This window comes from Acinetobacter sp. YH12058 (genome assembly GCF_013419805.1).
In the GTDB taxonomy this organism is placed as follows: Bacteria; Pseudomonadota; Gammaproteobacteria; order Pseudomonadales; family Moraxellaceae; genus Acinetobacter; species Acinetobacter towneri.
Map to the genome: position 1 here is coordinate 1 of NZ_VOZL01000016.1, position 57,671 is coordinate 57,671.

A 57,671-nucleotide genomic window follows, 5' to 3' on the forward strand; every position below is an offset into this window, starting at 1 on the left:
TGCACGGCACCATCATGATGGCTGAAGATCCTGATCCAACGACTGACAAGGTTGGCATTAATACTATGTTGCAGTGCGACCGAAGCGATCGAGGTATTAGGATTTTTGCAGGCATTGACAATACTGAGTTTGAATTCTTTGCTGTATTTTCGGCGTTTTTTAGCAATAGGAGGTGTTGCTGAATATATATCCATGTTCATGGATTAAGTCCCCACTTGTTTTTAGGTGGGAACTAAATTAAGGCTTATAGGATCGCTTGGTAAGGCTGTGTTAGCCGGATGCTTACTGACGTTCAACTTTATTTTTAATTTTTCATCAATTTTGCATCAATCCAACCTGCTTCACAGTTTGAGTTAAAAAATGGCGAAACGATCCACGAGTTGCGTTATCTGCTACACATTTTTTAAGGGACTTTTCAACTTTTCTGCATTTATAGGGCAAGTTGTGTGCTTGTGCAAAATCTAACAAAGCTCTGTGTGTTGTATAAGAAATAATTTTTAGAGTGTGAGTTTAGTCTATTGTTTAGTTATTGATTTTTAACAAAATTATTTTAAATATTTTTTAATATATGGAAAAATTAGCCTATAATGCGATCAGTTTATTGAGTTCGATTGCAGAACATTTGGGGATAAAATTAAGCAGATTTGGGGTTTTGCTTGGTTTGAATGTTATATGGCAGTGTTTATGTTTTATAAGGCTGAAAAAGCTGATTAAGCTGTCGCATTAAAGTAGTCAAGTTAAGAAAAATAATTTTGGGGGGCTTAACTGATTGTCTTTATCTTAAAAAAATATGCCATTTAGACTGAGCAAAATCTGCTTAATTTTTTACGTGATCAATCATCAATAAATCTTGCGTTATCATCATTTTGATTGAGTACGGTATGATTTTAGATAAAAAGCAAAACTTTTCTTTAAAGCCACTGAGTGTGGCGTGTTTATTGACCATGAGTATCTCAGGCTGTTCATCGGGTTCAGGCTCTCAGTCAAGCACGGTTCAAGTCACTGATGTGTTGGGGGCAGAAAATGTCAGCCAAGAAGATCAACCGACTACAAATGAAGGCATTGGCAGCGGAGTAGAGCAACCTGTCGCACCATCTGCACCCATTACCGATCAACCTCCTGTGAATTTAGAGCTAGATCATGGCGATGTATCATCCAATGGTGGTGGTTTGAGTGGTGGCAGTACAGATCATGGCAATACATCACCAACTGAAGATTCACTTTTAGACAGCAATGATGCTGTACCTAGCGATGATGCTACCGTTTTAGAAAATAATGATGTCAATCAGCCTGATACGATACCTACACTTGAATCACCTCCGTCAGAAGTAGAGCAACCAGTCGATGTGGTAGCTCCACCAGTAGCCGAGCCTGTTTTAACCGACACCGTCTTGGTCGATAGTGCGATTCAAGATATTGAAGTACCACAAGATACATCTGAAGTTGAGATGGGTAGTACGATTCAAGAACTTGAACCCTCACAAAACACTTTAGAAGTCGAAACAGGCAGTGCATTTCTTGAAACGAAGGCAATTTAACCATCACAGGCAACTATTCGATGCAGATTGCTGCAGATCAGCAGCAACATGCGGGTTTTAAAGCACGTTTTGGCAATTTGCTGACGGTAACGGGAACCGCCAATTTGGCAGGGACTTTGAACCTGTTTGATGAAGTGCCACTTGATCAGCCACTTATTACTGCACAAGGTTCACAAACTACCGTATTACGTGCGCAACAAGGCGTACAGCGTGAGTTCGATGCTTATCGCTCAAGCAATCCATTATTTGAGTTGACACAAGTTAGTTATCGTCCTGAACTGAATGCAACGGGCGAGCCTGTACGTGCGGCAGATACAATCAATACCGATGTGGTGATTACGGCAAAGCGTAAATCGACTGAAACGGTGGCGGCTCTTGCTGCTGAACTTGAAGGACGTACTCAGGTTGCCCGTAATTTAGATGTAGTTTTAGCAAGTCTTGATCAGAAACAACAGTTAGAAACGCTGGAAGATGCTGAAAAAGTTTTTGCCAATCGCTTATTTAACAATTTTGCTCAAACTATACGTTATAGCAATGCTGCTGAAAGTACAGTTTCTACGCAGGCATTGAATCAACTGTTTCATCAACTTGATCCAAGTTTTTATGCCAATACCGTTTTAAATGTCGCAGAAGAAAGCAGCAAGCAAGAACGTCAGTTTGCACAGCGTTTGGCAACCGCACAACCCAAACAGCTTTGGTTTTCGGGTGATTACCAAAGTTATGATATGGATTATGTCGGCTTAAATAGTGAGCGCCGTAGTCATCATCAAGGTGTTGGTGTGGCAACAAAACTGGCAGGGATGACCTTGGCAGCGCAGGCCGATTTCAGTCAACTGAACTTAGATGATGCCGTACAAACAGGCTCAAAAAATAGCAGTCAGAGCAAAGCCTATGCACTAACTATGGGGACAGCACAGCAGCTTAATCGTGATTTAAGTGTCGCGGCATGGTTAAAAGGCATGCAGGTGGATGTTGACGCGCAGCGTGGTCATGCTCAAGCACAAAAAATACAGTTTGATGGACAAATGTATGCCGCAGGTTTGCGTCTAGATTATAGCTATCCACTCAGTCAAAAAATGCAGATTCAACCGTATTTAGACGCTTCGTTCCAACATTATGTTCATGCCGAACAAACTCAGCAGGATGGTGTCAACAGCTTAGATGATTTGGTGATGCAGCGCTGGAATTTTGGTGCAGGTTTGCAAGCCAATTACCAGTTGAATCCAGCATGGCAATTGCAAGGCAGCTTGTATTACAGCCAACCGATTCAGGAAAAAGCATATTTAGATACCCATTATGTAGGCACAGCGGAGAAACTGAAGTTTGATGCATGGCATGCCGATCAAGGTCAATATCATGCTGCCTTAGGTTCACAACTTCACTTTGGACAACATAGTTTTATCAATTTGAATTATGAATATAGCGGGCGATCACATAGCGACAGTCATCGGGTACAGTTGGCGGTAACGACTCGATTCTAATTGATCGTTTTATTCATGAGAAAGTCATGAAAAAGCGTAGATTTGCGTATGAATGAGAAGTTTGAATCTTGATTGAAACAGCCATGTAGATAAATCTGCATGGCTGTTTTTTAGATCACAGTCAAATGGACTGAGTTTTAGACCGCATAGCGACTCATTAAAGTCAGTGGTGCTTTGGACTGTAAATAATCGGCAGGAATAAATACGATATTGGCAGCGTGTTGCTGTGCTGCATCAATAATATGGTTGATCACATCGTCTGTGGCTTGTGCGCTGTCAGGTGCGTGCGCTTGATCTAGATAAATTCGTTGCTGGTCGGTATCGACCCAACCCGCCTGCATGTAGCCTTGTTGAACATATAAAGTATCGACATTATTTTGCAACACTGCCTGATAAATTTGCTGCAGATCGGTCACAACACGGTCACTGGCATAGAGTTCATCCAGTTGCTGCGCATGTTGCTGATGCAATTGTTGTTGATGGCTTTTTAGCTCGGTCTGAATACTGTCAATAATGTGTTGTGCGCTGCCTTGTTCTAGCTGAGTGACGTTATCTACACTGAAAATAATGGCATTGGGTTGGTCGCAAATAGATTCATAAAAACTGATATTGCGTCGATCACCCACAATGACCAAGCCCAATGGCTCACTGGCACGTACAGTTTGCACATTTTTATCGACACGGTTTAAAAACTCTTTGAGTAAACGGTCTTCATTGGCGGCTGTGGCACGTTCTGCACCGCTGGTGCTATATAAGTTATCATTTTGAACAGGAAATGCACCATGTGGCAGTCGTTCATTCAAGTCGCTGTCATCTACAGAAAACTCATGGATTACACGATCATTGGAGGCCTTAATCAGACGTCCAACTTCACGACTGATCACTACCACATAGTATTGCACTGCATAAGATAGCTCACGAATAAAATCACGCACTGAAAATTGTTGATCAATCACAATACGTTCTTGGGTAGGGAATGGCAGACGCAGTACTTGTGCACTGTCGGCTGTGGCAAAAATAGCCAGACTGTCTAAATGGTAGTTGGGATTCAAATCTTTGGTTTGATGATGAATCTGTTCTAAAATTTGTGCCACCAGACGTTTGTCATAGTCTGCCAACAGGCGTTCTTCGAGTTGTTTAAGTTGGTTTTTAAGAGCAATCACATCTTGCTGATTGTCTGGAAAGGTACGATGTGTGGGTAGAAATAAGCTGACTGCAGGTTGTGCCTGCACATTTTTAAGTTGGTTGAGGGTGTCTGTTAAATTAAGCATGTTGGAATTCCTCTTCTAATGAAAATAAGAAGAACAACCAAATGCTTGAGCAAGATAAAACTCAAAGTACTGCTTTATACTCCACTCAAGTCAGTTTTAGTCAGCATCTACAACATTTTGCTACCGTGCTAAGTGCTGCATAAAATGCCGAATAGCATTGTATAAAAGCTGACAAAACAACATTTTCGGTTGTTCAAGTCTGAAAAAAACGAAATAAAAAACTAAAAATAGAAAAGATAAAAAATAAGCAAAAACAGCATAACAAGGAAAGTTATTCAATCGCCTGCTTTTGAATAGAGAAATACCTGAAAAATGTAAGGGATTATGAGACCTTGGTAATTTTGTAAACTGTGTATAAAAAAGCAGTGCCGAGGCACTGCTTTTGGGTTTCTCAATTGCGATTCGCAATTACATATTCGGGTAATTCGGACCACCGCCACCTTCAGGTGTTACCCAAGTGATGTTCTGTGATGGGTCTTTAATGTCACAAGTCTTACAGTGAACACAGTTGGCTGCGTTAATCTGGAAGCGTTTTGAACCATCATCATTTTCCATGATTTCATAAACACCCGCAGGGCAGTAGCGCTGTGCAGGCTCATCCCATTTAGGTAAGTTTACGTTCACTGGAATAGAGGTATCTGTCAACTTTAAGTGTGCTGGCTGATTTTCTTCATGTACGGTATTCGATACGAACACTGAAGATAAACGGTCAAAAGTCAGCTTGCCATCTGGTTTTGGATAGTTCGGTTTAAAGCTGGTTGCATCTACAGTTTTGAGTGCGCTGAAATCAGGCACTAAATCATGCAAAGTAAATGGTACTTTAAACACGTTCTGGTCGATAAAGTTAAACGCACCACCCATCCATTGACCAAACTTATGCATTGCAGGGCCAAAGTTACGTGCGCTATAAAGTTCTTCTTTCAGCCAGCTGTTGTTGAATTTTTCAGTGTAAGCCGTTAGCTCTTTCACAAAGAAATCTTCGCCTTCAGTTACGCGAGCAATCGCCAAGTCACCGCCTTTTGCGACACCTGCAGCAATCGCTTCAAATACTGCTTCACCGCAAAGCATGCCAGACTTCATGGCGGTATGAGAGCCTTTGATTTTGGCAAAGTTTAAGAAGCCTGCATCATCACCAATTAAAGAACCACCTGGGAAGGTGAATTTTGGCAATGAGTTAAAGCCACCTTTGGTCACAGCACGTGCACCATAAGAAATACGCTTGCCGCCTTCTAGATACTGTTTAATTAGAGGGTGAGTTTTCCAGCGCTGCATTTCCATAAATGGATACATGTGTGGGTTGGTATACGACAAGTCCACAATCATACCCAAAGTCACTTGGTTGTTTTCTGCGTGGTATAACCACCAACCGCCTGAAGAACCTGTTTCACTTAATGGCCAGCCTGCACCGTGCATGACTAAACCTGGTTTGTGTTTTGCAGGGTCAATTTCCCAAAGTTCTTTAATACCAATCCCGTAGTGTTGCGGATCGGCATCTTTATCCAAATTGAATTGCTGGATTAAACGCTTACCTAAATGACCACGACAGCCTTCTGCGAAAATGGTGTATTTGGCATGTAGTTCATAACCCGGTGTGAAGTTATGCGTTGGCTCGCCATCTTTACCAATGCCCATGTCACCAGTTTGGATGCCTTTAACCGTACCATCGGCATGGTAAAGAATTTCAGATGCCGCAAAGCCAGGGAAAATAGAAACTTCTAATTCTTCGGCTTTTTGACCTAACCAACGCACCACGTTGCCTAACGAGATCACGTAGTTACCATCGTTATGCATGGTTTTAGGCACCATCCAATGCGGTGCTTGCTGAGCTTTTTCAGGTGACATCAAGAAGAAAGTTTTATCTTGAGTCACAGGCACATTTAAAGGCGCACCTTCTTCTTTCCAGTTAGGAAATAACTCGTTGATGGCGCGAGGCTCAAGAATTGCACCCGAAAGGATATGCGCACCAACTTCAGAGCCTTTTTCGACCACACAAACGGACAGATCATTTAAATTGTTTTCAATTGCAAGTTGACGAATTTTGATCGCAGCAGAAAGACCCGCAGGGCCTGCGCCTACGATGACTACGTCAAACTCCATCGATTCACGTTCGATGTGTTCCATGTAGGACTCCTCATATAATTGAAGGTGGCAACCGCATCAAGCAACGGTGCTGCCATGAGTATTTTTAGTTGCCAGACACAAATTTAATCGTGTCTTTTACAGTATGGGTAAGTATTGTGAGCTAGTATAGTTTTAAACCGAGTCTTAGCCAATTGGCTGAATCGTATTATTTTTCCGTCAGTAAGGTACTGCAGCATGAAGCATGACGATAATTCAATCAAACCGACAGAAAATGTAGCTACGGCTGATAATAAAAATTTAATGCACATTGCACAATATATAAAAACTGGACAGTCAGGTCACAAAAGATCAATCCCTCCTTTGGAGCAATGGCATCCAAAGCATTGTGGAGCAATGGATTTGCTGGTCAAAGCCAATGGAGAATGGTGGCACGAAGGTCAATTGATCAAACGTCAGGCATTGGTTGATCTGTTTTCTAGTGTGTTATGGAAAGAGCAGGGCAAGTTTTATTTAAAAACCCCAGTGGAACAAATTGAAATCCAGGTAGAAGATGAGCCTTTGTTCATCAATCAGGTTGATGTGGTCGAAATCGGACAGCAAAATTATATTCAACTTATCACTACACATCAGGATATTGTGATTGTTGATGCCGAGCATCCTATTTTTATGCGTGAATATGCAGGTGAGCTGCGTCCTTATGTGCATGTGCGTTTTGGTATTAATGCCCTGATTCAGCGTGCGGCTTTTTTACATTTGGTGGAATTGGGCGAGCTGAGTGAAAATGCGCAGGGCGAAACGATTTTATCGTTGAAAAGTGGTGATTTGCACTTGCATTTAAGCAGCTGAGGTTTAAGCTTTATTCATCCCATTTTGTATTGCTGAATCTCTTGCTATGACAGCCATTCATCCTGTTTCTCCCTTAAATCAAGCCATGCCAAAAGCACAAGCCAGTGCGCCAATTGGTATTTTTGATTCGGGCATAGGAGGCTTGTCAGTTGCCATTGAAATTGCAGAATATTTGCCCAATGAGCGCATCCTTTATTATGCCGATACTGCACATGTGCCGTATGGCCCACGTGATGATCAAAATATTCGAGAACTCACTGCAGCTGCAATCGAATGGTTATATCGACAAGGTTGTAAAGTTGCGGTCGTGGCGTGTAATACTGCTTCTGCTTTTAGTCTAGATTATCTGCGCGATCATTACGGCGAAGATTTTCCCATTATTGGTTTAGTGCCTGCTTTAAAGCCTGCCGTATTAAATAGCCAAAGCAAAACTGTGGCTGTACTTGCGACGCCTGCGACTTTTCGCGGACAACTTATTAAAGATGTGATGCAGCGTTTTGCGATTCCTGCTCAAGTGCAAGTCTTGAATGTCACCAATCTAGATTTAGTGCCTTTTGTTGAGCAAGGGGCGCAAATGAGTGAGGCATGTTTAAGTTCCTTACAGCAGAGTTTGCAACCTGTGGTCGATCAGGGCGCGGACTATTTGGTGCTCGGTTGTACCCATTATCCTTTCCTAAAACCTGCGATTGAGTCCATTTTTGGTCAGAAACTGACATTAATTGACTCAGGAATTGCCGTTGCGCGTCAAACTTCCCGCATTTTAATTAAAAATGAGTTATTATTTGAACAAAGTTTGGCAGATACTTTACAAATTGCGTGTTATGTCAGCGGGAACAATGCAGAACAATTAAAGCCCGTGTTGCAGCATCTTATTCCAGGCAATATTTCTTGGAGTATCGCAAATGTGAGTACTGTGGACTGACTTTAAGATAATTTTTTTATGATTGGGGAAAGGCATTACAAGTAGACGGTGACCGACTTGTAATGGCAATAGGAGAGGGGAAACCAATGCTCGATAAGCGCTATCAGGTCTTTATCTCGACGTCTGGGGCAGATATGCAGCCAGAACGAGTGATCTTGGCACAAACATTGGTGGGAATGGGTTTTTTTTCGTGGGGTTTAGAACAACGTACCCCACTCAGCACTGCATTTGCACGCCGTCAAATTGATGATTGTGATTATGTGGTGATTCTATTGGGCAGCCAGTACGGTGAGCAATCGGTGTCGGGCGTGGGGTATATGCATTTAGAGTATATTTATGCAGTCACCAAGCAAAAGCCGATCATTGTATTTATGCACGAAGACCCAGATTCACGTGATTCATCTTTACATGATGAAAAACCTGAATTGCGTGAAAAATTCAAAGAGTTCCGTAAATTATTACAACAAGAAGTCGATCAGGTGTTTAGCTACCGCACTCTGCGTGATTTAGAGCTTGCTGTCCGCTTTAATATGTCGCAAATGCTAGAACGTTATCCGACTTCTGGTTGGGTGCGCCCGCAAAATACACAAGCTTTGCATGATGAAATTGAACGTTTAAAAAGTAAGTTACGTCAGCTGGAAACCGATGTGGGACAGCGCGAAGCAGACCCGTTTCTAAGCGTATCTAAAGTGTCGATGAATGAATCATATCGTTTTGAATATCGCATGCATGCCTATCAGGATGGTAACTTTAGAGAGCTGAAAGTTGAGCGAAGTTTAAGTTGGGCGCAGTTGTTGGCAATTTTAGGCAATACTTTTATTCATCCAACCCCTGAAGAATATTTTTCGAAACGCATGAATGAATATTTGAATGAAACTGGTTTGGAGGATGCACGTCGGATCATGCCACGTGCGCATGCAGTTGCACGTGCCCAAATCAATATTCGGGCCTTGCATCAGATTAAAATGCAAATGCGTCAAAATGACTGGATTGTGCAGGCGGGGCGTGATGATCGTCAGCGGATGTTGTGGCAAACCACGGCAAAAGCGCAAAAACTTTTAGAGAGCAATTTGCTAGATACCGATCGGGTTTATTCATTTAAAACACCGTATTAATCTCTCAATACAGAGTGAAAAAACTGTTAAAGTAGTCGGGCTCAATCATCAGACACGAGGGCTGAATGTTGTCTACAGCAAAACCCAAAGTAACCGTTCTTTTAGCCAATTTAGGTACGCCTGATGAACCGACTGCAGCAGCGGTTCGCCGTTTTTTAAAGCAGTTTTTATCCGATCAACGGGTGATTGAAATTCCAAAACCGATTTGGCAAATCATTTTGAACTTATTCATTTTGCCATTTCGTCCTAAGCGTGTTGCACATGCTTATGCCATGGTCTGGCAGCAAGATTCACCGATGCGGGAAATTTTGTTGCAACAGGTTGATGCTTTAAAACAGCAGTTATTGCCGCTATATCCTGAGTTTGAATTGAATATTCTACCGGTAATGACCTATGGCAATCCGGGTATTCAACAGGCTTTGGCAGCTTTGAGTCAAAATCCTCAAGATCACGTGATTTTGTTCCCTTTATTTCCACAATATTCGGCAACTTCGACTGCACCTTTATATGATGCCGTTGCCAAATGGGTGCCACAGCAGCGTAATTTGCCGGGCTTATCCATCATTCGTGATTATTATCAGCATCCTTTATACATTCAGGCGTTGGCGCAAAGTGTGCGTGAATTTCAAGCCGAGCATGGTGTGGCAGAAAAATTATTGATGTCGTTTCATGGCATTCCACAGCCGTATGCCGATAAGGGTGATCCGTATGCAGAGCGTTGTCGGATCACGGCCAAATTGCTTGCCGATGCTTTAAATTTAAATGATGATCAGTGGGCAATTAGCTTCCAGTCACGTTTTGGCAAACAAGAATGGGTCAAACCCTATACCGATGTCTTACTTGAAGAATGGGGACAGCAGGGCGTGAAGTCGGTGCAAATTATGAGTCCTGCTTTTTCTGCAGATTGTTTGGAAACGCTAGAAGAATTGGCAATTCAAAACGCAGAATTGTTTTTACAAGCAGGTGGCAAAGAATATGCCTATATTCCTGCACTGAATACCCGTGCCGATCATTTGGATTTGCTCAAACATTTACTTCAAGCTAATCTTGATGCTGTAAAGCTTAACCTAAGCCATTAATTTTTGAGGTTCGCCACCATGTTGCAAGTCAAAATTGTTCCCGTCACCGCTTTTCAGCAAAACTGCTCGATTGTGTGGGATGCAGAAAGCAAAGAAGCAATTTTGATTGATGCAGGCGGTGAGCCTGAAAAGCTGAAAGCCGAAGTTGAAGCGTTGGGTTTAACGGTGAAAGCTTTGTGGCTCACTCATGGACATTTAGACCATGCGGGGGCTGTTGGTGCGTTGCAACATTACTGGAATGTTCCTGTGATTGGTCCACAGAAAGAAGATGCTTTTTGGTTAGATCAACTGCAAGAAGTGTCTGCACGTTATGGTTTTCCTATCCCTGAACAAGTCACGGTTACACAGTGGTTAGAGGGTGGTGAAGTGCTGCAATTGGGTCAAGAAAGCTTTGAAGTGCGTTATGCACCAGGGCATACCCCAGGCCATGTGATGTTTTATAATGCAAAATATGGCGTCTTGTGGACAGGCGATGTGCTATTTAAAGGCTCGATTGGACGCACCGATTTTCCACGTGGGAATCATCAACAATTGCTAGATTCAATTCAGCGCGAATGTTTTAGTTTGCCCGATGACACTCAGTTTATTTCGGGGCATGGTTCCATCAGTACCATTGGATTTGAAAAACAGCATAACCCGTTTGTAGCAGGGCAAGCAGGTTAAAAGCAGTGTGTATTTATGCTTTAAGAAAAAGTCAGCAGTCGCTGACTTTTTTATTTGCGAAAGGGATTATTCAGCATTTGTTTGCTTTCACTTGCAAACAGCATTGTGAAAATTGTCAGTAAGATGCCTATGCACAGCATGAGTAAATCATGCGCGTACAGTCCAAAGCCTAAACTGCTGGTAGAGAGTAAAATACACAGCATTACAATTCCTTTTAACATGATTTCCATGGTGAAATGTTCCTAGGTTATTTTTTGCTTTCTTTATTGTTATGTGCAGTGACGGAGTCACGAATAGTGCAAAGTATAACCTGTGCTAATTCTGCTGAAAGCAATTATAGAACAACTAAATTTTGAATAATTTTTCTAAAAATGTGAAAAATTCCATGAAACTGTGTGTAGTTTTAGGCAATATTTGGCGTGGAAATTTATTGCTTATTCCTCAGAGTTTTCTGCTTGCGGAGCATCTTGGGTGGGTAAGCGATACTCGTCATTTGCCCATGCGCCTAAATCAATGAGCTTGCAACGCTCAGAACAAAAAGGACGAAATGGATTGTTTTCCCATTGCGAAGGTTCACCACAACGAGGGCAAGGAAAAGTGCGTGGCATGATCAACTCCAAATGAAAAATGCAGGATTGGATTAGGCAAATAGCACCTGACTTGATAGACTTGTGCCGAATTTTGTAAGTTTGATCTGATTATGCCAATTCGTCAATTTCAAGCACAGCGTATGCATGCCCCTCGTGATTTTCAAGCCATTGCCAATGAATCGGTTTGTGTGGAAATTGGGGCCGGAAAAGGTAAACACGCCCTATTGTTTAGCGGGCAGCATCCTGAGCACAAGTTGATTGCAATTGAGCGCACCCGTGAAAAATTTTTGGCGATGCAAAAACAGCATCAGCTTGAAGGTCAGCAGAACTTACAGATTGTGCATGCCGATGCCATTCCATGGATTGTGCATGCTTTATTTCCTGCTCAAGTTGAGCAATTCTTTATTTTATATCCGAATCCAGAACCACATAATGCCACCCAGCGTTGGTTGAATATGCCGTTTTTTGAGTTTCTATTGTCGCGTTTAAAAGCAGGCGGCAGTATTACTTTAGTAAGTAATATTCCTGAATATATTGCAGAAGCACAGCAACAGCTGATTGAAGTGTGGAAATTGCCATTTATTCAGCAGGATGTTCCAGTAGATTCAGCACGCACTCACTTTGAAATCAAATATTTAGCACGTGGTGAGCGTTGTCAGGAACTGCTGATCACCAAACCTGCGGCTTATACAACCCGTTTTGATGATTTTCAGCCTTTGCAAGGACAGCAGCCAACTTTAACACCTGCTGCAGTTGAGGCGAAAGTTTCTGCAGACTCAAGTGCAACAACTGAGTAAACAGGCATGAAACAGCGCATTGCAATTATAGGAGCAGGACCAGCAGGGCTAATGGCTGCCGAAGTGCTGAGTCAGTATGCCTATGATGTGCATGTCTATGAGCAAAAACCTTCCGCGGCACGTAAGTTTTTGATGGCGGGTAAAACAGGTCTGAATATTTCACATGCCGAACCGATTGCACAATTTGTTCAGCGTTATGATCAGACGGAATGGTTGGCGCCGTGGATTCAACAATGGGATGCGGCTTGGATTCAAAACTGGATGCAGAGTTTAGGGATTCAGTCTTATGTAGGTTCATCGGGGCGGATTTTCCCACAAGAAATGAAAGCCGCACCTTTGCTGCGCGCATGGTTAAAACGCTTGGTTGATGCAGGCGTGCAGTTTCATTATCGGCATCAGGTATGTGATTTAAATAATAATCAACTCAGTATTCAAAATCTAAGTACAGGTCACATTGAACAACAGCAATTTGCCGCCATTGTGATGGCATGTGGGGCAGTGTCGTGGTCGAAATTGGGTAGTGATGGTGCATGGCAGCGTTGGTTATCTGCCAATGAAATTCAGCCTTTCCAAGCCAGCAATGCAGGGGTGGAATGTCACTGGTCTAACTATATGCAGCCAGTTTTTGGACAACCTTTAAAACGTGTGCAAGCATGGGTGAAAGGCGCTGAAGCGAGCATGGGCGATATTGTGATTAGCCATTATGGTTTGGAAAATGGCTTAATTTATAAGCAAGGGCGAGCATTGCGACAGTTGCAGCACGCTCAACAACCGCTGCAGTTACAACTCGATTTGCTACCCGATTTAACCGTTGAGCAACTCTACCAAAAGTTGCAACCTTCCAAAAAACAGTCTGTAAGCAATATTTGGCGTAAGGCAGGTTTGGATGCCGTGAAGTCTGCAGTCGTGCGTGAGTTGGTGGATAAAGCCCTTTGGCAGCAACCTATGCAATTGGCGCAGCAGATTAAAAATTTAACGGTGCCTTTAAAGGGTTTTCGTCCTATTGAAGAAGCAATTAGCTGTGCGGGCGGAGTCAAACGTGAGGTTTTATCTGCACAATTGCAGTTAAATTCCAATCCACACGTTTTTCTCTGTGGTGAAATGCTGGATTGGGATGCGCCAACGGGCGGCTATTTGCTGACAGCCTGTTTTGCTACAGGACGCGCTGCCGCTGAAGGAGTGCATCAGTATTTACAGCAGCGTCCGTAAAACACGTTATTCATCAAGTTGTGGATATTGCCCACGCCAATGTTCTAGTTGTTGCTGCGCCTGTAGCAAGTCTGCTAAGCCTTGCTGACGTTGTTCTTTACTGACAGGATAAGGTGCAGAAGTTGTATTTTGAGTTGCTAGATATTGCGCTTGCTGTTCCCAATAATGACTCATTAGGCCTTGAATATAACGCCCTTGCGGTGTCTTTAAATCCAGTTCTTTGAGCATACTCAAGGCAGATTGAATGTTGTCCTGCAGGCGATTTTGTGCAAATGCAGCATCGAGTTGTTGGCTTTCATGCAAGCGTTCTAACTCATCTTCCAAATCATTGCTCATTTGGTCATGGCGTTGTTCATAATCCATCAGCAATTGAATATCATGCGGGTCATCCGCAGTCATTTCAAAGGGCTGAATCGCGGCTTGCTCGACCTGAGTTTGCATGATTTGATCTTCAGGGCTGAGTTTGTCTGCATGTTCTACTTTGCTGCGCTCGCAAGCGCTGAGGGAGAACGCCAAAAAAATTGTTAAGGGAGCAATCGCGTGTTTAAAGGTTATTTGCATTTATTTGCTCCCTCTCATTCAACTTTTTGATAGACATACAAATGTGTGCAATAGGGAAATTCAATTTCATCTTGCACATGCTTATTCGTATATTCTAATACTAATTGTTCAAATTGTGTTTTGAGTTGTTGTTGCTGTTCAGTTGGCATTGCAGCAATGAAACTGGTCGAAAGCAAACGCTTAGACACGACTTGTTCAACTGTACCAACATGCGTGTGATGAAATTTCTGCTCGTGAGTAAGTTGGAATAAATCTGTATCGGCAAATACCTGACGCCAGTCCTGATTGTGAAAACGCGGTGTATCGCCCTCAAAAGGCAAAATCATCTTTGCCAGTGCATTGACCCAATTGACTGAAATATCACGTTGATTCCAAATTAACAGCAAATGACCTTGCGGTTTTAAGATTCGGTGAATTTCCTTTAAACTTTGCAGATTGGCAAACCAATGAAAAGATTGCGCACAGCTCACCAAATCTGCACATTGATCGTGCAGTGGTAATTGCTCACTTCGTGCTTGAATTGTCTTAACTTGTGGGTAAAGTTGTTCTAATTCGGCTAACATGCTGGCAATCGGATCTACCGCTATAAGCTGAGTTGTCAGTTTGAGCAAATGTGGCAGGAACTTTCCTGTGCCAGAACCCAAGTCTACAATATTGCTATTAAGTGGAACTTGGAGCTGATCTTGCAGGAAAACATCGACTTCTTGCGGGTAACTGGGACGAACTTGTTGATATAGGTTTGCCCCTAAAGCAAAACCTTGTTGTGCGGCAGGATGTAGAGATTGTGTCATATTTTGCGATTTTTAATCTGCTGTGCATCTATAAAATAACATATTCACTTTTGGACTTGCGTACAGGGTATTCAAGTTTAAAGTAACGGTTTAATTCAGCGCCTTGGCGCCGGTGTGGGAATGGACAAACACATAATTTTTGAAGACGGACATATCCGCGCTATTTTCATGAAAGGCTCATCTCAGGAGCTGATTTTTTCTTTTGGCGATTTAATTACACGGGCCAAAGGAACGTCTATTAATGCCGAAAAATCACTGGAAAAGTTTCATTTTAATGTGATTGGGGTCATGCCTAAGGAAAAATCATGGTTTCCTGAAGCTTCTATGCGTGCCATGTTGGCAGCCATTCAAGACCTGATTGCTCCGTTTAAAATTCGCGTGGGCTATGGCGGCTCAATGGGTGGCTATGCGGCAATTAAATATTCCAATTTGCTGGATTTAAACCGCATTGTGGCTTTGGTGCCGCAATATTCAATTGACCCTGAAGATATTCATGACCCACGCTATAACATGTTTTATCATGCAGACTTAAATGCCAATATGCGCATTCAAGCGCAAGATGTATCGGCACAGCGTGAATATATTGTGGTCTATGACCAATATTATGCTGAAGATCGTGGGCATTATTTAAAAATTCAGCCTTTAATTCCGCATTTACATACCTTACATTTGCCATTTACAGGGCATGATGCAATTGCGATTTTAGCCAACTCTGAATTACTGAATGACTTTTTAACCCATCCTTTTGATGCGCCGTTCTTTTACCAAAAAATTCGCAAGGTGAAAAAAAACAGCAAGTTTTACTATCGTAAAGTGATTGAAAATGTCTTGCCGAACCATCGCTGGTCTTTAGGTCGTATTTTAAAATACAATAACTTACAGCTAGACAGTAACTTTTTTGATGCCAAGTTGAAACAAAACCTGATTCGCTCCTTGCTTAGCAATAAACAGGTCGATCAGCACGATTTAAACAAACTTGGCTTACAAATTCAGTTACCGTATGAAAATCGTAATGTCTTGCTCGACCATTTTGGTCATGGTTTGGTGTTTAACATCATCAGCCAAAAAATTGAGAGCTATGCCGCACATGCAATTGCCTTAAACCATAAATTCCTGATTCCGATTTATGCAAAGGGCAGTGGTTTGGTGCAAATTTATCTGAATGATGAACGCTATTTAATTAGTATGAATGATCGTCATGTCATGAAACTATGCAAGGAACAAGATGCGCTTGCTGCAGGCATGCACCCATTAATATTGAAAAAATATAGCGACTATTTTGTGTTGAGCTATAAAGATTTGAACCTGAGCAGTGATGAGTTTGGCGGCAACGACTTTGTGGAAGATTTGCCAGATACTGCCAAATTTACCCTAGAACTGGAACAGTAAGCTGCAAAGTTTGATCCATTATTTAGAAGGTTTAAATTTTAGACACTTGTATTGTTTTGCCATTGGGCTAAGATGATCTTAAAACATGGTTTTGTTGATCATTCCAAGGGTAGTATGTATGACCAAGTTGTTGATGCCTGCTGTGCTTGTTTTGCTGTCCAGTTTCATTTTATCTGCGACTTTGTTTGCAGATGCGCCTGAGCCGAAGGCTTATCTATTTTTTGCTTTAGGTTTGTTGGTATTGTTGGGATTAGGCGCTTATGTATTCCGACAAATTCAAAAATCGATACGCTATCACATGAATAAGCCTGCAGATTAAATGCAGGCTTTTTTATTTGCACTGAGTTGTTTTTATAATTTTGAGCAAACCAATAAATCAAAAAAATTATAGCTTAATCACTTTAATTTCTTCTTCAGTATCTGTACTTGGTGGAGTCTGAGTCTGTGCTTCTTGAGTAGGTGCGGCAATGGTGGCTGCAGGGGCGATATTCTGCGAAGGCGCGCTTAATGGTGCTTGATAGATAGGCACGGCATGATCACTTTGTCCTGTAATCACTTCTTTGGTTTCCTGAATTTTAGTATTTACATTGTTGGCAAGTTGCTGCCCAGTATGTTTGGCTTGAGCCGCACCCTGACTGCCCAATTGTTTGGCGTTGTCTAAAGCTTGATGTGCCGATGGGCGAATTTTTTCAATACCTTTTTCGGTTACTTCACCGACTTTTTGTGCTGCCTGAATCACACCTTCCTGAGTTTTATATGCCCAAACATGTAAGAGGTTTGGATTGTCTGCATAAGGCTGAATTGGTTTATTACTTTGAGTTTGTGCAGCACTACTTTGTGCCCACACCGAAGCACTACTGAACAATAGTCCAATACAAATGCTGATATTGATCTTTTTCATTGTGCTGTGCCTCTTAGGATGCCGAATACTGGTCGTTGAAAGGTTTTGAATGGAATGTACTGCATTGTATAAAGCCTAGATGATCTGCAGTGTTTATTTTTCGCAAGTATGATGTGTTTTTAGGTGAAATTTACAGTGTTTGAGACTTTAAAGTGCTTGAAACTATGGCAGAGTTTCAGACTTAAAGAAGAAGACCCACATAAAATTGTGGGTCTTGTTACTCTGGAGAGTTGTTAAAGCAGGGCAGCAATGGCTACACTGCTTTTATCATCTTAGTTTGAAATATCAAGCGATGCTGTATTTATATTGAAAGTCCAACAATCTTGCTACATCAAGATACATTCAAAGCTGTTTTTAGCTTAGTTGCATTGTGCAAGCGCATCTTTATGAAAATGGTTGCGTAAGGTGATGAAGTTCTTTTGCACAGTTGCATCATGCAAGTCAAAGTGAGTTGCTATGCTAGTCCCATCTTGTGCAAATGTTGCAGAACCAGCTGAAATTAATGCATTGCCTTTAAATGCCCATTGTTCAATAGAACGACCTGCTTGCAGTGTGCCTGTAAATTCGATCACGCATTTATCAATAAATTTTGTGAGTTTGGCGCTGTTATTGACAGTGTCTGGGTAAACTTCAATATTTTTCACTTCTTGTAAAACACCTGCAGTAAGCTGCGGAATAACAGGTGCAGAAGTACACGCACTAAGAGAAAGGCAAGTTAAACCCGATAAAATGAGTGTTTTAAGTTTCATAAGCTCGTTTTCTTGTTGAGTGTTGTTAGGTTGAGTATAGGGAATCTGAAGTGAAATGCCTATAGTATTCTTTGGAGGTGTTTATTCCTGATTTATATAGTACTCATAGGGGTAATAGATGAAAAAGGCATTACGCATTCTTTTTCTAATAAGATAGAACATAATTGATAAAGGAATTGATTGGGTGAAATATTTACAAACTCACTTACTACAGGTCTTAACGTACCCTGCAATAGTTCATTGGCTTCACTAGGTCTGTAACGTGCTACCGTGCCAAGATAAAACATGGATAACAACGTGTAGGATAGATGAGGTAAATCAGCTGCTTTTAAATCAACATAATAGCGGTAGCCTGTGTTGGTTAGGATTGGCGTAATGTCAAATTGACAATACTCTTTTAAGATATTTTGATAGATTGTATTTGTATTTTCTCTTGTATATGATTTTCTGTATTTAGATCTATATACAATTTTTCCTTCACGAGGGAATCCATCTTTAAAATAATTAAGTCGTTTCTCCTTGAGAAACTTAGTTATATCCACTTTTGTTTTTTGTTCATTATCAATTATCACTTCAGTAAATAATTTATTGTGTTCTGAATTGGTTAGAATCTCTACATTAATGGGTAAAAGTTTTCTTTTATTTATTAAGTTTAAGCTATGACAGAGGCTGTGAATTTCAGGAATATTTGTTACAGCTTGACGAAAGTTTATGTTTAATGGGTGATTAATTTTTTTACCAAGTATTTCTGAAAATATAGCAAATATGTTCACGCCTTCATTGGTTTTAGGTTTTACCTGAATTACTCCTTCAGTGCCAAGAGGTAAGTTTAAGCCATGATGCTCATGAACTGTTTCAAGCTCAATTTTGTTATAAGAAAGGAAGCATTTAACTAAGTTGAGCATTCCATAGTATAAAAGAGTGGCTCTTGTAGGCAGTAAGACACTATTAGCTGCTTTGTAAAAGGACTCTGCAAGAGAAGAAAAATATAATGCACGTTCGAGAAAAACTTTATTTTCACCACGGCTTTTTGATACTTTTTGTTGGAGATGTGAGTTAATTAACGACCATGGATCACTAGTTAATATTTGTTGATCACCAGCGTTTAAATTTGCAAAAGAAAATCTTAATTTATTATATTTAAATAGAGCTATTTCACCCTTTTCTAACTTACTCATTTTTACCCACATAAATAAAACCCCACTAATTTATAGCGGGGTTTCTTTTAATTTACAAGTAATTAAGACTTTAGTGCTGCAACACACTTACATCTGCAACACGTGTAAATAAATCACGTAACTGCGCGAGTAAACGTAAGCGGTTGGCTTTCAACTCAGCATCATCTGCCATCACCATGACACTGTCAAAGAAGGCATCAATAGGCGCACGTAATGCAGCCAATTGAGAAAGTGCAGTGGTGTAGTCTTTTGCTGCCAATAATGGCTCAACCACAGGTGTGATTTTTGCAAGTTCAGCGAATAATGCTTTTTCTGCATCTTCTACCAAGTTTACTTCAACGACAGTACCTTCAGGCGCGGTTTCTTTGGCTAAAATGTTGGCAACACGCTTGTTTGCAGCAGCCAATGCAGCCGCTTCAGGCAAGGCACGGAAGTGATTTACTGCATTCACACGCTTATCAAAATCTAGTGGAGATTTTGGTGATAAAGCTTGAACGGCTTGAATCACATCTACCGCAACACCTTGATCTTCGTATTTCGCACGGTAACGACCTTCAAGGAATGCGACTGCATCTGCCAAAGTCTTGTCGTGGTCTTTCAAGACATCACCATAAGCAGCTAAGGCTAGTTTAATTAAGTCTTCAATTGAAACATCTAAACCGTTTTCTGTTACAAGGCGCAAAATACCAATCGCAGAACGACGCAATGCAAATGGGTCTTTAGAACCTGTCGGTGCTTGACCAATACCAAAAATACCTGTGAGCGTGTCTAAACGGTCTGCAAGGGCAATCGTCGTGCCTGTTTTGGTTTTAGGAAGCACATCACCCGCAAATTTAGGTAAGTATTGTTCACCCAGTGCTTCTGCAACTTCGTCATTTTCACCTTCAAGACGTGCGTAGTAAGTTCCCGCAATCCCTTGAAGTTCTGGGAATTCACCCACCAATTCAGAGGTTAAGTCGCATTTTGCAAGTAAAGCAGCTTTTTCTGCATCTTGCGGATTTGCACCCGTAATTGGCGCCAAAGCAACAGCCAGTTTGGCAATGCGTTCAGACTTGTTCCAAAGTGTGCCCAATTGCGCTTGGAAAACCATGTTGGCCAATTTTTCTTTGCGTGATGCAAGTGGTTGTTTTTGGTCTTGCAAGAAGAAGAATTCAGCATCAGACAAACGTGGGCGCACCACTTTTTCATTACCTTCAATAATTTGAGTCGGGTCTTTAGACTCAATGTTTGAAACGGTAATGAAGTAAGGCTGTAATTTGTTTTCAGCATTCACCAGACAGAAATACTTCTGGTTATCCTGCATGGTAGTGATCAGGGCTTCTTGAGGAACGGCAAGGAAGCGTTCTTCAAAGCTGGCACGTAAAGCTACCGGCCATTCAACCAGTGCAGTGACTTCGTCACGTAGATCCGCAGGAACAATTGCAATCGCATTCACTTCATCCGCTAATGCTTTTACTTGCTGATCAATGATCGCTTGACGCTCTTCAAAAGAAGCGACAACGTGCGCTGCTTTTAACTTCTCAAGGTATTCATCTGCATGTGCAAGGGTGATTGCTTCAGGTGCATGGAAACGATGTCCATAAGTGACATTACCTGCCTGATGGTCTTGAATCGTTGCTTCAATTACTTGATGATCTTTAAGTAAAACGACCCATTTTACTGGGCGCACAAATTCAGTACGGCTTGCAGCAGAACGCATACGTTTTGCAATTGGCAGGTTGTCCAATGCTGTTTGTAAAATGTGTGGCAATAACGCATCAAGGCTTTGACCTTTCACGTCTTTTAAGTAGCACACTTTTTCAACTTTACCTGCTTGGAATGTAGATACTTGATCTACAGTAATGCCTTGACCGCGCATAAAGCCTTCAAGGGCTTTGGTTGGTTTGCCTTCGGCATCGTAAGCAGCTTGAACAGCAGGGCCGTCAAAGCGTTTTTGTGTGTCTGCTTGTGCGGCATCAACATTAGCAATTTTAAGTGCCAAGCGACGTGGTGCTGCATAGGCTTCAATTGCATCAAAAGCCAAGCCTGCATCTTTTAAACCTTTTTCAGTTTCTGCAAGTAGTGCATCACGTAAGGTTTTTAAGCTTTTCGGTGGGAGTTCTTCGCAACCGAGTTCAAATAAAACTGTATGTTTAGACATTATTTGCTTTCCTCAGTATTTTGCGCTTTGGCTTCCGCTTCAACCTGTGCTTTTAATTGTGCCAAGACTTCATCACGTAAATGTGGTTCAGCCATTGGGAAGCCTAATTTTGCACGTGCAGCCACATAACTTTGTGCAATAGAACGTGCCAAAGTACGGACACGTAAAATATAACGCTGACGCTCAGTCACAGAAATTGCACCGCGCGCATCCAAGAGGTTAAAGCAGTGAGATGCTTTAATCACTTGCTCATAAGCAGGTAGCGGTAATTCTGCTGCATTTAAATGGCTCGCTTCTACTTCATAGAAGTCAAACAGTTCAAACATTTTTTCTACAGGTGCGTATTCAAAGTTATAGGTCGATTGTTCAACTTCGTTTTGATGGAACACATCGCCATACGTTACAGTACCAAACTGTCCTTTAGTCCAAACCAAGTCGTAAACTGAGTCTACACCTTGCAAGTACATTGCCAGACGTTCAAGACCGTAGGTGATTTCGCCTGTTACAGGGTAGCACTCAACACCACCGACTTGCTGGAAGTAAGTAAACTGAGTCACTTCCATGCCGTTTAGCCATACTTCCCAACCCAAGCCCCAAGCGCCAAGAGTTGGAGATTCCCAGTTATCTTCTACAAAGCGAATGTCATGCACCAATGGGTCAATTCCAATTGCTTTTAAAGAATCTAAATACAACTGTTGAATGTTGTCTGGGTTTGGTTTCAGCACCACCTGAAATTGATAGTAGTGTTGTAAGCGGTTCGGGTTTTCGCCATAACGACCATCTTTAGGACGACGAGATGGTTGTACATACGCCGCGTTCCATGTTTCTGGACCTAAAGCACGTAGGAAAGTGGCAGTGTGGAATGTCCCTGCACCCATTTCCATATCGTAAGGTTGTAAAACGACGCAGCCCTGCTCCGCCCAGTAGTTTTGTAAGGCAAGAATTAAGCCTTGAAAGGTATCAATATGCGATATGGCGCGACTCATGGTCATCCACTTAAAATTAGAGAAAAATTGTGCTCAATTATAAGGATTTTGCGGGGTGCTGGCAAAGGTTAAAGCACAACTAGCGGTTGGTTGTTTGGGGTTTTACAAATTCACTGATAAATGAAAGATATAAAACAAATACATCTTACTGAATGATTGCCTTATAATCTTGTCCAATTGTCACCACTGGATTGCCTGCCCGTGTTTCATTCACAACTTGATTGGCTGAATACGCTGAAACCCAATTTTAAAGTATTGCCGTTAAAAGAACGCCTACTTTGTGGTTTGGGCGCATTATTGGGTTTGGCATTATCTTCCCTGATCAGTTGGTGGGTGTTGGGCGATATTAACGCATGGTATATCGCGCCAATGGGTGCATCTTCGGTATTGTTGTTTGCTGTGCCTGCCAGTCCTTTGGCGCAGCCGTGGAATATTGTAGTTGGGAACAGTATTGCAGCAATTATGGGCGTGAGCTGTGCTTTATATATTCCAAATTTAACCGAAGCCTTTAGTGTGGCTGTGGCTTTATCTATTTTCTTGATGATGACCACCGATTCGCTGCATCCACCGAGTGGAGCAGTGGCCATTACCGCAGTGCTTGGCGGAGATGCCGTGCGTGAGCTGGGTTATCACTTCATCTTTTATCCTGTGCTGCTTAATTCAGTTTTGCTGATGGTGATTGCAATTGTATTTAACCGCATGATTGGCAAGCCTTATCCTCAAACGCCACAGTTGAATCAACGTACCCAAGACCCAACGCCTACTCAAAAAGCCACTATTCAGCCGCAAGATATTCAAGATGTTTTAGATGCACAAACCCAGTTGCTAGATATTAGTGAATACGACTTACAAAAAATCATTTTAGAAGCGCAACACAAAGCCAGTGAACGACAAACTCAAGCACTGACTTGTGCCGATATTATGAGTAAAGATGTGGTCAGTTTGCAGCAAGATGAGGATATTCACAGTGCTTTAGAAAAATTCAAACACATGAATTTAATGAGTTTACCTGTCATTGATACAGAGCAACATTTGGTTGGAACTTTGGCGCTGTATGAAGTAGTGGAATGGTTTAAACACGCAACAGATTTGCCGTATAGCTGGAAACATCAAGTGAAACATATCATGTTACGCCAAGTGGTCACGGTGCAACCGCAACAAAGTATTCAAGACCTTGTGCCGTACTTTGTCGAGCGCTCTTTTAACTACATTCCTGTGGTAGAGCAGCAGCGTTTGGTGGGGATCATTAGCCGTGCCGATATGATTGCCGTCTTGAATCAACAGCTTGCTGTAAAGACCAATTAATAGACTCGCATTGTCGATGTGTATTCAACACGACTCAATCCTGAAATGCTGTGACTTTTAAAATATATTGCAGGTTGAAAGGCAAAAAAAAGCTACGATGCTTGGGGGAGCAATCGTAGCGAAAAAGAAGAAAGTTGTGTGAATAGGGTGGTGTCTACAAGTGAATCGGTAAATGATTCAAGCCTATGAATCTTTAAATATGGTCAGTCTTTAAAATTTCAATACCGTTTATCGGTCTTGATCAGGATTGACCGTGCGCACAGGTCTTGTGTAGCCCTGAGTATAGTTTGTTGTATTCGACTGGTTTTGTTTAGGAATCACCAACCACAACACCAAATACACCAAAATGCCAGGAAAGGCAGCGCTCATCACGGAAACAATCACAAAAATTAAGCGCAGTAAATTTGCGTTCCAACCAAAACGTTCAGCAATACCACCCATAACCCCAGCAATCATATTTGAGCGGTTTGAGCGATATAAACCAACATTGGCCATCTAATTCTCCTTAAGAGATCTAAAATTCAAAATAAATACAGGCTGATGTTTAGCTTCACAGCACATCATCTATATATAAAATAAAAATGGTGATGCACTTGGGTTTTTAAAGGGCGGTAAGCAAGGCAATTAGTAAAGTTATGTAACATTTGGTGTTGCTTAAACCAGCATCCACCTAAAATATCCTAAAGAAGCGATGGGCAGAGTAAGCGCTTGACCACAAAGGATTGAGGAAAAGCATGGCTTACATCGAGCTGCCTATTCAGTGGTTTGAATAGGACTGAGTATTCAGTCTGGTCACTCTATATGAGGGATAGTGTGTCAGCTAAATCAAATATTTGCGCAGTTTCAATATGGAGTGCAGTGGCATTGCTTGGATGCGATGATTCACAACTTGAGCAAGCTGCCGTGCAAAAATATACAGAACAGGCAGAAACCAAAAGACTGACTGAGGTGGCAGGGCAGGCAATCGCACCCATACAAACGGCTGCAACGGAACATCATATTCCCGAGAATCATCTGACTTATGTGGGACGCTATACCATTCAGATTAGCTGTGAAGATAAGTTTGTTATGTGCGAAAGCGGAAAAGTCGATTATATTCTGACCTTATTGCCTGATGGGACAGCGCATCGTATTTTTGTCAATGCGGGGCAAATCAGTTACGACAATAAAAAAAAATACCGCAAAGATTTATGGTTCTATGATGAAGACGCGCATCAAATTGTGGTGGCACGCGCCTCTGGGGTGAACTTTTACTATAATGTTGATCAAGACCATAATTTAATTATGGATAAAAACAAAATTGCGATTGCAACAGAAAATAATCGTGAATACTTTAAAAGCAATCCCTTACCTTCGCAAAACTATCATTTAATCAGAGCAAGTTAATTATTCGCTCATTCAATTCTTAGCCCATTCGTGAAAAACTTTTGGGCTTTTGTTTTTTTACATCAAGTTTTTATTTGGGATGTGTAAAGTATGATTTATCAATGATGGCACATCGTCTACAACTGAATTGAGCAAGGTGTAGTGGATAAAAGTGTTAGTCAAACAGGGCAGAATACGGGAATTCTATAGTAAATTACGAAACTGCACGATCCACAGAACAGTGCTGTGATGACTGGTAATTTAAAGATTTTTTAGAAGGAATGGTGGGTCGTCCGCGATTCGAACGCGGGACCAACGGATTAAAAGTCCGCTGCTCTACCGACTGAGCTAACGACCCAGAGGAGTAAAAATGACGATGATCATTTTTAAAGTATCAACCTTGAAGAAGATGGTGGGTCGTCCGCGATTCGAACGCGGGACCAACGGATTAAAAGTCCGCTGCTCTACCGACTGAGCTAACGACCCATCTAAGGTTGATCAAGGAAATGGTGGGTCGTCCGCGATTCGAACGCGGGACCAACGGATTAAAAGTCCGCTGCTCTACCGACTGAGCTAACGACCCTGAACCAGCAATCAAGCAGGCTTGATTGTGAAGTGCAAGAAAAACCAGAGGGTTTTAAGCACCACTTCGTTTGATGGAGCGTATTGTAGCAAGATATGAAGCGAGCGCAAGTAAAAAATAAAAAAGTTGCCTATGTTTGATTATAAATGCAACAAATTTGTCGTATCTAATCAAAAAATAGGCAACATAGTGGCTTAGAAGCGATATTGATACTGTTGAATATTGTCGTAAATTTCTTGGGTCAGCTCGCAATAAGCAGATTGGTTTGGCAATAACACCAGAATTTTTTCATCACACTGTTTTAAATCAAAACCTTGAGTTTTCAGGGTGTTCTTCTGATATTTAAATGTACCTGTGGTTTGCATTTGCTTTTGAATGCGTAAAAAAACGGGTACTGCATAAGCGGGCATTGCTTTTTTAAACTCCACCAGCATTTGACGCAAGTCTTGTTCATCTAACTGGCAGCCTTCGTTTAAGGTAATCGCAGCCATACCTGCACGACCATTGGTATGTGGGATTTCAACGCCATACACGACAGCTTCAGCAATTTTTTCATAGTCACTGACAATGTTTTCTACTTCTGTGGTGGATACGTTCTCACCTTTCCAGCGGAAGGTATCACCTAAACGATCAACAAACTGGGCGTGACGGAAGCCAATGTCGCGGACTAAATCGCCCGTGTTAAAATAGGCATCGCCTTGTTTAAACACGTTTTGCATCATCACCGCCTTGTTTTTTTCAGGGTCGGTGTAGCCATCAAACGGTGAGCGACGGGTGATTTTTCCAATCAATAAGCCGACTTCGCCTTTTTTGACTTTCATGCATTTGCCTTTGGCATCGCGTACGGGTTCATTTTTTTCTTTATCAAACTGAATGACCGCATAAGGTGTCGGTGAAAAACCAACCGTGTTGTCAAAGTTAAACACGTTGCTAAAACCGACGTTGCCTTCGCTAGATGCATACAGTTCCAGAATTTCCTGAACACCAAAGCGTGTTTTGAATTTGCTCCAAATATTAGGACGCATGCCATTGCCAATCATTTTGGTCACACGATGCCCACGCTCTAAATCAGAAGCAGGCGCATCCATTAAATAACGGCACAATTCGCCCACATAGCCAATCGCAGAGGCATTGAATTTGTGTACATCTTGCCAGAAGCATGAAGTGGAGTATTTTCTACGGATGGCAAAGGTGGCACTGCCTGCAATTACGCCACACCAGCACACCACAATGCCTGTGGCGTGGTACAGCGGCAGAGTGCAGTACATCACATCATCCTGATTTAAACCCAAGACATGACCATAGGTACCATAAGCCAACGTCCAACGGCTATTGGTGAAAATCACCGCTTTAGGTAAGCCTGTTGTACCTGAGGTATAGATATAAAACAGCCCATCTTTGCCCTGTACTGACTGTGTGGTGGCAGGGTTAAAGCTTGGGAATGATGCAATGCATTGCGCTAAATTTTGAAAACCTTCAGGGGCAGTGCCAGCATCGGTACGGGTATTTTGATCTGCAAACCAATACAGTCGATTTTCTGTAAGCTCAAGTTCTTGGCGAATATCGGCAACGGCTTGACGACATTCTTCCCCCACAATCACGGCAATTGGTTTGACTAAATTGATGCTGTGCGCCAAAACTTTGGCAACTTGTGCGGTATTGACCAAAGCCACGGTAACGCCAATTTTTGCTAAGCCAATGACACTGGCAATTAATTCAGGGCGATTTTCCAACATCACCGCAATGACATCACCTTTACGTGCACCTATGCTTAAATAGTAATGGGCAATTTGGTTGGCCCAAGCATTGAGCTGTAAATAGCTGTACTGCTGATCTTCAAACACTAGTGCACAGCCATGCGGGTTACGATGCACGGCTTTTTCAAATGCTAGACCTAAGCCTGCAGGCGTGTTGGGTGTGCGTAAATAGGCTTGCTTTAACCCTGTGATCAGGTGAGGCACTTTAGTCATAAACTGCGGAATTTTTGCCGCAACATCCGTTAAGCCAATTAAATCGCTTTTTGTCATCTGGTTCATAAGAATCCTGTTTTTGTCATCATCCGTTGCATCTGCACAGCATCACGTCTTGTTGTTTTGTAATCCCTAAGTCCTAGTGCAATCAACCTAATTTTTCAGCTTTGTTAGGTGTTTTTAGAAAAGCTGTTAAAAATCAAAAACACCTAAGTTCAAATTAGCTCGCTTAAATTTAAGTCAGCACCGCGTTGGCTCTAAAGTAGCAAAAAAAATCCAGCCATTAAAATGACTGGATTTTTTTATTCCGCTGCAAAAGTGCGAATTACGACTCAGTTGGCGGAGTTACTTTTTTAGGTGGACGGCCACGTGGACGACGCGGACGCGCAGTTTTCTCTTTCTCTGCTTTGTCCTGTTCAGATTCAGCAGTTTCGACTGGGTCGTCTACAGCCAATTCCGCTTGTACAGGTGCGACCACTTCAACGGCAGTTTCTTCTTGCGCTGCTGCAGTTTCAGTGACAGCTTGTGCAAGGTCGTCTTGCGCGTTCAACTCAGGCTGAGTAGCTTCAGTTGTAGCCACTGCTTCAGGGTTTACTTCTGTAGTTGCTTCGACTTCAGTGCTTACTGTTGCAGACGTTTCTACCGTAGAACTTGCTTCTACAGATCCTTCTGTAGCTGCCACAACTTCAGTCGTTGGCTCTGCTGCAGGTGTGCTTTCCGCTTCAGCTTTTTCTACTGCCTGTGCTTGCTTGGCTTGTTCCAATGCTTGCTCAGCAGCTTGTTTGGCTAAACGACGACGCTCACGCGGATCGTTGGCAACACGCTTATCTGACACTGGTTTTGGTGGTGTTAGGTCTAACACAGGTGCAGGCTCAGCTTCAGGAGCAGCTTTGGCAACTTCCACATCACGAGTGACAGGTTTTTTCTCTGCCACAGGCGCAGTGCTAACAAGGCTTGCAGCATACTCGTCAGTGAACTTCTGCAAAGCACGATTGAACGTTGGAATTAAACCAAACTGTTCAATCAGAACTGAACAATCTTCGCCATATACGTGGCGAATCAGGCTACCAATGCTGTATTGCGCTAAAGTTGGCACCTGTGAAGGTGTTAACTTTGGTGCAGTTACTTGCTGCGCTTGACCTTCACGTTGCTGACGACGACGCTGACGCGGGTCATTGCTGGCACGTTTTGCAGGCGCAGTCGGTTGTGCTTGAGCTTCCGCAGGTGCAGCTGTTTCTTCTGCAACAACGGCTGCAGCTTCTACCACTGCAACAGCTTGAGTTGGTTCAGTAACCGTTTCAAGCACAGTTGCTTCTACTGCTGTCACTGGTTCAGCCGCTACTGGCGCAGCATTCAATGCCACAATTTCAGTTTGAGCCTGATCGACATTCACCACCAAAGCCGTCGTGTTGAACTCTTGACGCGGTGCATCAATTAAGTCCACTTTCGGCTGATTAGAAGCCACTGCGGTAGGTGCTTGCTCATTCAATACGCTTGGGTCGCGGTGACGATTTGGGCGTTCTGGACGAGGCTGGTTACGACGGTCACGACGTGGCACGGCATTTTGCTGCTCATTGTTATTTTGAGCTTCTTGCTGCTGCGGTGCTTGGTCATTGCTGTGCTGACGACGAGAATTGCGTTTGTTTTCACGCGCTTCCTGACGTTGCTCCTGACGCGACATCTGAACCACTTCTTCATGCACTTGATGTTGTTGATTGTCGTGCTGAGTTTGTGGCTCACGTTGCTCTTTGTGCTTGTTGTTATTGTTGTTGCTATGACGCGGCTTTTTGTTGTTGTGACGCGGAGCCGGTTTGTCTTCACGTTCAGCAGATTTCTCTGCAGAGTCACGTTCAGTTTTTTGTGCCACTGTCGATGGTGTAAGGTATACATTTTGACTGCTTGCAGCAGGGGCAGCAGATGCAGTTGCAATTTGACCAAACTGACCACGGCTCACGGCACCGCTATTTACCATTTGCTCAATGGCTGCCGCCGCATTGTTGGCACTACGTGCTTGATCAATGGTGCTGGCTTGCTTTTGAACAAACAGGTTTTCTAACCATGCACATGGGCTTGCAGCTGTTGTGGCTGCCGCAGGTGCAAGCTGCTGTTGTGCAGATGCTTTATTTTGCTGTGCTGCTTGTGGTTTTCTTGCAGAAGTTTTTTCTGCCGCAGGTGCAGCAGCGTGGCTGTGCGATTGATCGGCTTCTTCTAAATGCCATTCAGAAGATTCATAACCCAACTCTTTTTCGCTTGAACGAGTTGCTTCAGTACGTTCATAGCTGGTTGGTGCAAAGCCTTCAGGATTATACGAAATTTCGTAATGCGGGGTTTCTAAGTGTGGGTGAGGTAATACAGTCACACGCACATTTGAAGTTTGCTCAAGGTAAACCAGACTGTGACGTTTTTCATTCAGTAAGAATGCTGCAATTTCAACAGGTACTTCGACTTGAACTTCACCATGACGTTCACGCAGGGCAATTTCTTCCACTTTACGCATAATTGAAAGTGAAAGAGAGCGTAGGTCACGTACCATGCCTGTACCGTGACAGCGTGGGCAAACGTAACCAGTCGCTTCTTCAAGTGATGGACGTAAGCGCTGACGACTCATTTCCATTAAACCAAAACGTGATAATTGACCAAATTGAATACGTGCGCGGTCACTTTGTGTTGCTTCACGAAGTTTGGCTTCAACCATACGTTGGTTGCGGTCTTTGGTCATGTCGATAAAGTCGATGACCACCAAACCACCGATGTCGCGTAAACGCAATTGACGCGCAATTTCTTCGGCAGCTTCAAGGTTGGTATTAAGCGCAGTATCTTCAACATCTTGACCACGGGTAGACTTAGCCGAGTTGATGTCAATTGAAACTAATGCTTCAGTTTGGTCAATGACAATTGAGCCGCCTGAAGGCAATTTCACTTCACGCTCATAAGCTGTTTGAATTTGGCTTTCGATGCCAAAATGCGCGAATAGCGGCTCATTTAAAGTATAGGTTTTTAGCTTGTCTAATTGACGTGGCATCACGGCTTTTACGAAGTTATAGGCTTCGTTATAAGCTTGTTCTGAGTCAATTAAAATTTCGGCAACATCATCACGTAAGTAGTCACGAATCGCACGTGTCACCACACCTGCTTCTTGGTGTACCAACATTGGCGATGGGCCAGAGCTTGCGGTGTTTTGAATTTGCGCCCAAAGGTCAAGCAAGTGTTGTAAATCAAGCTGTAATTCTTCTTGTGAACGACCAATGCCCGCAGTACGTACAATCACGCTCATGCCGCGTGGCACGTTTAAAGATGCCAACATTTCTTTGAGTTCTTCACGCACAGAACCTGAAATTTGACGACTGATACCGCCACCTTTCGGGTTATTTGGCATAAGCACTAAATAACGACCAGCCAAAGAAATGAAGGTAGAGAGCGCAGCACCTTTGTTGCCACGTTCTTCTTTTTCTACCTGTACCAAAAGCTCAGTGCCTTCAGTGATCAGTTCACGAATATTAGAAGTTTGGCGAGGGTCGGCTTTGTAATAAGAGTTTGCGATTTCACGCATCGACAGGAAGCCTTGGCGACCTGCACCGTATTCAACAAATACGGCTTCTAAAGAAGGTTCTACACGGGTCACATGACCTTTGTAGATATTCGATTTTTTTTGTTCACGGGTACGATTTTCTAAATCGAAATCGTAAAGACGCTGACCAGTGACAAGTGCAACGCGAATTTCTTCGGCATGTGTTGCATTAATCAACATACGTTTCATGGGTGTAACACCTAATAGTGATACACAGCAAAAAATCGCTAGACACGTAGCGAACATCAAGCATCACGGATCAACTGCTCAGATCTCAAAAAAACCAATTGTGGTCTGAGTTTTTTTTACCGGCCTTTTTGTGTGGGGCTGCGGTGTATGATTCACGTATTGATGATGGCAATACGGCTTTAACCTTTAAACGGATAAAGTCACCTGATCGCTTCACTGGCGGACGAGCGGTGTATTGGATGTGTGTAACTTTCACTGTCACATTGCTCGAAGATCATCTCTTCTTTCATAGATAGAGTGTCTTGATACGGAATTATCGTCGTATCTTTACAAATTGTGCAGATCCAATACATCAAACGCTTTAGCCTGAAGTGGTTTTCAGGGTGCGACTAATCTGATGTGTATCAGTTTACGTTTAAAAACCAACTAGAGTTGGCGACATATTTTTTCAGGCAAACTGATTTATGTACCTGAGGTACAATTAAACGCAACAGTTTGCTTTTTTGCCGATATAATAAGCCTTCGGCGTCGGCATAATTCTTTTGGGACCTGCTCGTATGTAGTGGGATGTTGGTTGATTGCTCTATTTCAGAAAAACCTGAAAAGATTCAACGTGAACCCACTGACGATGGTTTCCGTGCGCTGACTATATCAAACCTTGCATCATCTGCCTATGGGCTAAGCTTATGTTTCTTGTGTAAAGCATAGCCTAAATGATCAGTTTTTAATCAATTTTAGTATTTTATTAGGTCTCTTAACTGTATGAATTCTACCCAACAATGGCAAAGTGTCACTTGGTTTGAAGTGGATGAGCATCAAGCGGGTCAACGCATCGATAATTTTTTGTTTAGTCGTTTAAAAGGGGTGCCTAAAAGTCGCATCTATCGTTTGATTCGTGAAGGGCAGGTGCGGGTCAATAAAAAGCGCATTAAAGCAGAAACCAAACTGAATATTGGCGATCAAATTCGTGTGGCGCCGATTCGCTATGAACAAAAAGACGACAGTGCTGCTCCAATTTCAGACAAGGTGGCACAGGGTTTATTGAGCCGTGTGGTTTATGAAGATGAAGGCTTGATGGTGGTGAATAAACCTTCGGGCATTGCAGTCCATGGCGGCAGTGGCGTTGCCTACGGGTTGATTGAAGGCTTACGTGCTGCGACAGGTAAAAAATATTTGGAATTGATTCACCGTATTGACCGTGATACTTCAGGCTTGGTGATGATTTCCAAAAAACGCAGTACCTTAAAAACCCTGCAAGATTTATTGCGCGAACATAAAATCCAAAAAACTTATGCTGCGATTGTCAAAGGGCAGGTGAGTTTGGATCAACAATTGATTGATGCGCCGTTGCATCGTTATGAATTGGCGAATGGCGAACGTCGTGTACGTGTATCTAAAGAAGGTAAAGAGTCTAAAACCCAGTGGAATGTGGCTGAGCGTTTTATGCATGCAAGCTTGGTATATGCTTCGCCGTTGTCAGGACGTACCCATCAAATTCGTGTGCATGGTTTAAGCATTGGGCATCCGTTGGTGGGTGATGATAAATATGGTCATCAAACTGAATATCGGGGTCCTGCGCCACGTCGTTTGTGCTTACATGCCATGCGTTTGGAAATTCCAGGCTATCCTGTGATTGAAGCGCCTTTACCTGAAGATATGCAGAGTTTGGTGGCGCAGTTGAGAGCGCAAAAGGCGGATAAGCCGACGGCGCCACCTGAGTTTTAATTTTTGTAACTCTCTGTTGTGCGATAGCAGCTTGCTTCTTTTTAAAGATGAGGAACATTGTTTCGCAACAAGGAGATGAGGTTTTCAGGGGTAATTCACTGCCACATTTTAAAGTTTTTAATTTAAATTTTTGGTGTATAGGCTATGCCTTACTTTTCAAAGATGAAAAGTAACAAAAAACTTTTGTTTCGCTGATGGAACATCTCTGTGCCACAGCGAAACGGCGACATCCATGTCGCCCTTCGCGTATCGAATATTTGTTGTGATATATGTGCTGATTCTTGGTCGTTTATCCTTTTGAGTTAAGGTAAAGCGAGGGAATTTAAAAGCCGAATCAAATCTAGGAATCTAATATGAACAAACCTGTAGAACTCATCATTTTTGATTGGGATGGCACCTTATTTAATTCCGTCGGTCAAATTGTGGCGAGTTTGCAGTTCGCAGCACAACAATTTCAGCAACCCCTGACCGATGCTGCGGCTAAAAGTATTATTGGTTTGGGTTTGCCTGAAGTGGCACAGCGTTTATTTTCTGAAGTGCCAGAGCTGCATCAAGCGATTTTGCAGTGCTATTCAGAACACTATGTCGAACACTCAAAAACCGATGCTTGGTTTGAGGGTGTGGCAGATATGCTCGATGAGTTGTCAGGTTTGGGACTGAAATTGGCAGTGGCAACAGGCAAAAGCCGTAAAGGTTTAGACCGAGTGTTGGCGCAAACCCAAAGTCAGGATTTGTTTGTGGCGACACGTGCTGCAAGTGAAACCAAATCTAAACCTGATCCTTTAATGCTGCAGGAAATTTTGAGCAGTACCGATGTGCAGGTCGGGCAAGCGATTATGGTGGGTGACACTTCTTACGATTTAGAAATGGCACAAAATATTGCTATGCCGCGTGTAGGCGTGAGTTATGGCGTGCATAGTGTAGAGGTGTTGCAGCGTTATCAGCCTTTAACCATTGCAGATGATGTGCCGAGTTTGCATGATTTTTTAGTGCAGCAATATCGTTTACGTCAGGCGAGTTAAACCCAGTAAAACAATTTAGATGAATTTGAAATTAGAGTAACTTGAAAAATTTCAGGTTGCTCTTTTTTTATGTACTTTTGGGAGCGTCATAAAAAGGCTTAGCTTTTAGTCTAAAGTTAGGATTAAGACATTTTAAGATTGCTGCGAATTGCCGAGTCAATGACTCGGAAAATAATGTCATAGCCTACAGACAACTGTTTTGCTTGCTTTTTATAAAAATAGATTAATAGCTAATAGCTATTGAAAAAAAGAAAATAAGTATTGGCATAAACCCGCCATTTTTCCGATTCTTAATCAGTTTACATACCTCTGAGCTGGATAGCTTGTCCTGAAAATGGACAAGATCGGGGTCATCATCCCTATTTTCTATTATTACCTTTCCAACACCTCGGGGTATATGCCCAATTTTTGCAGTTTAAGGAAACATTGATGTCGAATTCTGCTGTTGTTGAATCAGTTGCGCAAGCATTACGTACTGCCGAACTCTCTCAAACTGCGATTGCGCCAATCCGCCCAGAACTTGGTGGTGAAAGTGCTGACGTAGATATTGCCTATGCCGTTCAAGAAGTGAATACCGAACGTGCCTTAAAAGAAGGTCGTCGTTTGGTGGGGCGTAAAATTGGTTTGACCTCTAAAGTGGTTCAAGCACAACTGGGTGTAGATCAGCCTGACTTTGGCATGTTGTTTGCCGATATGGCTTATGGTGATGGTGAAGCGATTCCTGCAGGTTTGCTGATTCAGCCAAAAGTAGAAGCAGAAATTGCATTGGTGATTAACCAAGACCTAACCAAAGAAAAACACACGTATGCGGACATTATCAGCGCGACTGAATATGCCTTGCCTGCCATTGAAGTAGTCGATAGCCGTATTGAAAACTGGAAAATCAGTTTGATTGATACCGTAGCCGATAACGCATCTTCTGCTGCATTCGTTTTAGGTTCAAAACCAGTCAAGCTAGAAAATCTGGATTTGGTGAACTGCAAAATGGTGATGACCCGTGGTGAAGAAGTAGTTTCTCAAGGCGTGGGTAAAGCTTGTTTAGCAAATCCATTAAACGCTGCCGTGTGGTTGGCCGATGAAATGGTGTGCCGTGGTCGTCCATTGTTAAAAGGCGACATCATCTTAACTGGTGCTTTAGGTCCTATGGTTGTTGCACAGCCAGGTGAAGAATTTAAAGTCGAAATTGAAGGCTTTGGTTCAGTGACAGCTGCGTTTGCTGCGGAATAAATCGAGATTCTAAGAGAGTACATGCATGAAAAAGATTAAATGTGCAATGATCGGTCCAGGTAATATTGGTACAGATTTGCTTTATAAATTACAACGCAGTGAATGGTTAGAGCCTGTGTGGATGGTGGGAATTGACCCAACCTCTGAAGGTCTAGCTCGTGCGGCAAAAATGGGTTTAAAAACCACAAGTGACGGTGTAGATGGTCTTCTTCCTCACGTACTTGAAGATGACATTAAAATTGCTTTTGATGCAACTTCTGCTTATGTGCATGCAGAAAATAGCCGCAAACTGAATGAGCTTGGCGTGTTGATGATTGACTTAACGCCTGCGGCAATTGGCCCATTCTGCGTACCGCCAGTGAACCTTGAAGCATTGCTTGAAGCGGGCGAAGTGCCAAACGTCAACATGGTGACTTGTGGTGGTCAGGCAACAATTCCTATGGTGGCTGCAGTTTCTCGCGTTCAACCTGTGGAATACGGTGAAATTATTGCAACGGTATCAACTAAATCTGTGGGGCCGGGTACACGTAAAAACATTGATGAATTTACCCGTACCACTGCAGGCGCGATTGAAGAAGTTGGCGGTGCAAAACAAGGTAAAGCCATCATCATCATTAACCCAGCTGAGCCACCTTTAATGATGCGTGATACCGTTCACTGCTTAGTGGAAGGTGAGCCAGATCAGGCAGCGATTACAGCATCTGTGCATGCCATGATTAAAGAAGTGCAAAAATATGTACCGGGTTACAAACTTGTAAACGGCCCTGTTTTTGATGGCAACCGTGTTTCAATTTTCTTGGAAGTTGAAGGTTTGGGTGATTACTTGCCTAAATATGCAGGTAACCTAGACATTATGACTGCAGCGGCTGCACGTACTGCAGAAATGTTTGCAGAACACGTTTTCAAAACTGCTGAAGCTTAAGGAATACCAAAATGTCTAAGATTATTATTAATGATATGACTTTACGTGATGGTATGCACCCAATGCGCCATCAAACCACGCCAGAGCAAATGGTTGCGATTGCCACTGCTTTGGATGATGCAGGTGTGCCTTTAATTGAAGTCACACACGGTGATGGCTTAGGTGGTAACTCTGTGAACTATGGTTTTGCAGCCGCTACTGATGAAGAATATCTGAAAGCAGTGATTCCAAACCTGAAACAGGCAAAAGTTTCTGCACTGTTATTGCCAGGTATTGGAACAGTTGATCATCTGAAAATGGCGCATGATGTAGGTGTGGCAACCATTCGTGTGGCGACACATTCGACTGAAGCAGACGTTTCTGAACAGCACATTACTGCAGCACGTAAACTGGGTATGGATACTGTGGGCTTCTTGATGATGGCGCACATGGCTTCTCCTGAAAAATTGCTCGAAGAAGCACAAAAAATGGTGTCTTACGGTGCAAACTGTATCTATGTAACAGATTCTGCAGGCTATATGTTGCCTCAAGATGTGACTGATCGCGTAGGTATTTTACGTGCCAACCTCGGCTCAGACATCGAAATTGGTTTCCATGGTCACCATAACTTGGGCATGGGCGTTGCGAACTCTGTATCGGCTGTGACCGCAGGTGCAACCCGTGTTGACTTGGCTTCGGCTGGTTTAGGTGCAGGCGCAGGTAATACACCACTTGAATTGTTTGTAGCGGTCGCAAACCGTATGCAAATGGAAACAGGTGTGGACTTGTTTAAAGTGCAGGATATTGCTGAAGACTTGATCATTCCAATGATGACGCATCAAATTCGTGCAGACCGTGATGCAGCAACTTTAGGTTATGCAGGTGTTTACTCATCGTTCCTATTGTTCGCAAAACGTGCCGAAGCAAAATATGGAGTATCTGCGCGTGAAATTCTACTTGAGCTTGGTCGTCGCGGTACGGTGGGCGGTCAGGAAGATATGATTGAAGACTTGGCATTGACTATGTCTAAAGCACGTGAAATGCAAGCCTAAGTTTTTAATATAAAGCAGGCTTGAATTAAGCACTCCAAATGCGTTTGGGGTGCTTTTTTATGCTGTGAAAGATGTAAAACGTGCTGAATTTTGTGCTGATTAAAATGTTTTTCTTATAAGTTCGGTTTATAGAAAATAACGCTAACACATGGGTTTAAAGTTAAAAAAGATTAATCCTTCACATGATGCAAAAAATAACAGCGTTTTTCACCTAAATTAAGCAGTGAATTCAAATAAAAATTCATTTAGTGAGGATTTTGAGCTTAATTTTTTATCGTTAAAAAGAATTAAAAAACTTGGAAAAAAGCTGCTCGATACAGAAAGTGCTGAATTTGTAGAAAAGCTTAATACTGTGGTCGGATTTTTTTCATGACAAGAGTTTTGCATGATGCCCAGATTCGCTTATTGGATGAATAGGAAAAACGCATGCATCGTCACAATTTATGGATAGCACTTTTTGCTGCGACAGCAACTTTAGGGACAACTGCAACTCAGGCAGATTTTATTGACGACAGCAATGTTCAACTTAAATTTAAGAATTTTTATTTAGATCGTCAAATTAAAGACAACCCTGCGGGGAACTTTGGTTCATGGTCACAAGCAGTCACCTTGGATGCTAAATCGGGTTATCACGATTTAGGCGTAATTCAGGTGGGTGCTGATCTTCTGGTTCAACACGCAGTAAAACTCAATGGTCGTGATAAAAATGCAGACTGGGTTTTGCCGCATGATGGTAAAGAGTCAAAAGATCATTTTGGTAAGGTCGGTGCAACTCTAAAAGTTAAATTTTCTGAAACTGAATTAAAAGTAGGTGACTTATTACCAATGTCACCTGTGGTGTTTTTTGACCCATCGCGTCAATTGTTAACGACTTATAGCGGTGCATGGTTAGAATCAAAGGATTTAAAAGATACTAAATTAACTTTAGCTTATTTAGACGGTATTAATGCACGTTATGATAACCAATACCAAGATTTTACGTTGTTCCCTCAAAATAATTTTTCTGCTGCTGAAGCGAATAAATTAAGCACAGACGATGGCATGTATCTTGTGGGAGTAGATCATCAATTTACCCCTAAAGTAGGTGGAAGTTATTGGTATGCGGATGTAACCAACATCTATCAACAACATTATGTCGCTGCAAACTATAAAACGACTTTGGCTGAAAAAACTAAGCTGGATACCCATGTACGCTATTTTGACAACAGCGAATCGGGTGGCAAGCTGTATGGCAATATTGACAGCCAGGCCGTGTCTGCGGGTGCAAAAATCAACAATGGGATGCACACTGTACAGTTAGGTTATCAACAAATGTTTGGTGAGCACGGTACAAAAGCCCCAATGTTCCCGACCTTGGGTGGGTGGGTGCCGCAGCCTTACTTAGACAACTGGTCTGTGGCGAGCTTCATTCGTAAAGATGAGCGTTCTTGGAGTTTGGGTTATACCTATAATTTTGCTGATGTGGGTGTTCCTGGTTTAACAGCGACAGTACGTCATTTCCGCGGTGACAATATCGATCTGGGCGCAGGCAAGCCAGAAGGTAAAGAAAACGAAAATAACGTCATTGTGAACTATGTTGTGCCAGAAGGTAAGCTTAAAGGTTTAGGCTTTAATTATATGTTCATCGATACCAATTTTAACTTTGCGAATGACTTAGAAGAACACCGTATCGCCACGACTTACACTTATAAATTCTAAAGCTAGATAAAAATCAGAGCGGCTTTTTATAGTCGCTCTTTTTTTAATATTTACTGAATAAATACCTTATATAAATTAAGACTTTTATTTTATTAAAGTTATAAAATTCAAAGAGTTGTTTAATCGTTTTTTTATGGGTTGTGATCGTAAATTTGTATCAGTTGATGCTGTGTGAACAGGTAATATAAGCCTGTAAAAAGTAATGTTGAATGAGTCCACTTGACGTCAAATTCTATACCTAGAGCCAAACGCAAGCTAAAGACTGTACGAGGAGTATATATGAGCACTGTTCAAATCCCTGACTATACAACAGATCCATTCTTTGGCTTAGAAGATAAATGGATTGAAACAGCAGAAGGCGAATTAACGCATTATCATGAAGTGGGTGAAGGTACACCTATTCTATTTTTACACGGTTCAGGTACAGGCGTATCGGCTGCTGCAAACTGGTGGTTAAACTTGCCACAAATTGGTGAGCAAGCACGTTGTATCGCCATTGATACCATCGGCTATGGTCAAACTGTGGTTGCACCGGGCACACAATATGGCATCCGTGCATGGGTAGATCATGCTGTACGTACTTTAGATGCATTGGGCATTGAAAAAACTTGGTTGGTGGGTAACTCGTTGGGTGGCTGGTTGGCATTCCAGTTGGCATTGGATTACCCAGAGCGTGTTCTTGGTATTATCTCAATGGGTACAGGCGGTGCAAAACAGACTGCAGCCCTCAAAGCGCATGCAAATCCTGTATTGACTGAAGAAGGCATTAAAAAGACGCTTTCAATGTTCGTGGTAAATAAAGACTTGATTACAGATGAGTTGGTCAAAGTCCGTTTTGCTTCTGCAAAAAATGACTATGCTTCAGACCGTTTAATGGATGTTGTGGGCGCGCGTGACCGTGACCGTTTCGAGTTCCCACTCGACTTTGACAAAATGAAAGACATCACTGTGCCTGTATTGCTGATTCACGGTACGCAAGATGTGGTGATTCCAGTATCGCGTACATGGGATATTTTAAATATTGTGCCACATGCCGATGCACACATTTTCAGCCAATGTGGTCACTGGTCACAGGTTGAAAAAGCGGAAGAATTTAACACTGTGATTAAAAACTACTTAACTGCACGTGGCGTAAATTAAGCGCAGTGAGGTAAAAAAGGATGGCAATTTGCCATCCTTTTTTATGGATGTTTTATGTACCCAATTTAGTGCTGAATAAAGCTCGCGACCAAGTTAATGCAAATTGCCAAAATAGTGGTATTAAAGCTATAAGCCAAAATAATATGTAGCGTGTTCAGTACCCGCATGGGTTGTGAGCTAATCGAGACATCGGCGGTTTGTGCAGATGTACCAATCACATAGCTGAAATATAAAAAGTCAGGATAGGTTGGATGCGACGTCTTGGGAAAATCCAAACCACCTTCTTGCTGCTGTTGCAGTGCCAAATAATAGTCATGCGCATAGTGAATCGCAAAAATGGTGTGCATAAAAAACCAAGCACATAAAATAGTGGTAATGGATAAAATAAAATGTCCCATGCGCACAAACTCACTTTGTGCAAATAAATTCACCTCGACAATGATCGCAATAAAGCACATCACTAAGGTTAGAAATACCAAGAATAAAATCAGCCATTTGCTGGCATCTTGTTGTTGGGCACGTTGTAAAATATGTGCATGATCGCTGTGCCACAAACTGCGCATGGTTAAAACCAAATAGCAGGAAATCGCGATATTCCAGCTAATCAATAAACAGCTTGACCATGACCATGCAGTGAGGGTCTGAAAAATAGCATACAGCACAATGGTAATCACAAAACTGATAAAAAAATAAGGACGATATTGAATCCCTGTTTTCATTCTGCTGAAGGGTGTTTTTATCATTCTTGATCCTTTCTGGATGTGCAATCTAAAGGTGTTACTGCCTGTTATCATCGGCTTAATTTTAGAAAATAGCGATGGGGTGCCTATTTTAACTTATTAGACTTAAGTTGTAATTTGCAGGAAATGTGGTAGCGAAGCGAGGAAAAAGCAGACTGCAAAAATGCGAATGTTTGAGTGTAAGAATGAGCAGTAGTTCAGAAAAAGATTAAAAAAATAAGTTTAGACTTAAGTCTAAAGCTGTGTTTTAGCATTTAGGATGCACAAAAAAGTGCTTACTACATCAAGCAGCAAGCACTTTTGAAAGGTTGAAAAACGCGAGTGGTTTTAGAATTATTGTTCGCGGTTGATGTCCAAATAGAACACACGTGTGAGCAGTTCCATAAATTTCTGTACCGCAGCGGAATGGCTGTTTTTGCCGTAGCTGACGTATAAATCTAAATGTGGAAGTTCTACATCAAGTGGACGGATGACGGTATTTTCCATGGTTAGCGGAGCAACATAGCCCGGTAAAATGGTGCAACCCAAGCCCATACCAATCGAGTTGATATTAAATAAAATGTTGTCAGCTTTTTGCACAATGTTTAGTTCAATGTTGTGCTGTTTGGCAAAATCGACAATCAGGTGATGCAGATTATACGAAGCTTCTGCCGAAGGAATAATAAAATCAATACCATTCAATGCTTTGACAGGAATGCGTTCGTATTTTGCTAACGGATGATCTTTGGGCAAAATAAAAATTAACGGTTCACGCAGTACAAACTGGCTCTCAATTTCATCACTGTTGATATTGTGGCGGGTAAAGGTGATATCGAGTTCACCTTTTTTAATCATTTTCATTTGCTCAGTGTTGTTCAAACTTAGCAATTCAATTTTTAATTCTGGGTTTTGTACTCGTAAATTAGGCAGTACAAAAGGGAAAATTTTCATTTCTGCCACAGGAACAAAGCCAATACGCAGCATTTTCTGTTTGGCTTGTGACACCTGACGTGCCATGGCAACCGCTTTGTCGGCTTGCGCCAAAGTCAGACGCGCCTGTTCTAAAAATACAGCACCTTCTTCGGTTAGCTCGACTTTACGTTTGGTACGGTTGAGTAGCTTAACGCCGACATCTTCTTCTAAATCTTTAATTTGCTGACTCAGCGAAGGTTGAGCCGTATAAAGTTTAAGTGCGGCTTTACTGAAGTTGAGTTCTTCAGCAACGGTAATGAAGTAGCGAAGGTGACGTAATTCCATACAACCATTCCAAAGATTAATTCAAAATATGTCTAATTATAGATTAATAAAAGAATGATCTATAAACAACTATTCGGTGAGAATTATTGTGTCATTCACGAAGTAAATAGGGTTTCATCATTATGCAACGATTTAAATGCAAAATATAATGTTGGATTAATCTATAAAAACTATTAATTGAAACAAAAAAAATATTTCACTAAACGTCCCTAAAAAACCATTATCCATCAAAAGTTGAGTCTATTTACTTTGTGCCGTTGTTGGTCACAGGAGAGCTTTTCATGAGTGGAAAAATTGATGTGCGCGAAATCGACGCTTTGGTCGATGCACAAAATGGACGTATCACTCCATCTATTTATACAGATCCAGATATCTACGAATTAGAACTTGAACGTGTGTTCGGCCGTACGTGGTTGTTCCTGTGTCATGAAAGCCAAATTCCTAAAGCTGGCGACTTCTTCAACACCTACATGGGTGAAGATCCAATTATTGTGGCACGTCAAAAAGACGGTTCAATCAAAGCATTTTTAAACCAGTGCCGTCACCGTTCTATGCGTGTGAGCTTTGCAGACTGTGGTAATACCCGTGCATTTACTTGCCCATATCACGGTTGGTCTTACGGTATTGATGGTTCACTCAAAGATATTCCTTTAGAAGAACGTGCGTATCCACAAGGTGCTTGTAAAGAGCAATGGGGCTTGGTGGAAGTGAACCGCGTGAAGTCTTACAAAGGCTTGATCTTTGGTTGCTGGGATGAAACCACTCCAGACCTAGAAGAATATATGGGCGACATCGCTTGGTACTTAGATGGCGTGATTGACCGTCGTCCGGGTGGTACTGAAATTATTGGTGGCGTACACAAGTGGGAAATTGACTGTAACTGGAAATTTGCTGCAGAACAGTTTGCTTCTGACCAATATCACGCTTTGTTCTCACACGCCTCTGCGATTCAGGTACTTGGTGCAAAACCAGATGATGACAGCAGCAAACAATTAGGTGTAGCGCAAACAGCTCGTCCTGTTTGGGAAACTGCCAAAGATGCGATTCAGTATGGTTCACGTGGTCACGGTTCAGGTTTCTTCTTTACAGAAAAACCAGATGCAAACGTATGGGTTGACGGTGAAGTTGCCAACTATTTCCGTGAAACTTACGAAGAAGTGAAAGAGCGTTTAGGCGAAGTACGTGCCTTACGTCTTGCAGGTCACAACACCATGTTCCCAACACTGTCTTGGCTGAACGGTACTGCAACACTGCGCGTATGGCATCCACGTGGGCCAAACAAAACTGAAGTATGGGCATTCTGTATTGCCGATGCTGAAGCACCTCAAGACGTGAAAGAAGCATTTGAGCGTTCTGCAACACGTGCTTTCGGTCCTGCAGGTTTCTTAGAGCAAGATGACTCTGAGAACTGGATTGAAATTCAAAAAGTATTGCGCGGCTATAAAGCACGTCAAAACAAGCTAATTGTAGAAATGGGTAAAGGCAACGAAAAAGTACGTGAAGATGGTATTCCAGGAATCACCAACTACATTTTCTCTGAAACTGCAGCACGTGGTATGTACCGCCGTTGGGCAGACTTGCTGATCCATGAAAAATGGGAAGACGTTGAAAAAGCAGCAGACGAATACGAGAAGGAGCTAATGAAATGAGTCAAATCAGTTTAGAACTTCAACATGAAGTAAGCCAATTCTTGTATCGCGAAGCAAAATTGCTAGACGACTGGAAATTCCGTGAGTGGTTAGACCTCATGGCAGAAGACATTTCTTATACCTTGCGTACCACACCAAATGCGCAAACCCGTGACCGTCGTCGTTCAGTTGAACCACCTACAACTTGGGTGTTCAACGACAACAAACACTTGCTTGAGCGTCGTGTTGCACGTCTGGAAACAGGTATGGCATGGGCTGAAGAACCTCCGTCACGCACAACGCACATGGTTAGCAACGTGATTGTTGAAGCGACAGAGATCGAAGGCGAATACGACGTACACGTAACTTACTTGTTGTACCGTACTCAAAAAGAGAAAGACGTGACCATTTACTGTGGTAAGCGCCATGACAAAATCCGTCGTGTTGAAGGTGGCTTAGGCTTCCAGATCTTCAACCGTAAGATTGTGCTTGACCAAGTAACCTATAACTCACACAACCTGAGTGTATTCTTCTAATGAATAAAATCTTTGTTTGCCAAGTTGACGAATTAGACGAAGGCGAAGCGTTAAAAGTGGACTGCGGTGTGAACGGTATCGAAGCACTGGCAGTATTCAACAACGGTGGTGAGTTCTTTGCCATGAATGACCGTTGTTCACATGGCAATGCCTCAATGTCTGAAGGTTATCTTGAAGATGATGGCACAGTTGAATGCCCACTGCATTCTGCACGTTTCTGTTTAAAGACTGGTCAAGCATTATGCTTGCCAGCTACCGACCCGATTCAAACTTTCCCTGTGGTGGTTGAAGACGGCGCGTTATATGTAGAAATGGCAGGAGAGTAAGCATGGGTTGGCTAAAAGGCGAAGTGGCACTGATTACAGGTGGCGGTTCTGGTTTAGGTTGGGCTTTAGTTGAGCGCTTTCTTGAAGAAGGTGCGCATGTGGGCGTGTTGCAGCGTTCACAATCTAAAGTTGATGCCTTGAAAGAGCGTTTTGGTGATCAAATTGTGGCAGTCGCTGGTGATGTTGCCAACTATGCAGACAATGTCCGTGCTGTGCAGGCCACTGTGGAGCGTTTTGGAAAGCTGGATTGCTTTATTGGCAATGCAGGGATTTGGGATCACTACGCAGATATCGTCAATACTTCTGGTGAGCAGCTTGAAAAAGCCTTTGATGAAATCATGGGCATCAATACCAAGGCGTTAATCTTGGGGGCAAAAGCAGCACTGGATGAGTTGGTGAAATCTGAAGGTTCTATCATCTTAACCTTATCCAATTCTGCGCTGTATTCTTCAGGCGGTGGTCCTGTTTACACTGCATCTAAACATGCAGGTGTTGGCATCATGAAAGAGTTGGCTTATGAGTTGGCACCTAAAGTACGTGTCAATGCTGTTGCGCCTTCAGCGATGAATGTCAATATTAAGGGCGCAGCATCTTTAGGTCAGGAAAACCTAGGCTTACTCGATGCACGTGATCCTGAAAAAATTGCACGCGGTATGCCGCTGAATTTCTTGCCTGAGCCAGAAGACATGACTGGTTCGTATGTGCTCTTGGCATCGCGTCAAAATAACCGTGCGCTGACTGGCGTTCTGATCAATGCAGAATGTGGTTTGGGTATTCGTGGTTTGCGTCAACCACGTGCAGGTTTTTTTGACGAATAAAATTGAGTCTAAATTCAATAGACGAATCGGCAGCCTTTCTCTGGGCTGCCTTCCTTATTTAGGAGTCTTTCATGGCCGTTAAACTCATTTGTGCATCGCACAGTCCTTTAATGGAATTTGCAACACCGCAAGATCAATCTAAAGAACAAAAAGTTCGTGCTGCCTTTGAGCAACTTTCTGCCGAAGTCAAAGCATACGATCCAACCCTGATCATTACCTTTGGTCCAGACCATTTCAACGGTTTCTTTTACGATTTGATGCCAAGTTTCTGTGTCGGTATTCGTGCTACGGCTGCGGGTGACTGGGACTACGGCAAAGACAACAACCGTATTGATGTGCCTGAAGACAAAGCCTTGGCAATGGTGCGCCGTGTGTTGGATGAAGGTGTAGATGTTGCATATTCGTATCGTATGCAGGCCGACCATGGGGTGACTCAGCCATTACACTTTTTGTGTGAGGGGCAGCTAGATCGTTATCCAACCATTCCCGTATTTATTAATGGCGCTGCAGCACCGATGCCAACCACCAAGCGTACTATTGCTTTAGGTCGTGCTGTGGGTCAATTCATCAAGTCGTTGAATCTTGAAAATGAGCGCGTTTTGGTCTTGGGTACAGGTGGTCTTTCACACGATCCACCAACACCACAAATGGGTTCAGTACCGCCAGAAGTTGAAGAATTTTTAATTGCAGGTCGTAATCCGAACCCTGAAGCACGTCATGCGCGTCAGGCCAAAGTGATTGCAGTCGGTCAGAAACTTGCCGCAGGCGATACCTCTGTGGCTGTGCCGCTCAGCCCTGAGTGGGATATTGCCTTGCTTGAAAAATTCAAACAGGCAGACTTTGCAGCTATGGAAGCCATGACCGAAGCTGAAATTCGTCGAGATGGTGGTCGTGGTGGTCAGGAAGTCCGTTCGTGGATGGCTGCTTTTGCTGCGTTAGATGAACTGGGTGCGTATGAAATGACCACGCATTGCTATGAAGATATTAGTGAGTGGATTGCGGGCTTTGGCATCGTATCTGCCGAGTTAAAAGGTTAAGCCCATGAGTGTAGAAACAATTGTGATTGTGGGTGCAGGTCAGGCAGGGGCGAGCGCCATTCTTGAGCTGCGCGGCAATCAATATGCAGGCAACATCATCTTAATTGGCGATGAAACACATTTGCCTTATGAGCGTCCACCGTTGTCTAAAGATGTGATTTTGCGTCCTAAAGAAACCAAAATCGAGATTCTGTCGGAAGAAAAATTGGCAGAACTAGGTGTGACCACTATTCGTGGCAATGGCGTGAGCAAAATCAATGCCGAAGCACATACGGTTGAATTGCAAAATGGTGAGGTCATTGCCTACGACAAGTTGTTGCTTGCCACAGGCGGTGCTGCACGTCGCTTGCCAAATTTTGATGCCTTAGGTAAACACGTTTACACGTTGCGTAATCTTGAAGACTCGCAAGCCTTAGTCCCTGTATTACAAGCGGGTCGTCGCATCATCTTAATTGGTGGTGGTGTGATTGGTTTAGAGTTGGCATCTTCTGCACGTTTTAAAGACTGTCAGGTAACTGTCATTGAAATGGGACCAATGGTGATGGGACGTTCATCACCACTCATCTTGAGTGAGTTTTTACTGCAACAGCAGTTATTGGCAGGAGTTGATGTACGTCTATCTACGCAAATTGCAGATTGCAAGCTAGATGGTGAAGAAATTGTCGTGACCCTAGAAGGTGGCGAAGAACTACGTGCCGATGCGGTGATTTACGGTATTGGGATTATTCCAAACGCACAACTGGCAGTTGAAGCAGGCTTAGATGCAGACTTTGCCGTGCATGTGAATGAAAACTGTCAAACCTCAAACCCAGACATTTATGCTGCGGGCGATGTCGCATCACAACTGCGTGAATGTGGCAATCATCGTCGTGTAGAAACTTGGGAAAATGCTAACCTGCAAGCAGGTATCTTCGCGCGTCATGTGATGGGCGTTGAACATCCTGTAGCCAATCCCGCTTGGTTCTGGACTGATCAACTCGACATTAACTACCAATTTGTAGGAGATATGTCAGCAGCAGAATGGCATGTGCGTGGTGAGATGGATGCTTCCAAACGCAGTGAGTCTTCATTCGTATTGTTTGGTGTGACCGATGGCGTGATTGTCGGCGGAATTACCGTCAACTCAGTCAAAGATATGCGTCACTTGAAAAAGCTGATTGCTAAACAAGCTGCTTTTGAAGCAGACAAATATTTAGATGTGAGCCAAGAGCTTCGCAAATTGGTGAAGTAAGCTTGAACTGATGAAAAACAGACCTGAGGCAACTTGGGTCTGTTTTTTATCTGCCGAAGAAAAGTGTCCATTTTATGTTGAGCAAGCGATGAATACGAATACATCTCCTGTTGTGGTAACCGCCAGTATTTATGCCTTATTGGTACTCATCTGGGCGACCACGCCATTGGCGATTGTCTGGAGTGTGCAGGAAATTCATCCAATGTGGGTTTTGATTATCCGCTACTTTGGGGCTTCCGTGATTGCGCTGTGCGTGCTTAAACTCATGCGCGATCCACTGCCTTTTGATCACACCTCAATGAAAAGCTATTTGGCGGGTAGTCTGAATTTAATTGGTGCACAGCTATTTATTTACTTGGCCGCCAATTATTTAACTTCAGGCTTAATGGCACTGATTTTTGGTTTTTCTCCTTTAATCGCAGGCTTGATTGGTCATGTGATTTTACGCACGCAAAAATTGATTGCCTTACAGTGGACAGGGATGGCAATTGCGATTGCAGGACTCAGCTTTGTCTTTGCAGACTCTGCCGACAGCAAAGTGAATCCATGGGGCGTGGTGTTGATGTTTATCAGTATGCTGTCCTATATCAGCTCAATTTTTTGGGTCAAACAAATCAATGCTCCTTTAAAGCCGATGTCACAAGCCACAGGTTCTTTATTGGTATCATCGGCAGGGTCATTGTTATTAATTCCCTTTATTTGGTCGCATTTCCCGACTCAAATGCCAAGCAGCCAAGCCATGATTGGTTTTGTATTTACCATGATCATGTCGTCTATTGTCGCCATGCTGTGTTATTTCTGGCTGATTCGTCGTTTAAATGCCTCAACCGTATCTTTAAGTAATGTGATGACTCCCATCATCGCGTTAATTTTAGGTGCGACCTTAAATAATGAACACATCAGCATGAATGCGTTTATTGGCATTGCCGTGGTGATGTTCGGGATTGTGATGTATTTCTGGAAAGAATGGCGCGAACAATATTTTGCTAAACGCTAAGCCCGCATTGCTATACCCGTGTTTAGGTTTTTCTAAAGCCTCGTTTATCTGAGGTGTAAATTTCCGATCATTAACCCGCTGTCGATACGACTTTTTTCTCAAAACAACAAAAACATAAAGGAAATTGCCTGCTTGATTTCGCTACTATGCGTGATAGAGTCAACACATGAACCAAAGCTGTGTTTTTTTCTGAACAGATCAGGATAAAAAGCATCATGGTAGATGCGCTATATATTATTGGGCTTACATGAACAACGTGGAACAAAAGCATTTTCAACTGCCAACGGAAGCCTGTTGGTCGCATACTTGGCGTAAACCCAAGCTGCAGTTTTTGCCTTCAAATCATTATGATGGAGCGCAGTTTTTTAATCCGATTGCGTGTCCTGAGGGGCGCAGCCAAACTGATTTATTGAAATGGTTGCTAAAACGCAAATCGAACAGTTGGAATGTCAATCCGCAACAAGAAGCACAGCAATTTTTTACAGCGCCAAGTGCTTTGCCACAATTACGTCCACACGCCAGTTTGGATGATTGGCAAGTTTGGTTTGTGGGGCATGCAACGGTGCTGATTCAAATTGGACCGTATAACTTTTTAACCGATCCAGTCTGGGCAGAGCATGCCAGTCCGAAACAGGGGCGAGGGCCTAAACGTGCCTGTCCTGCAGGGATTGCACTGGAAGATTTACCGACCATTCATGCCGTCTTCTTGAGCCATAACCATTATGACCACATGGATTTAGCCACCTTAAAATGGCTGAATCATCAATTTGCCATGCCTATTTATACAGGTTTGGGCAATGCTTGGTATTTGCCGCCTGATTTGCATGTGATTGAAATGGACTGGTGGCAATCGGCTTTATTTAAAGAAGTGAAAATTGTCTACACCCCTGCACAACATGGTTCAGGGCGTGGCGCACGTGATCAGAACATGGCGTTATGGGGCGGTTTTTCTATTTTGCATGGGCAAGATCATTGCTTCTTTGCGGGCGATACAGGTTACTCGCCACACTTTAAAGAAATCCAAACCCGCATTGGCGCACCGCGCGTGGCACTTTTGCCGATTGGTGCTTATGAACCCCGCAATTTAATGCGTTATATGCACATGAATCCTGAAGATGCTTTTCAGGCACATAAAGACTTACATTCCAAATGTTCATTGGCAATTCACTATCGAACCTTTGAATTGACTGATGAAGGACGTGATCAGCCTGAGGCAGATTTGCATCAAGCCATGAAGCGTTCTTCTAAACTGATAAATCCGTTTTATTGTATTCGTGAGGGTAAGAAATTAATTGTTTAATCTTTTAAAAACTTGACCTTAAATAAAAGTGACACGCTACTTTTCACGCTACTGAAAAGTGGCAATGATAGATATAGAACACAAAGCCCCTATCGAAATAGGGGCTTTGTTTTGGTGTTTAAAGTCTTGCTGTTTAGACTGACTTGATCTTTAACTACAAAGATTACAGTACGCCAGGCTGACCAAGTGCAGGGTCACTGGCACGTGCTGCTTGCGCATCGGCAACGGTCATGCCTAAAGCTGCTGCAACGCCTTCGCCATAAGCAGGGTCACATGCATAACAGTTACGAATATGACGATACTTAATAAAGTCTAAAGCATCACCCATCGCACGTGCCGTGTTATCAAACAGTGCTTGTTTTTGCTCAGGGTTCATTAAATTGAACAAGGCACGCGGCTGGCTAAAATAGTTGCTATCATCTTCACGATAATCCCAGAAATCTGCATCGCCACGAATTTTTAGCGGTGGTTCGCGGTATTGTGGTTGCTCTTGCCATTGATGGAAGCTGTTTGGTTCATAGTGTGGCAAGCTGCCATAGTTGCCATCCATACGACCCTGACCATCACGACGGTTTGAGTGCACAGGGCAGCGTGCAGCATTCACTGGAATTTGTGTATGGTTCACACCAACACGGTAACGTGCAGCATCGGCATAGTTGACCAAACGCGCTTGTAACATGCGATCTGGCGAGTAGCTAATTCCTGGTACAAGGTTGCTTGGTGCAAAGGCAGCCTGTTCAACATCTTGGAAGTAGTTTTCAGGGTTACGGTTCAGTTCAAATTCACCCACTTCAATCAGTGGATAATCACCTTTCGGCCAAACTTTGGTGAGGTCAAATGGGTGATAAGGGACTTTTTCTGCATCCAGTTCAGGCATGATTTGCACGAACAGCGTCCATTTCGGGAAATCACCGCGTTCAATGGCATTGTAAAGGTCAGTCTGGCTGCTTTCACGGTCACGACCAATCAATTCTGCTGCTTCTGCATCGGTCAGGTTTTGAATGCCTTGTTGAGTGCGGAAGTGGAATTTCACCCAGAAACGCTCATTATTGGCATTAATAAAACTATAGGTGTGGCTACCAAAACCATGCATGTGACGATAACCCACAGGAATACCACGATCCGACATCACAATGGTGACTTGGTGCAGTGCTTCTGGCAGCAAAGTCCAGAAATCCCAGTTATTGGTCGCATTACGCAGGTTGGTGCGTGGGTCACGCTTTACCGCTTTATTCAGGTCAGGGAATTGACGTGGGTCGCGGAAAAAGAACACTGGTGTGTTGTTACCGACTAAATCCCAGTTGCCTTCTTCAGTATAGAATTTTAAAGCAAAACCACGAATGTCACGTTCTGCATCGGCAGCGCCACGCTCACCTGCAACGGTAGAGAAACGAGCAAACATTTCAGTTTTTTTGCCAACTTCAGAGAAAATTTTGGCACGGGTATATTGGCTGATGTCGTGCGTGACCGTAAACGTACCAAACGCACCTGAACCTTTGGCATGCATACGACGCTCAGGAATTACTTCACGTACAAAGTTTGCCAACTTTTCATTGAGCCATAAATCTTGAGTAAGGAGTGGGCCACGTGCGCCCGCAGTCATACTATTTTGGTTATCTACAACAGGTGCGCCTGCATCGGTGGTTAAATGCGTTACAGGGCATTTTTTTATCTCTTGGCTCATCGTTGTTCTCCATTATTGTGATCATCATGTGGTGGGCTGTATTAGAAATTTAGCTTCTAAAACAAGCGGCCATGAACCGTTTTGTTTGTTTAAAAAATCAACTACAACACCACAATACCATGCAGATCGGGCTTTGTAGATGAAAGCTTTTCAAATCTCACCATTTTAATGTAAAACGATTTTTATAATTTTACAAATAGATAAATTTATTGTTTATGATTGGTGTATTCGATAAATCTTTGTAAACTAAATAATCAGTTTTGCTGCACTAAATGTCTGAAACTGCTGCTAAAAACGGTTGAATCGCCAATGAAATATCGGTGTGCAAGGCATCCCAATCTTGATAATGTGGATTGATTAATAAACTTTGCGAAATAAAACCATAACTGATGCGATGCAGATTCAAAGCAAGGCGCAGTTGTTGTTCGGCATTGTGTATGACAGGTGCGAAAATCTGTTGCCACATCTGTAGCATCATGCTGTAACTTTTTTGGTAAGTTTCAATGTGTGATACCTGCCGTTCCAGTAAAAAAGTCTGCGCCCAAAGCCATTGTTGTGCCTGAATTTGCTGAAGCTGAAACTGAATGATGGTTGCAATATAGCGGTTTATTTCAACAACTGTGGATAACTCAAGTTGCTGTTGGGCATAACTTTTTAAGTGTTCTGCATGCTGTTTGACTTGCAGGTGAATCGTCAATGCCAGTAAATCTTCTTTCTTGGCAAAGTATTCATAAAAAGTGCCTAAACCGACACCTGCCAAATTAGTAATTTCACGAATGGTAATTTCAGCTGCCGAGCGTTCATGCAAAAGCCGAACAAAACTTTCCTGTAAAGCCTCTTGAGTCAGTTTAGCCCGCGATTGGCGCGGCTTACGGCGCACTTGAACCTCAGAATTTTTCATAAATAAAGCCGAACACCTGAGCACATATTTTTCTCTATACTAAATGCAATGATAGCATCGCGTTTGTCTAGGAGTGACACAATGCAGACATGGATGACCCATCAAATTCAAAATCAGTTTGATGAATTACAAGACTATAACTTATTTGAAACCGATACGGTTTTACAAGAAATTTTAACCCGTTATGGCAGTCAAGATCAGACTCGACTGAGCGAATTGGGACATATTGCAGCATCGGCAGAATATTATCACTATGCCGATTTAGCCAATCGGCATACGCCTATTTTACATGCCTTCGATGCACGTGGACGTCGTAAAGATGTAGTGGAGTTTCATCCTGCGTGGCATCACTGGATGGCGCTGAATCGCAAGTTTGACACGCATGCACATCCATTTAAACAACCGCAATCTACGGCAAAATGGGTCGATTGGGCCAGTCGCTTTTATTTGGCGGGACAGGTTGAGTGTGGCAATTTATGTCCAAATTCCATGACTTTAGGCAGTATTCCGCTCATTCAGCGTGAACCTGAATTATGGGCAAGCATGGGCGAAAAACTGTTATCGCATGAATATGACCCGCGTGATGTGCCGATTTCACAAAAGAAATCTATTTGGTTGGGCATGGGCATGACCGAAAAGCAGGGTGGTTCAGATGTACGTGCCAACCAAACGCTTGCCATTCCAGTCGCAGCAACAGGGCGTGGGCAAGCCTATTTGCTCACAGGTCATAAATGGTTTTTCTCTGCACCAATGTGTGATGCACATTTGGTGGTCGCCAATACCGAACAAGATGGTTTGGCTTGTTTCTTTGTACCGCGTTGGTTAGAAGATGGCAGAAAAAATAATATTCAGGTACAGCGTTTAAAAGACAAAGTGGGAAATCGGAGTAACTCCAGTTCTGAAGTCGAATTTCAGCAGGCGTGGGGCATCATGATTGGCGAAGCAGGGCGCGGTATTCCCACCATTATTGAAATGGCGAACTACACTCGTTTAACCTGTGCTGTGGGCAGTGGTGCCATGCTGCGTCAAGCCTTGGTGCAATGCCTTGCCTATACTCGACAACGTCAAGCATTTGGACAGACTTTGGCGAATCAGCCATTAATGCAGGCAGTCTTGGCAGATTTGGCTTTGGAAACTGAAGCTGCGGTACAGCTCAGTTTTCATTTGGCACATTGTTATGAAAGCGATGATGCTGTGTCTTTGGCATGGAAGCGTTTAATGACCCCTGCTGCAAAGTTCTGGATTTGCAAACGCGCGGTGGAACTTACAGGTGAGATGATGGAAGTTTTTGGTGGCAATGGTTATGTCGATAACAGCATCATGGCACGTATTTTCAAAGAAGCACCTGTAAATACCATTTGGGAAGGTTCAGGCAATGTCATGTGTCTGGATGTACTACGCGCTATGCAGCGAGAACCTGAGCTGATTCAGGTGTTATTGCAGGATTTTGCTCGCACTGCCGTTACTCATCCTATTTTGGGCAGTGAATTAGATGGTTTGCAGCAGTTATTGCAGACCACGAACAGCAACGATTTACAATTTATGGCACGTGCTTTGGTGAGCCGTTTGGTGATTTTGGCACAAGCGGTTTTGTTGTTGCGTTATGCGCCAAGTTTTGTGGCAGAAGGTTTTATTCAGTCGCGTTATAGTGCATTGCATGGGCAAGTGGTGGGTATGCTTAAACCTAAACAGGTCGATGTTGCATCCATCTTGCAGCGTGCATTTTCAGCATAGCATCCCTTGCTACTTGATTCTGCACAAAAAATTCACCCGCTTGGTAAAACCAAACGGGTGAATTGAACCGTATATTGCAGTCGAGTCGTGATCAATCACGCTCGCTTGTAGCAAAGCTGATTGCTTCAGCGAAACTTATTTCGCAGGCTCTTCAGCTTTTACACCTTTTTGATATAGAGTGTAGATGTAAATTGGAATATCCAAATCTTCCAAGTGTTTGTAGATCAGTGGACGTACATCTTCCCAATCTAAACCGCCTACACCTGTTGCAAGACGCGGTAATGCCAAGCTTTCAATTTTCTCTTCTTCAATCAACTGTTTTAAGTTTTTCAAAGTGCGGTTGACGTATTCTGTCGATGCTTTACCTGGTTTTGAACCGTTGTCATAAGCCGCTTCCTGAGTCATCAGGTTGACGATGCGTTGACCTTCGGCATTGACCCAAGTCCATTGCTCACCCGCTTTAGGATGGTAAATATGGCAATAGTTGCGGAAGTCTTTATATAGCGCAGGCCAGTGCTCACGCAGACTTAAAGCCAAACCAGTTGCAAAGTTATCGTTAGGGGCAACACCGTGAGCAAGCGCACGTGCTTCGCTCAGTAAAATATCTCCAGAAACTTCATAAATCATGAATTTGACTCCTATTTTTAATGGTCTTGTTAAACTGATCTTCTATATTCATATTAGCCAATCATTGCAGTTTTTCTAGCGGATTTTATAACTACTAAGTCTTTGCAAAGTAATAAAATTTTTTAGAATTTCATGCTATAATTGTATGGGTAAAGCCGCTGAGTATTCTTTAAAATAGCCTTCAAAAATAACCGTCAGAAAAATCTGATAAAGTGGCGCAATAATTTATTTACCCTTCTTTTTATCTTAGCACTATTGAGTGAAAATCGCTTGTAAAATGTACAAAAAAGCGTATGATCGGCTTCCCAATTTAATATGGAACATTGGTGAGAGAATAGTCACGTTATGCAGAAGCAATTGGCTTGAATTTTCCCTCAACATCTCCATCTAAAAGAGTAGCGACACTGCTCATTTCCATGATCAACCGAAAGGAACAGCGTAATGGCAAAGAAAAAACAGCCTGAGCTTATTCAGCATAACTTTGTGGCCAAGCATATGCACGAGGTCAACAAAAGTCAGGTTTTTGTAGACCGTAAGAAAAATGCCAAACGAGGCTATAGCAAACACAAACAAGGGCGATATTCCGATGATTATCGCCCTTGTTGTTTTTGGAGTGAATGGTGTGTTGCTTGAGGCTTAAACTAAGTTTTATGGAGATACGATACGTGTCGCTAGTTTCACCATATCGCCCAAGCCATGGGTTTTAAAATAATATTCCATCAGACTTTTCACCATCAGCGGATTATTCATTTTTAACGCCTGATCTAATAAATGTTGCGCATCGGTCATCGGTACATGACAAATTGCTTTACGCACCCGCAAGATATTACTTGAACTCATCGACAGGGTATTAAAGCCCATTGCCATCAGAATTACCGCAGACAGCGGATCTCCTGCCATTTCGCCACAAACGCTCACAGGCTTGTCATATTTATGACATTCTTTCACCAAGCGGGTTAAGGCGCGCAGTACTGCAGGATGAAAGTGTGAATAGACGTTGGCCACACGCGGATTGTTACGATCCACTGCCAATAAATACTGGGTTAAATCGTTTGATCCTACCGAGAAAAAATCCACCAACGGGGCAAATTCATCAATTTGCAGCAGCACACTCGGTACTTCTACCATAATGCCAATTTTCGGTTTGGTGATTTTAACCTGTTCTTCTTCCTGCACTGCTTGCAAGTCACGATCGAGCAAATACAAGGCTTCTTCAACCTCGCTGACACTGGTGATCATTGGCAGCAAAATATGCAGATTATTCAAACCAATACTGGCTTTGAGCATGGCACGAATTTGCGAAGAAAAAATTTCAGGATGATCTAGCGTGAAGCGAATCCCGCGCCAACCCAAGGCTGAGTTTTCTTCTTCAATCGAAAAGTACGGCAAGTCCTTGTCTGCGCCAATATCTAGCGTACGCATCACCACAGGTTTGTTGGCAAAGTGACTGAGCTGTTGGCGGTAAATAGCACGCTGTTCTTCTTCGCCCGGGAAACGGTCACGTAGCATAAATGGAATTTCAGAACGATATAAACCAACACCTTTAGCACCGCGTTGTACGCCACGCACTACGTCAATCATCAAGCCTGTATTGACATACAATTTTACCGCTACGCCGTCAGGGGTAATCGCGTCTTTGGTTTCATATTGCTTGAGGTCTTTGGCAATCTGTTCTTCTTCTTTTTGAATTTCTTTATAGCGCGTCCGCATGCGACGTGGCGGGTTGATAAACACCCGACCTTGGTGCGCATCTACAATCATTTCCACATCGTCTAGGCTGTTGATGGGCAATTCAGTTACGCCAACTACGGTTGGAATACCCAAAGCACGTGCCACAATGACCATGTGAGAATTCATTGCGCCTTCGGTGGTAACAATCGCTGCAATTTTATCGACAGGTAGTTCTACCAAAGCTGCTGTGGAAATTTCTTCGCCAATTAAAATACTTTCATCGGTCAGTTCACGGTGACTGGCATCGGCTTCTTGTAAAGAGGCGAGAATACGACGCCCTAAATCTTTCAGGTCAGAAACACGTTCGCGTAAATAGTCATCTTCCATTTGCGAAAATAGGGCAATGTGATTGTCAATTACAATACGCACTGCACCTTGTGCCCAGTTACCTTCACGAATCAGTTCTTTAATTTCTGCAGGCAGGGCATTTTCATCCAACATGCGTAGGAACACACTGAATAAAGCGCGTTCTTCTGCCATTAAGGCATCCTGCATTTTGTCATCTAGTGCCTGAATTTCTTGACGCACTGCATCTAGTGCGTTGTCTAGTAATTCTAACTCTTCACTAATGTCTTCAGCTTCACGATCAGGCACAGCCGCCAAATCTGCAGGGGGATACAGAATTACCGCACGACCCAGTGCAATCCCACCTGAACCCGATACGCCCTGAAAGGTTTTGTAGGCAGGCAGGTTGTTGGGTTTGCGGAATACATCAATATTGCCCACGGCATGCGCATGCGCAATGACACCAGAAAGCTGGGCGCAGAGCGTCACTAAAAAGGATTCTGCCGCTTCAGAAAAGTCTTGTTTATCCTTGTTTTGCACCACAAGAACGCCCATCACTTTACGACGATACATGACAGGCACGCCAAGGAAGGAATTATAAATTTCTTCGCCTGTTTCGGGTAAATACATGAAGCGTTCGTGTTTGGGCGCATCGTTTAGGTTGACAATTTCTTCACGTTGTCCGACTAAACCGACCAAACCTTCACTGGTATGTAATGACACATGCCCCACGGACTCAGGATTTAAACCCTTTGATGCCATGAGCAAGTAGCGTTGATTGCGTTCATCTAACAGGTAAATAGAGCAGACATCCACATGCATGGCTT

50 protein-coding genes and 3 tRNA genes (1 of these 53 running past the window's edge) are annotated in these 57,671 nt (G+C 42.8%); 30 read left to right on the forward strand and 23 right to left on the reverse strand.

What is annotated here, in order from left to right:
• Nucleotides 1-200, reverse strand: a 200-nt coding sequence (locus FTU09_RS09875; protein WP_180080168.1) for a transposase, incomplete at its 3' end; no start/stop codon positions are given.
• Between the two features lie 681 nt (nt 201-881).
• Here FTU09_RS09875 and FTU09_RS09880 point away from each other — a divergent pair.
• Both FTU09_RS09880 and FTU09_RS09885 read left to right on the forward strand, forming a co-directional pair.
• Entirely contained in the window at nt 882-1,538 is a 657-nt protein-coding gene (locus FTU09_RS09880) for a hypothetical protein (RefSeq protein ID WP_180080171.1), read from the forward strand.
• A 20-nt stretch (nt 1,539-1,558) separates the two neighbouring features.
• Nucleotides 1,559-3,019, forward strand: a complete 1,461-nt coding sequence (locus FTU09_RS09885; RefSeq protein WP_154321098.1) for an autotransporter outer membrane beta-barrel domain-containing protein — start codon at nt 1,559-1,561, stop codon at nt 3,017-3,019.
• 137 nt (nt 3,020-3,156) lie between these two features.
• On the opposite strand, the gene FTU09_RS09890 is transcribed toward FTU09_RS09885, so the two are convergent.
• Nucleotides 3,157-4,290: a hypothetical protein gene (locus tag FTU09_RS09890; RefSeq protein ID WP_179988487.1), complete on the reverse strand. Its 1,134-nt coding sequence runs from the start codon at nt 4,288-4,290 to the stop codon at nt 3,157-3,159.
• A 408-nt stretch (nt 4,291-4,698) separates the two neighbouring features.
• Nucleotides 4,699-6,411, reverse strand: coding sequence for an electron transfer flavoprotein-ubiquinone oxidoreductase (locus tag FTU09_RS09895; RefSeq protein ID WP_180080174.1), 1,713 nt, complete (start codon nt 6,409-6,411; stop codon nt 4,699-4,701).
• Nucleotides 6,412-6,606: 195 nt separating this feature from the next.
• On the opposite strand from FTU09_RS09895, the gene FTU09_RS09900 reads away from it, so the two are divergent.
• The 5 genes from FTU09_RS09900 (at nt 6,607) to FTU09_RS09920 (ending at nt 10,997) form a co-directional block, all read left to right on the forward strand.
• Nucleotides 6,607-7,218, forward strand: coding sequence for a DUF1285 domain-containing protein (locus tag FTU09_RS09900; RefSeq protein WP_004975967.1), 612 nt, complete (start codon nt 6,607-6,609; stop codon nt 7,216-7,218).
• Nucleotides 7,219-7,264: 46 nt separating this feature from the next.
• Entirely contained in the window at nt 7,265-8,140 is an 876-nt protein-coding gene (gene murI, locus FTU09_RS09905; RefSeq protein WP_004975969.1) for a glutamate racemase, read from the forward strand.
• Between the two features lie 86 nt (nt 8,141-8,226).
• On the forward strand, nt 8,227-9,255 hold the full coding sequence (locus tag FTU09_RS09910) for a DUF4062 domain-containing protein (RefSeq protein WP_096901324.1): 1,029 nt from the start codon (nt 8,227-8,229) through the stop codon (nt 9,253-9,255).
• 65 nt (nt 9,256-9,320) lie between these two features.
• On the forward strand, nt 9,321-10,334 hold the full coding sequence (gene hemH / locus FTU09_RS09915; RefSeq protein WP_104852985.1) for a ferrochelatase: 1,014 nt from the start codon (nt 9,321-9,323) through the stop codon (nt 10,332-10,334).
• A gap of 18 nt (nt 10,335-10,352) precedes the next feature.
• Nucleotides 10,353-10,997 (forward strand): MBL fold metallo-hydrolase, encoded by a 645-nt coding sequence (locus FTU09_RS09920; protein WP_167845739.1) that lies wholly within the window; start codon nt 10,353-10,355, stop codon nt 10,995-10,997.
• Nucleotides 10,998-11,431: 434 nt separating this feature from the next.
• On the opposite strand, the gene FTU09_RS09925 is transcribed toward FTU09_RS09920, so the two are convergent.
• Complete coding sequence (locus FTU09_RS09925) at nt 11,432-11,605, reverse strand: DNA gyrase inhibitor YacG (RefSeq protein ID WP_004975985.1); 174 nt, start codon at nt 11,603-11,605, stop codon at nt 11,432-11,434.
• Between the two features lie 86 nt (nt 11,606-11,691).
• On the opposite strand from FTU09_RS09925, the gene FTU09_RS09930 reads away from it, so the two are divergent.
• Nucleotides 11,692-12,384 carry a tRNA (guanine-N(7)-)-methyltransferase gene (locus tag FTU09_RS09930; RefSeq protein ID WP_225530224.1) on the forward strand — a complete coding sequence of 231 codons (693 nt, stop codon included), beginning with the start codon at nt 11,692-11,694 and terminating at the stop codon, nt 12,382-12,384.
• 6 nt (nt 12,385-12,390) lie between these two features.
• A complete protein-coding gene (locus FTU09_RS09935) occupies nt 12,391-13,593 on the forward strand; it encodes a TIGR03862 family flavoprotein (protein WP_180080176.1) in 1,203 nt (400 codons plus the stop codon).
• 6 nt (nt 13,594-13,599) lie between these two features.
• Here FTU09_RS09935 and FTU09_RS09940 read toward each other — a convergent pair whose 3' ends face one another.
• Together FTU09_RS09940 and FTU09_RS09945 are read right to left on the reverse strand one after the other, a co-directional pair.
• A complete protein-coding gene (locus tag FTU09_RS09940) occupies nt 13,600-14,154 on the reverse strand; it encodes a hypothetical protein (RefSeq protein WP_096901318.1) in 555 nt (184 codons plus the stop codon).
• A gap of 14 nt (nt 14,155-14,168) precedes the next feature.
• Nucleotides 14,169-14,945 (reverse strand): class I SAM-dependent methyltransferase, encoded by a 777-nt coding sequence (locus FTU09_RS09945; protein ID WP_167845740.1) that lies wholly within the window; start codon nt 14,943-14,945, stop codon nt 14,169-14,171.
• Nucleotides 14,946-15,065: 120 nt separating this feature from the next.
• Between FTU09_RS09945 and FTU09_RS09950 the strand changes: the two genes are divergently transcribed.
• Nucleotides 15,066-16,334 (forward strand): hypothetical protein, encoded by a 1,269-nt coding sequence (locus FTU09_RS09950; protein ID WP_131261080.1) that lies wholly within the window; start codon nt 15,066-15,068, stop codon nt 16,332-16,334.
• Nucleotides 16,335-16,452: 118 nt separating this feature from the next.
• Complete coding sequence (locus FTU09_RS09955; protein ID WP_131261079.1) at nt 16,453-16,653, forward strand: hypothetical protein; 201 nt, start codon at nt 16,453-16,455, stop codon at nt 16,651-16,653.
• Nucleotides 16,654-16,719: 66 nt separating this feature from the next.
• On the opposite strand, the gene FTU09_RS09960 is transcribed toward FTU09_RS09955, so the two are convergent.
• The 5 genes from FTU09_RS09960 to glyQ form a co-directional block, all read right to left on the reverse strand.
• Complete coding sequence (locus FTU09_RS09960; RefSeq protein ID WP_154321091.1) at nt 16,720-17,235, reverse strand: hypothetical protein; 516 nt, start codon at nt 17,233-17,235, stop codon at nt 16,720-16,722.
• Nucleotides 17,236-17,594: 359 nt separating this feature from the next.
• On the reverse strand, nt 17,595-17,984 hold the full coding sequence (locus FTU09_RS09965) for a hypothetical protein (RefSeq protein ID WP_004976007.1): 390 nt from the start codon (nt 17,982-17,984) through the stop codon (nt 17,595-17,597).
• Between the two features lie 92 nt (nt 17,985-18,076).
• Nucleotides 18,077-19,162, reverse strand: coding sequence for a YaaC family protein (locus FTU09_RS09970; protein ID WP_180080179.1), 1,086 nt, complete (start codon nt 19,160-19,162; stop codon nt 18,077-18,079).
• Between the two features lie 70 nt (nt 19,163-19,232).
• Entirely contained in the window at nt 19,233-21,302 is a 2,070-nt protein-coding gene (glyS, locus tag FTU09_RS09975; RefSeq protein ID WP_179996344.1) for a glycine--tRNA ligase subunit beta, read from the reverse strand.
• The gene (glyQ, locus tag FTU09_RS09980) at nt 21,302-22,288 is read right to left on the reverse strand and encodes a glycine--tRNA ligase subunit alpha (protein ID WP_180080183.1); all 987 of its coding nucleotides are present in this window, start codon (nt 22,286-22,288) and stop codon (nt 21,302-21,304) included. The genes glyS and glyQ overlap by 1 nt, the downstream gene beginning before the upstream one ends.
• A 201-nt stretch (nt 22,289-22,489) precedes the next feature.
• On the opposite strand from glyQ, the gene FTU09_RS09985 reads away from it, so the two are divergent.
• Nucleotides 22,490-23,593 carry an HPP family protein gene (locus FTU09_RS09985; RefSeq protein ID WP_131261074.1) on the forward strand — a complete coding sequence of 368 codons (1,104 nt, stop codon included), beginning with the start codon at nt 22,490-22,492 and terminating at the stop codon, nt 23,591-23,593.
• A 228-nt stretch (nt 23,594-23,821) separates the two neighbouring features.
• On the opposite strand, the gene FTU09_RS09990 is transcribed toward FTU09_RS09985, so the two are convergent.
• On the reverse strand, nt 23,822-24,088 hold the full coding sequence (locus FTU09_RS09990) for a PspC domain-containing protein (protein ID WP_131261073.1): 267 nt from the start codon (nt 24,086-24,088) through the stop codon (nt 23,822-23,824).
• 363 nt (nt 24,089-24,451) lie between these two features.
• Between FTU09_RS09990 and FTU09_RS09995 the strand changes: the two genes are divergently transcribed.
• A complete protein-coding gene (locus FTU09_RS09995; RefSeq protein ID WP_225530221.1) occupies nt 24,452-24,979 on the forward strand; it encodes a hypothetical protein in 528 nt (175 codons plus the stop codon).
• Nucleotides 24,980-25,240: 261 nt separating this feature from the next.
• Here FTU09_RS09995 and FTU09_RS10000 read toward each other — a convergent pair.
• The 5 genes from FTU09_RS10000 to FTU09_RS10020 form a co-directional block, all read right to left on the reverse strand.
• A tRNA-Lys gene (locus FTU09_RS10000) sits at nt 25,241-25,316 on the reverse strand.
• A 52-nt stretch (nt 25,317-25,368) separates the two neighbouring features.
• Nucleotides 25,369-25,444: transfer RNA gene (locus FTU09_RS10005), tRNA-Lys, on the reverse strand.
• Between the two features lie 21 nt (nt 25,445-25,465).
• A tRNA-Lys gene (locus FTU09_RS10010) sits at nt 25,466-25,541 on the reverse strand.
• Between the two features lie 194 nt (nt 25,542-25,735).
• Entirely contained in the window at nt 25,736-27,577 is a 1,842-nt protein-coding gene (locus tag FTU09_RS10015; protein ID WP_096901309.1) for a long-chain-acyl-CoA synthetase, read from the reverse strand.
• A gap of 259 nt (nt 27,578-27,836) precedes the next feature.
• Entirely contained in the window at nt 27,837-31,268 is a 3,432-nt protein-coding gene (locus tag FTU09_RS10020) for an Rne/Rng family ribonuclease (RefSeq protein ID WP_180009112.1), read from the reverse strand.
• A gap of 762 nt (nt 31,269-32,030) precedes the next feature.
• On the opposite strand from FTU09_RS10020, the gene FTU09_RS10025 reads away from it, so the two are divergent.
• The 7 genes from FTU09_RS10025 (at nt 32,031) to FTU09_RS10055 (ending at nt 40,033) form a co-directional block, all read left to right on the forward strand.
• Nucleotides 32,031-32,993: an RluA family pseudouridine synthase gene (locus FTU09_RS10025; protein ID WP_154321085.1), complete on the forward strand. Its 963-nt coding sequence runs from the start codon at nt 32,031-32,033 to the stop codon at nt 32,991-32,993.
• 353 nt (nt 32,994-33,346) lie between these two features.
• A complete protein-coding gene (locus tag FTU09_RS10030; protein ID WP_180080186.1) occupies nt 33,347-34,015 on the forward strand; it encodes an HAD-IA family hydrolase in 669 nt (222 codons plus the stop codon).
• A gap of 429 nt (nt 34,016-34,444) precedes the next feature.
• Entirely contained in the window at nt 34,445-35,242 is a 798-nt protein-coding gene (locus FTU09_RS10035; RefSeq protein WP_180080188.1) for a 2-keto-4-pentenoate hydratase, read from the forward strand.
• Between the two features lie 25 nt (nt 35,243-35,267).
• A complete protein-coding gene (locus tag FTU09_RS10040) occupies nt 35,268-36,164 on the forward strand; it encodes an acetaldehyde dehydrogenase (acetylating) (RefSeq protein ID WP_004976037.1) in 897 nt (298 codons plus the stop codon).
• An 11-nt stretch (nt 36,165-36,175) separates the two neighbouring features.
• A complete protein-coding gene (gene dmpG / locus FTU09_RS10045; protein WP_004976038.1) occupies nt 36,176-37,195 on the forward strand; it encodes a 4-hydroxy-2-oxovalerate aldolase in 1,020 nt (339 codons plus the stop codon).
• Nucleotides 37,196-37,621: 426 nt separating this feature from the next.
• Complete coding sequence (locus tag FTU09_RS10050) at nt 37,622-38,893, forward strand: OprD family outer membrane porin (RefSeq protein ID WP_180080191.1); 1,272 nt, start codon at nt 37,622-37,624, stop codon at nt 38,891-38,893.
• A 279-nt stretch (nt 38,894-39,172) separates the two neighbouring features.
• Nucleotides 39,173-40,033: an alpha/beta fold hydrolase gene (locus tag FTU09_RS10055; protein ID WP_004976044.1), complete on the forward strand. Its 861-nt coding sequence runs from the start codon at nt 39,173-39,175 to the stop codon at nt 40,031-40,033.
• 65 nt (nt 40,034-40,098) lie between these two features.
• On the opposite strand, the gene FTU09_RS10060 is transcribed toward FTU09_RS10055, so the two are convergent.
• Nucleotides 40,099-40,776 (reverse strand): DUF1345 domain-containing protein, encoded by a 678-nt coding sequence (locus FTU09_RS10060; protein WP_096901303.1) that lies wholly within the window; start codon nt 40,774-40,776, stop codon nt 40,099-40,101.
• 330 nt (nt 40,777-41,106) lie between these two features.
• Nucleotides 41,107-42,009: a DNA-binding transcriptional regulator HcaR gene (gene hcaR, locus FTU09_RS10065; RefSeq protein WP_004976051.1), complete on the reverse strand. Its 903-nt coding sequence runs from the start codon at nt 42,007-42,009 to the stop codon at nt 41,107-41,109.
• A gap of 281 nt (nt 42,010-42,290) precedes the next feature.
• Here hcaR and hcaE point away from each other — a divergent pair, with 281 nt between their 5' ends.
• From hcaE to FTU09_RS10105, 8 genes are all read left to right on the forward strand, one after another.
• The gene (hcaE, locus tag FTU09_RS10070) at nt 42,291-43,658 is read left to right on the forward strand and encodes a 3-phenylpropionate/cinnamic acid dioxygenase subunit alpha (RefSeq protein WP_180080194.1); all 1,368 of its coding nucleotides are present in this window, start codon (nt 42,291-42,293) and stop codon (nt 43,656-43,658) included.
• Complete coding sequence (gene hcaF, locus FTU09_RS10075) at nt 43,655-44,173, forward strand: 3-phenylpropionate/cinnamic acid dioxygenase subunit beta (RefSeq protein ID WP_180080197.1); 519 nt, start codon at nt 43,655-43,657, stop codon at nt 44,171-44,173. Before hcaE ends, hcaF begins: the two co-directional genes overlap by 4 nt.
• Entirely contained in the window at nt 44,173-44,499 is a 327-nt protein-coding gene (gene hcaC / locus FTU09_RS10080; protein ID WP_004976057.1) for a 3-phenylpropionate/cinnamic acid dioxygenase ferredoxin subunit, read from the forward strand. The genes hcaF and hcaC overlap by 1 nt, the downstream gene beginning before the upstream one ends.
• A 2-nt stretch (nt 44,500-44,501) precedes the next feature.
• Nucleotides 44,502-45,317, forward strand: a complete 816-nt coding sequence (gene hcaB / locus FTU09_RS10085) for a 3-phenylpropionate-dihydrodiol/cinnamic acid-dihydrodiol dehydrogenase (RefSeq protein ID WP_004976058.1) — start codon at nt 44,502-44,504, stop codon at nt 45,315-45,317.
• A 71-nt stretch (nt 45,318-45,388) separates the two neighbouring features.
• Nucleotides 45,389-46,354: a 3-carboxyethylcatechol 2,3-dioxygenase gene (locus FTU09_RS10090; protein ID WP_180080202.1), complete on the forward strand. Its 966-nt coding sequence runs from the start codon at nt 45,389-45,391 to the stop codon at nt 46,352-46,354.
• 4 nt (nt 46,355-46,358) lie between these two features.
• Nucleotides 46,359-47,585: a 3-phenylpropionate/cinnamic acid dioxygenase ferredoxin--NAD(+) reductase subunit gene (gene hcaD, locus FTU09_RS10095; protein WP_180080205.1), complete on the forward strand. Its 1,227-nt coding sequence runs from the start codon at nt 46,359-46,361 to the stop codon at nt 47,583-47,585.
• Between the two features lie 88 nt (nt 47,586-47,673).
• Entirely contained in the window at nt 47,674-48,582 is a 909-nt protein-coding gene (locus tag FTU09_RS10100; protein ID WP_096902690.1) for a DMT family transporter, read from the forward strand.
• A gap of 247 nt (nt 48,583-48,829) precedes the next feature.
• Nucleotides 48,830-49,882, forward strand: a complete 1,053-nt coding sequence (locus tag FTU09_RS10105; RefSeq protein ID WP_167845749.1) for an MBL fold metallo-hydrolase — start codon at nt 48,830-48,832, stop codon at nt 49,880-49,882.
• A 163-nt stretch (nt 49,883-50,045) separates the two neighbouring features.
• On the opposite strand, the gene FTU09_RS10110 is transcribed toward FTU09_RS10105, so the two are convergent.
• Together FTU09_RS10110 and FTU09_RS10115 are read right to left on the reverse strand one after the other, a co-directional pair.
• Entirely contained in the window at nt 50,046-51,566 is a 1,521-nt protein-coding gene (locus FTU09_RS10110) for a catalase (protein WP_167845750.1), read from the reverse strand.
• A 268-nt stretch (nt 51,567-51,834) separates the two neighbouring features.
• Nucleotides 51,835-52,467, reverse strand: a complete 633-nt coding sequence (locus FTU09_RS10115) for a TetR/AcrR family transcriptional regulator (RefSeq protein WP_131261060.1) — start codon at nt 52,465-52,467, stop codon at nt 51,835-51,837.
• A gap of 81 nt (nt 52,468-52,548) precedes the next feature.
• Here FTU09_RS10115 and FTU09_RS10120 point away from each other — a divergent pair, with 81 nt between their 5' ends.
• Nucleotides 52,549-54,201 (forward strand): acyl-CoA dehydrogenase family protein, encoded by a 1,653-nt coding sequence (locus tag FTU09_RS10120; RefSeq protein WP_179991222.1) that lies wholly within the window; start codon nt 52,549-52,551, stop codon nt 54,199-54,201.
• Between the two features lie 135 nt (nt 54,202-54,336).
• Here the strand turns inward: FTU09_RS10120 and FTU09_RS10125 are convergent, their stop codons facing one another.
• Entirely contained in the window at nt 54,337-54,828 is a 492-nt protein-coding gene (locus FTU09_RS10125; RefSeq protein WP_154321076.1) for a macro domain-containing protein, read from the reverse strand.
• A 441-nt stretch (nt 54,829-55,269) separates the two neighbouring features.
• Between FTU09_RS10125 and FTU09_RS10130 the strand changes: the two genes are divergently transcribed.
• Nucleotides 55,270-55,461, forward strand: coding sequence for a hypothetical protein (locus tag FTU09_RS10130; protein WP_004976081.1), 192 nt, complete (start codon nt 55,270-55,272; stop codon nt 55,459-55,461).
• 15 nt (nt 55,462-55,476) lie between these two features.
• On the opposite strand, the gene ptsP is transcribed toward FTU09_RS10130, so the two are convergent.
• Nucleotides 55,477-57,671: the 3' portion of a phosphoenolpyruvate--protein phosphotransferase gene (gene ptsP / locus FTU09_RS10135; protein ID WP_004976082.1), read on the reverse strand. The gene runs 103 nt beyond the window's last position; 2,195 of the gene's 2,298 nt are visible here — the last part of the coding sequence; the start codon falls outside the window, past its right edge — the gene reads right to left on this strand; its stop codon occupies nt 55,477-55,479.

Excerpts from the sequence above, each read along its gene's own strand:
- FTU09_RS09960 (WP_154321091.1), bottom strand. The coding sequence starts at position 17,235 with ATGAAAAAGATCAATATCAGCATTTGTATTGGACTATTGTTCAGTAGT.
- FTU09_RS09925 (WP_004975985.1), bottom strand. The coding sequence starts at position 11,605 with ATGCCACGCACTTTTCCTTGCCCTCGTTGTGGTGAACCTTCGCAATGG.
- FTU09_RS10110 (WP_167845750.1), bottom strand. The coding sequence starts at position 51,566 with ATGAGCCAAGAGATAAAAAAATGCCCTGTAACGCATTTAACCACCGAT.
- FTU09_RS09880 (WP_180080171.1), top strand. The coding sequence starts at position 882 with ATGATTTTAGATAAAAAGCAAAACTTTTCTTTAAAGCCACTGAGTGTG.
- hcaE (WP_180080194.1), top strand. The coding sequence starts at position 42,291 with ATGAGTGGAAAAATTGATGTGCGCGAAATCGACGCTTTGGTCGATGCA.
- FTU09_RS09950 (WP_131261080.1), top strand. The coding sequence starts at position 15,066 with ATGGACAAACACATAATTTTTGAAGACGGACATATCCGCGCTATTTTC.
- glyS (WP_179996344.1), bottom strand. The coding sequence starts at position 21,302 with ATGTCTAAACATACAGTTTTATTTGAACTCGGTTGCGAAGAACTCCCA.
- FTU09_RS10055 (WP_004976044.1), top strand. The coding sequence starts at position 39,173 with ATGAGCACTGTTCAAATCCCTGACTATACAACAGATCCATTCTTTGGC.
- FTU09_RS10090 (WP_180080202.1), top strand. The coding sequence starts at position 45,389 with ATGGCCGTTAAACTCATTTGTGCATCGCACAGTCCTTTAATGGAATTT.
- FTU09_RS10015 (WP_096901309.1), bottom strand. The coding sequence starts at position 27,577 with ATGAACCAGATGACAAAAAGCGATTTAATTGGCTTAACGGATGTTGCG.
- FTU09_RS10040 (WP_004976037.1), top strand. The coding sequence starts at position 35,268 with ATGAAAAAGATTAAATGTGCAATGATCGGTCCAGGTAATATTGGTACA.
- FTU09_RS09945 (WP_167845740.1), bottom strand. The coding sequence starts at position 14,945 with ATGACACAATCTCTACATCCTGCCGCACAACAAGGTTTTGCTTTAGGG.
- FTU09_RS09940 (WP_096901318.1), bottom strand. The coding sequence starts at position 14,154 with ATGCAAATAACCTTTAAACACGCGATTGCTCCCTTAACAATTTTTTTG.
- FTU09_RS09970 (WP_180080179.1), bottom strand. The coding sequence starts at position 19,162 with ATGAGTAAGTTAGAAAAGGGTGAAATAGCTCTATTTAAATATAATAAA.
- hcaB (WP_004976058.1), top strand. The coding sequence starts at position 44,502 with ATGGGTTGGCTAAAAGGCGAAGTGGCACTGATTACAGGTGGCGGTTCT.
- hcaC (WP_004976057.1), top strand. The coding sequence starts at position 44,173 with ATGAATAAAATCTTTGTTTGCCAAGTTGACGAATTAGACGAAGGCGAA.
- hcaF (WP_180080197.1), top strand. The coding sequence starts at position 43,655 with ATGAGTCAAATCAGTTTAGAACTTCAACATGAAGTAAGCCAATTCTTG.
- FTU09_RS09920 (WP_167845739.1), top strand. The coding sequence starts at position 10,353 with ATGTTGCAAGTCAAAATTGTTCCCGTCACCGCTTTTCAGCAAAACTGC.
- dmpG (WP_004976038.1), top strand. The coding sequence starts at position 36,176 with ATGTCTAAGATTATTATTAATGATATGACTTTACGTGATGGTATGCAC.
- FTU09_RS09955 (WP_131261079.1), top strand. The coding sequence starts at position 16,453 with ATGACCAAGTTGTTGATGCCTGCTGTGCTTGTTTTGCTGTCCAGTTTC.
- FTU09_RS10120 (WP_179991222.1), top strand. The coding sequence starts at position 52,549 with ATGCAGACATGGATGACCCATCAAATTCAAAATCAGTTTGATGAATTA.
- glyQ (WP_180080183.1), bottom strand. The coding sequence starts at position 22,288 with ATGAGTCGCGCCATATCGCATATTGATACCTTTCAAGGCTTAATTCTT.
- murI (WP_004975969.1), top strand. The coding sequence starts at position 7,265 with ATGACAGCCATTCATCCTGTTTCTCCCTTAAATCAAGCCATGCCAAAA.
- FTU09_RS10130 (WP_004976081.1), top strand. The coding sequence starts at position 55,270 with ATGGCAAAGAAAAAACAGCCTGAGCTTATTCAGCATAACTTTGTGGCC.
- FTU09_RS09890 (WP_179988487.1), bottom strand. The coding sequence starts at position 4,290 with ATGCTTAATTTAACAGACACCCTCAACCAACTTAAAAATGTGCAGGCA.
- FTU09_RS09965 (WP_004976007.1), bottom strand. The coding sequence starts at position 17,984 with ATGAAACTTAAAACACTCATTTTATCGGGTTTAACTTGCCTTTCTCTT.
- FTU09_RS09990 (WP_131261073.1), bottom strand. The coding sequence starts at position 24,088 with ATGGCCAATGTTGGTTTATATCGCTCAAACCGCTCAAATATGATTGCT.
- FTU09_RS10035 (WP_180080188.1), top strand. The coding sequence starts at position 34,445 with ATGTCGAATTCTGCTGTTGTTGAATCAGTTGCGCAAGCATTACGTACT.
- FTU09_RS09900 (WP_004975967.1), top strand. The coding sequence starts at position 6,607 with ATGAAGCATGACGATAATTCAATCAAACCGACAGAAAATGTAGCTACG.
- FTU09_RS10060 (WP_096901303.1), bottom strand. The coding sequence starts at position 40,776 with ATGATAAAAACACCCTTCAGCAGAATGAAAACAGGGATTCAATATCGT.
- FTU09_RS10125 (WP_154321076.1), bottom strand. The coding sequence starts at position 54,828 with ATGATTTATGAAGTTTCTGGAGATATTTTACTGAGCGAAGCACGTGCG.
- hcaR (WP_004976051.1), bottom strand. The coding sequence starts at position 42,009 with ATGGAATTACGTCACCTTCGCTACTTCATTACCGTTGCTGAAGAACTC.
- FTU09_RS10105 (WP_167845749.1), top strand. The coding sequence starts at position 48,830 with ATGAACAACGTGGAACAAAAGCATTTTCAACTGCCAACGGAAGCCTGT.
- hemH (WP_104852985.1), top strand. The coding sequence starts at position 9,321 with ATGTTGTCTACAGCAAAACCCAAAGTAACCGTTCTTTTAGCCAATTTA.
- FTU09_RS09935 (WP_180080176.1), top strand. The coding sequence starts at position 12,391 with ATGAAACAGCGCATTGCAATTATAGGAGCAGGACCAGCAGGGCTAATG.
- FTU09_RS10020 (WP_180009112.1), bottom strand. The coding sequence starts at position 31,268 with ATGAAACGTATGTTGATTAATGCAACACATGCCGAAGAAATTCGCGTT.
- FTU09_RS10030 (WP_180080186.1), top strand. The coding sequence starts at position 33,347 with ATGAACAAACCTGTAGAACTCATCATTTTTGATTGGGATGGCACCTTA.
- FTU09_RS09885 (WP_154321098.1), top strand. The coding sequence starts at position 1,559 with ATGCAGATTGCTGCAGATCAGCAGCAACATGCGGGTTTTAAAGCACGT.
- hcaD (WP_180080205.1), top strand. The coding sequence starts at position 46,359 with ATGAGTGTAGAAACAATTGTGATTGTGGGTGCAGGTCAGGCAGGGGCG.
- FTU09_RS10100 (WP_096902690.1), top strand. The coding sequence starts at position 47,674 with ATGAATACGAATACATCTCCTGTTGTGGTAACCGCCAGTATTTATGCC.
- FTU09_RS10050 (WP_180080191.1), top strand. The coding sequence starts at position 37,622 with ATGCATCGTCACAATTTATGGATAGCACTTTTTGCTGCGACAGCAACT.
- FTU09_RS10115 (WP_131261060.1), bottom strand. The coding sequence starts at position 52,467 with ATGAAAAATTCTGAGGTTCAAGTGCGCCGTAAGCCGCGCCAATCGCGG.
- FTU09_RS10025 (WP_154321085.1), top strand. The coding sequence starts at position 32,031 with ATGAATTCTACCCAACAATGGCAAAGTGTCACTTGGTTTGAAGTGGAT.
- FTU09_RS09910 (WP_096901324.1), top strand. The coding sequence starts at position 8,227 with ATGCTCGATAAGCGCTATCAGGTCTTTATCTCGACGTCTGGGGCAGAT.
- FTU09_RS09895 (WP_180080174.1), bottom strand. The coding sequence starts at position 6,411 with ATGGAACACATCGAACGTGAATCGATGGAGTTTGACGTAGTCATCGTA.